The 56717-nt window shown below is 69.3% G+C and carries 49 protein-coding genes and 1 tRNA gene; 17 read left to right on the forward strand and 33 right to left on the reverse strand.

The features are described 5' to 3' along the window. From VN378_RS08830 to rpsT, 5 genes are all read right to left on the reverse strand, one after another. Positions 1-939: AAA family ATPase (locus tag VN378_RS08830; RefSeq protein WP_325742975.1), on the reverse strand; the 939-nt coding region annotated here is incomplete at its 3' end. Between the two features lie 68 nt (positions 940-1007). Continuing rightward, complete coding sequence (locus tag VN378_RS08835) at positions 1008-1292, reverse strand: GIY-YIG nuclease family protein (protein WP_325742977.1); 285 nt, start codon at positions 1290-1292, stop codon at positions 1008-1010. A gap of 71 nt (positions 1293-1363) precedes the next feature. Continuing rightward, positions 1364-2482 carry a DNA polymerase III subunit beta gene (gene dnaN, locus VN378_RS08840; RefSeq protein ID WP_325742979.1) on the reverse strand — a complete coding sequence of 373 codons (1119 nt, stop codon included), beginning with the start codon at positions 2480-2482 and terminating at the stop codon, positions 1364-1366. Positions 2483-2689: 207 nt separating this feature from the next. Next, the gene (dnaA, locus tag VN378_RS08845) at positions 2690-4141 is read right to left on the reverse strand and encodes a chromosomal replication initiator protein DnaA (RefSeq protein ID WP_414642233.1); all 1452 of its coding nucleotides are present in this window, start codon (positions 4139-4141) and stop codon (positions 2690-2692) included. A 440-nt stretch (positions 4142-4581) separates the two neighbouring features. After that, the gene (gene rpsT, locus VN378_RS08850; protein ID WP_325742983.1) at positions 4582-4851 is read right to left on the reverse strand and encodes a 30S ribosomal protein S20; all 270 of its coding nucleotides are present in this window, start codon (positions 4849-4851) and stop codon (positions 4582-4584) included. Between the two features lie 211 nt (positions 4852-5062). Between rpsT and VN378_RS08855 the strand changes: the two genes are divergently transcribed. After that, entirely contained in the window at positions 5063-5449 is a 387-nt protein-coding gene (locus VN378_RS08855; RefSeq protein ID WP_325742985.1) for a BlaI/MecI/CopY family transcriptional regulator, read from the forward strand. Further along, on the forward strand, positions 5449-7584 hold the full coding sequence (locus VN378_RS08860; protein ID WP_325742987.1) for a M56 family metallopeptidase: 2136 nt from the start codon (positions 5449-5451) through the stop codon (positions 7582-7584). The genes VN378_RS08855 and VN378_RS08860 overlap by 1 nt, the downstream gene beginning before the upstream one ends. Before the next feature lie 9 nt (positions 7585-7593). On the opposite strand, the gene VN378_RS08865 is transcribed toward VN378_RS08860, so the two are convergent. The 7 genes from VN378_RS08865 to VN378_RS08895 form a co-directional block, all read right to left on the reverse strand. Continuing rightward, positions 7594-8382: an enoyl-CoA hydratase-related protein gene (locus VN378_RS08865; RefSeq protein WP_325742989.1), complete on the reverse strand. Its 789-nt coding sequence runs from the start codon at positions 8380-8382 to the stop codon at positions 7594-7596. A gap of 162 nt (positions 8383-8544) precedes the next feature. Continuing rightward, entirely contained in the window at positions 8545-8691 is a 147-nt protein-coding gene (locus VN378_RS08870; RefSeq protein WP_325742991.1) for a hypothetical protein, read from the reverse strand. Beyond that, positions 8688-9230 (reverse strand): DUF3828 domain-containing protein, encoded by a 543-nt coding sequence (locus VN378_RS08875; protein ID WP_325742993.1) that lies wholly within the window; start codon positions 9228-9230, stop codon positions 8688-8690. The genes VN378_RS08870 and VN378_RS08875 overlap by 4 nt, the downstream gene beginning before the upstream one ends. 33 nt (positions 9231-9263) lie before the next feature. Beyond that, on the reverse strand, positions 9264-9803 hold the full coding sequence (locus tag VN378_RS08880) for a DUF1697 domain-containing protein (protein WP_325742995.1): 540 nt from the start codon (positions 9801-9803) through the stop codon (positions 9264-9266). Next, a complete protein-coding gene (locus VN378_RS08885) occupies positions 9800-10354 on the reverse strand; it encodes a DUF1697 domain-containing protein (protein WP_325742997.1) in 555 nt (184 codons plus the stop codon). The genes VN378_RS08880 and VN378_RS08885 overlap by 4 nt, the downstream gene beginning before the upstream one ends. 2 nt (positions 10355-10356) lie before the next feature. Then, the gene (gene mutM, locus VN378_RS08890; protein WP_325742999.1) at positions 10357-11220 is read right to left on the reverse strand and encodes a bifunctional DNA-formamidopyrimidine glycosylase/DNA-(apurinic or apyrimidinic site) lyase; all 864 of its coding nucleotides are present in this window, start codon (positions 11218-11220) and stop codon (positions 10357-10359) included. A 3-nt stretch (positions 11221-11223) separates the two neighbouring features. Further along, positions 11224-12513: a hypothetical protein gene (locus VN378_RS08895; RefSeq protein WP_325743000.1), complete on the reverse strand. Its 1290-nt coding sequence runs from the start codon at positions 12511-12513 to the stop codon at positions 11224-11226. A gap of 170 nt (positions 12514-12683) precedes the next feature. On the opposite strand from VN378_RS08895, the gene VN378_RS08900 reads away from it, so the two are divergent. After that, positions 12684-12760: transfer RNA gene (locus VN378_RS08900), tRNA-Arg, on the forward strand. 21 nt (positions 12761-12781) lie between these two features. Here the strand turns inward: VN378_RS08900 and rarD are convergent. Next, positions 12782-13702: an EamA family transporter RarD gene (gene rarD / locus VN378_RS08905; RefSeq protein WP_325743002.1), complete on the reverse strand. Its 921-nt coding sequence runs from the start codon at positions 13700-13702 to the stop codon at positions 12782-12784. 153 nt (positions 13703-13855) lie between these two features. Further along, positions 13856-14902, reverse strand: a complete 1047-nt coding sequence (locus tag VN378_RS08910) for an aspartate-semialdehyde dehydrogenase (RefSeq protein ID WP_325743004.1) — start codon at positions 14900-14902, stop codon at positions 13856-13858. 169 nt (positions 14903-15071) lie between these two features. Here VN378_RS08910 and zapE point away from each other — a divergent pair, with 169 nt between their 5' ends. Together zapE and VN378_RS08920 are read left to right on the forward strand one after the other, a co-directional pair. Beyond that, the gene (gene zapE / locus VN378_RS08915) at positions 15072-16184 is read left to right on the forward strand and encodes a cell division protein ZapE (RefSeq protein ID WP_325743006.1); all 1113 of its coding nucleotides are present in this window, start codon (positions 15072-15074) and stop codon (positions 16182-16184) included. A 62-nt stretch (positions 16185-16246) separates the two neighbouring features. Further along, positions 16247-16768 (forward strand): YbjN domain-containing protein, encoded by a 522-nt coding sequence (locus tag VN378_RS08920; RefSeq protein ID WP_325743008.1) that lies wholly within the window; start codon positions 16247-16249, stop codon positions 16766-16768. Positions 16769-16996: 228 nt separating this feature from the next. Here VN378_RS08920 and VN378_RS08925 read toward each other — a convergent pair whose 3' ends face one another. The 3 genes from VN378_RS08925 to mdh all read right to left on the reverse strand — a co-directional run bounded on the left by VN378_RS08925 (position 16997) and on the right by mdh (position 18959). Beyond that, positions 16997-17470 carry an SRPBCC family protein gene (locus VN378_RS08925; protein ID WP_325743010.1) on the reverse strand — a complete coding sequence of 158 codons (474 nt, stop codon included), beginning with the start codon at positions 17468-17470 and terminating at the stop codon, positions 16997-16999. Further along, the gene (locus VN378_RS08930; RefSeq protein WP_325743091.1) at positions 17467-17814 is read right to left on the reverse strand and encodes an ArsR/SmtB family transcription factor; all 348 of its coding nucleotides are present in this window, start codon (positions 17812-17814) and stop codon (positions 17467-17469) included. Before VN378_RS08930 ends, VN378_RS08925 begins: the two co-directional genes overlap by 4 nt. A 182-nt stretch (positions 17815-17996) precedes the next feature. Beyond that, positions 17997-18959 carry a malate dehydrogenase gene (gene mdh, locus VN378_RS08935; RefSeq protein WP_325743012.1) on the reverse strand — a complete coding sequence of 321 codons (963 nt, stop codon included), beginning with the start codon at positions 18957-18959 and terminating at the stop codon, positions 17997-17999. A gap of 109 nt (positions 18960-19068) precedes the next feature. Here mdh and VN378_RS08940 point away from each other — a divergent pair, with 109 nt between their 5' ends. Continuing rightward, positions 19069-19848, forward strand: coding sequence for an EcsC family protein (locus VN378_RS08940; protein ID WP_325743014.1), 780 nt, complete (start codon positions 19069-19071; stop codon positions 19846-19848). On the opposite strand, the gene VN378_RS08945 is transcribed toward VN378_RS08940, so the two are convergent. Beyond that, entirely contained in the window at positions 19845-21059 is a 1215-nt protein-coding gene (locus tag VN378_RS08945) for a glycosyltransferase (protein WP_325743016.1), read from the reverse strand. The genes VN378_RS08940 and VN378_RS08945 overlap by 4 nt on opposite strands. Before the next feature lie 270 nt (positions 21060-21329). Between VN378_RS08945 and katG the strand changes: the two genes are divergently transcribed. The 3 genes from katG to VN378_RS08960 all read left to right on the forward strand — a co-directional run bounded on the left by katG (position 21330) and on the right by VN378_RS08960 (position 27495). Continuing rightward, positions 21330-23573 (forward strand): catalase/peroxidase HPI, encoded by a 2244-nt coding sequence (gene katG / locus VN378_RS08950; RefSeq protein ID WP_325743018.1) that lies wholly within the window; start codon positions 21330-21332, stop codon positions 23571-23573. Positions 23574-23671: 98 nt separating this feature from the next. Further along, positions 23672-24559, forward strand: a complete 888-nt coding sequence (locus tag VN378_RS08955) for a hydrogen peroxide-inducible genes activator (RefSeq protein ID WP_325743093.1) — start codon at positions 23672-23674, stop codon at positions 24557-24559. Positions 24560-24654: 95 nt separating this feature from the next. Continuing rightward, entirely contained in the window at positions 24655-27495 is a 2841-nt protein-coding gene (locus VN378_RS08960; protein WP_325743019.1) for a pitrilysin family protein, read from the forward strand. Here VN378_RS08960 and VN378_RS08965 read toward each other — a convergent pair whose 3' ends face one another. The 4 genes from VN378_RS08965 to VN378_RS08980 form a co-directional block, all read right to left on the reverse strand. Further along, positions 27496-28326, reverse strand: coding sequence for a serine protease (locus tag VN378_RS08965; RefSeq protein WP_325743021.1), 831 nt, complete (start codon positions 28324-28326; stop codon positions 27496-27498). Positions 28327-28330: 4 nt separating this feature from the next. Beyond that, entirely contained in the window at positions 28331-28774 is a 444-nt protein-coding gene (locus tag VN378_RS08970; RefSeq protein ID WP_325743023.1) for a DUF350 domain-containing protein, read from the reverse strand. A gap of 109 nt (positions 28775-28883) precedes the next feature. Continuing rightward, a complete protein-coding gene (rlmN, locus tag VN378_RS08975) occupies positions 28884-30050 on the reverse strand; it encodes a 23S rRNA (adenine(2503)-C(2))-methyltransferase RlmN (RefSeq protein ID WP_325743025.1) in 1167 nt (388 codons plus the stop codon). Positions 30051-30155: 105 nt separating this feature from the next. Next, complete coding sequence (locus VN378_RS08980; protein ID WP_325743027.1) at positions 30156-30563, reverse strand: metallopeptidase family protein; 408 nt, start codon at positions 30561-30563, stop codon at positions 30156-30158. Between the two features lie 140 nt (positions 30564-30703). Between VN378_RS08980 and VN378_RS08985 the strand changes: the two genes are divergently transcribed. From VN378_RS08985 to VN378_RS09015, 7 genes are all read left to right on the forward strand, one after another. Next, entirely contained in the window at positions 30704-33028 is a 2325-nt protein-coding gene (locus VN378_RS08985) for a PAS domain-containing sensor histidine kinase (RefSeq protein WP_325743029.1), read from the forward strand. Positions 33029-33153: 125 nt separating this feature from the next. After that, positions 33154-34008 (forward strand): HAD family hydrolase, encoded by an 855-nt coding sequence (locus VN378_RS08990; RefSeq protein WP_325743031.1) that lies wholly within the window; start codon positions 33154-33156, stop codon positions 34006-34008. Positions 34009-34144: 136 nt separating this feature from the next. After that, positions 34145-34426: a hypothetical protein gene (locus tag VN378_RS08995; RefSeq protein WP_325743033.1), complete on the forward strand. Its 282-nt coding sequence runs from the start codon at positions 34145-34147 to the stop codon at positions 34424-34426. Between the two features lie 166 nt (positions 34427-34592). Next, positions 34593-34859: a hypothetical protein gene (locus VN378_RS09000; protein WP_055826850.1), complete on the forward strand. Its 267-nt coding sequence runs from the start codon at positions 34593-34595 to the stop codon at positions 34857-34859. Between the two features lie 188 nt (positions 34860-35047). Next, complete coding sequence (locus VN378_RS09005; RefSeq protein ID WP_325743036.1) at positions 35048-35428, forward strand: hypothetical protein; 381 nt, start codon at positions 35048-35050, stop codon at positions 35426-35428. Positions 35429-35526: 98 nt separating this feature from the next. Continuing rightward, positions 35527-37302, forward strand: coding sequence for a tRNA (5-methylaminomethyl-2-thiouridine)(34)-methyltransferase MnmD (gene mnmD, locus VN378_RS09010; protein ID WP_325743038.1), 1776 nt, complete (start codon positions 35527-35529; stop codon positions 37300-37302). Positions 37303-37378: 76 nt separating this feature from the next. After that, positions 37379-37804, forward strand: coding sequence for a DUF6491 family protein (locus VN378_RS09015; protein WP_325743041.1), 426 nt, complete (start codon positions 37379-37381; stop codon positions 37802-37804). A 3-nt stretch (positions 37805-37807) separates the two neighbouring features. Here VN378_RS09015 and scpA read toward each other — a convergent pair whose 3' ends face one another. Both scpA and VN378_RS09025 read right to left on the reverse strand, forming a co-directional pair. After that, positions 37808-39949 (reverse strand): methylmalonyl-CoA mutase, encoded by a 2142-nt coding sequence (gene scpA / locus VN378_RS09020; protein ID WP_325743044.1) that lies wholly within the window; start codon positions 39947-39949, stop codon positions 37808-37810. Further along, positions 39946-41346 carry a methylmalonyl-CoA mutase family protein gene (locus VN378_RS09025; RefSeq protein ID WP_325743046.1) on the reverse strand — a complete coding sequence of 467 codons (1401 nt, stop codon included), beginning with the start codon at positions 41344-41346 and terminating at the stop codon, positions 39946-39948. Before VN378_RS09025 ends, scpA begins: the two co-directional genes overlap by 4 nt. A gap of 126 nt (positions 41347-41472) precedes the next feature. Here VN378_RS09025 and VN378_RS09030 point away from each other — a divergent pair, with 126 nt between their 5' ends. After that, complete coding sequence (locus VN378_RS09030) at positions 41473-42174, forward strand: glutathione S-transferase N-terminal domain-containing protein (protein WP_325743048.1); 702 nt, start codon at positions 41473-41475, stop codon at positions 42172-42174. Here VN378_RS09030 and VN378_RS09035 read toward each other — a convergent pair. The 9 genes from VN378_RS09035 to VN378_RS09075 form a co-directional block, all read right to left on the reverse strand. Next, positions 42171-42599: a hypothetical protein gene (locus tag VN378_RS09035; RefSeq protein ID WP_325743095.1), complete on the reverse strand. Its 429-nt coding sequence runs from the start codon at positions 42597-42599 to the stop codon at positions 42171-42173. The two genes, VN378_RS09030 and VN378_RS09035, sit on opposite strands and share 4 nt — an antisense overlap. A 124-nt stretch (positions 42600-42723) precedes the next feature. After that, on the reverse strand, positions 42724-44196 hold the full coding sequence (locus tag VN378_RS09040; protein ID WP_325743049.1) for a tryptophan halogenase family protein: 1473 nt from the start codon (positions 44194-44196) through the stop codon (positions 42724-42726). A 61-nt stretch (positions 44197-44257) separates the two neighbouring features. After that, positions 44258-47191 (reverse strand): TonB-dependent receptor, encoded by a 2934-nt coding sequence (locus VN378_RS09045; RefSeq protein ID WP_325743051.1) that lies wholly within the window; start codon positions 47189-47191, stop codon positions 44258-44260. A 191-nt stretch (positions 47192-47382) separates the two neighbouring features. Next, positions 47383-48657: an MFS transporter gene (locus VN378_RS09050; RefSeq protein WP_325743053.1), complete on the reverse strand. Its 1275-nt coding sequence runs from the start codon at positions 48655-48657 to the stop codon at positions 47383-47385. 67 nt (positions 48658-48724) lie between these two features. Further along, positions 48725-51244 (reverse strand): exo 1,3/1,4-beta-D-glucan glucohydrolase, encoded by a 2520-nt coding sequence (locus tag VN378_RS09055; RefSeq protein ID WP_325743055.1) that lies wholly within the window; start codon positions 51242-51244, stop codon positions 48725-48727. 279 nt (positions 51245-51523) lie between these two features. Then, entirely contained in the window at positions 51524-52582 is a 1059-nt protein-coding gene (locus tag VN378_RS09060; RefSeq protein ID WP_325743057.1) for a LacI family DNA-binding transcriptional regulator, read from the reverse strand. 189 nt (positions 52583-52771) lie between these two features. Next, positions 52772-53764: an alpha/beta hydrolase gene (locus tag VN378_RS09065; RefSeq protein ID WP_325743059.1), complete on the reverse strand. Its 993-nt coding sequence runs from the start codon at positions 53762-53764 to the stop codon at positions 52772-52774. Position 53765: 1 nt separating this feature from the next. Then, complete coding sequence (locus tag VN378_RS09070) at positions 53766-55958, reverse strand: TonB-dependent receptor (protein WP_325743061.1); 2193 nt, start codon at positions 55956-55958, stop codon at positions 53766-53768. Positions 55959-56083: 125 nt separating this feature from the next. Next, a complete protein-coding gene (locus VN378_RS09075) occupies positions 56084-56461 on the reverse strand; it encodes a MarR family winged helix-turn-helix transcriptional regulator (RefSeq protein ID WP_325743062.1) in 378 nt (125 codons plus the stop codon). Positions 56462-56717 lie beyond the last annotated feature (256 nt).

The following is a 56717-nucleotide window of genomic DNA, read 5'->3' on the forward strand; positions in this document are numbered from 1 at the left end:
GGGTTGATCCGCGAGGCGGGTGATCTGGGCGAGGATCAGGTTGAGGACCAGCGCCTTCTGCTCGCCGGAGGAGCCCTCGGCGGCGGGGCGGTTTTTCTCGCGGTGCAGGGCGGTCAGGTCGGAGCGGTGCGGGCCATACAGGGAGCGGCCGGCGGCGGCGTCGCGGGCGCGGGAGCGGGCCATGCCTTCGCGGATGACGGCGGCGATGGCGGCCTCGTCCGCGGCGGATGCGGCCAGCGTCTCGGCCTCGCCGGTCAGGCCGAGGTCGGCCTGGGGGAAGGGCCGGTCGGACCGGGCGTCGATGGCGGACTGGAGGGTGGTCAGGGCGGCGGCGCGGGCGAGGGCGGCGGCGGCCCCCGCCTCGCCCAGCCGGATCTCCAGGGCGTCGAGCCACAGGGGGTCGGCGGCCCGGCCCTCGGCGCCTTCGGTCAGCAGGCGCAAACGTTCGCGCAGGGCCTTCTCATAGGCCGAGACAGAGGCGGCGTGGGCGGGGTCCGCGGCGAAGACCAGCCGGTCGAAGAAGCGCAGCCGGGCGGCGCGGGCGTCCGAGAACAGCCGGTCCTGCTCGGGCGTGGCCCAGACCGGGCGCAGATGGTCGAGCAGGCGGCCGGGCTGGGCCGTCTCGCCGTCGATGCGGACGATGCGGCGGGCGGCGCCGGCGGACTGGACGCCGGTGCCCAGTCTGGTCTCGCCGTCGCCGTCGGTCAGGACGGCGGCGACGGCCCAGGCCCGGCCGCTCGCCTCGCCCGGTTCGCGCCGACCCATCTCGGGCGCCGCAGCCCCGCGCAGTCCCTTGCCGGGGGTGAACAGGCTGAGGGCCTCGAGCAGATTGGTCTTGCCCGCCCCGTTCGGCCCGTGAAGCACCACCGACCCCTCCGCGAGGGGCAGGGTGGCGCTCGCATAGGAGCGGAAGTCGGTGAGGGTGAGGGTCGTGATCAAGATCGCGAAAAAATCCGTTCATCCCGGCGAAAGCCGGGACCCAGTTCTTTCGCAGGAACACCGGCGGTTCAGAAGAGCGTTTCGAACAGATCGTTCCAGCCGGGATTGGTCCGCTCGATCAGTTCCAGCTTCCACGCCCGCTTCCATTCCTTGATCCGGCGCTCGCGGCGGAAGGCGGCCTCACGGCTGTCATGCCATTCGTACCAGACGAGGATGGTCGCGCCGTGTTTCGACGCAAAGCCGCGCCGGACCTTGTCGCGATGCTCGGCGGTGCGCCGAGCGAGGTCGTCGGTCGAGCCAGTATAGAGCGTCCCGTTCCGACGGCTGGCGACGATGTAGGTGAAGAACGCCAACCGGAACCTCCGTACGTCACGAAAGCACTGGGTCCCGGCTTTCGCCGGGATGAGCGGAATTTTGTGCGCGCCTACACCCGCAGCGGCATCAGCACATACTGGACGCCGGGATCGCCCGGATCGAGCACCAGCGTCGGGCTGGCCGGGTCGGCGAATTTGAAATGAGCCGTCTCGCCGGTGATCTGGCCGGCGACGTCCAGCAGATAGCGGGCGTTGAAGCCGATCTCGAAGGGCTCTTCGGAATAGCCGATCTCGACCTCCTCGACCCCCTGCCCGGCCTCCATGTTACGCACCGTCAGGGTCACGCGATCCAGCTCGAAGGCCAGCTTCACCGAGCGGCTCTTTTCAGCGGAAATGGTGGCGACACGGTCGACGGCCTGGGCGAACAGGGCGTTGTCGATGTCGGCCTGTTTGTCGTTCCCCTTGGGGATCACGCGCATGTAGTCGGGGAAGGCGCCGTCGATGACCTTGGAGGTCAGGGACGCCTGGCCGAATTCGAAGCGGATCTTCTGCGGCGAGACCATCACCTCGACCGGGCCGGAGCCGTCGTCGAGCAGGCGGCGGACCTGGTCGATGGTCTTGCGCGGAACGATGACGCCGGGGCCGCCGGCGGCGCCCTCGGGCGCGGGGGTCTCGGCCAGGGCCAGGCGGTGGCCGTCGGTGGCGACGGCGCGCAGCAGGGGAATGCCGTTCTCGGCCACGGTGTGGAGATACAGGCCATTCAGATAGTAGCGCGTCTCCTCCGTCGAGACCGCGAACCGGGTCTTGTCGATCAGCCGGGCGAGGTCTTCCTTGGGCAGGGTGAAGCGCGTGCCCGAGGTGTCCGTCGACATGACCGGGAAGTCGCCGGCCGGCAGGACCGGCAGGTTGAATTTGGAGCGGCCGGCCTGGACCACCAGACGGGGGTCGTCGCCGTTGTAGGACAGCGACACCTCGGCGCCGTCGGGCAGCTTGCGGACGATCTCGTACAGGGTGTGGGCGGGGGCGGTGATCTGGCCCTCGACGTTCACCTGGGCCTCGGCCTCGTCGACCATCTCCATGTCGAGGTCGGTGGCGGCGAAGCTGAGCTTGTCGCGTCCGGCGCTGAGCAGGACGTTGGACAGGATCGGAATGGTGTTGCGGCGCTCGACGACGCTCTGCACGTGCCCGAGGGCCTTCAGAAGCGCGGATCGTTCGATGGTCAGTTGCATGTCGTCTCGCCCGGGGTGCGGCGACTCAAAGCGTCACCGCGAATAGAGGGCCTTGGACACTAGCGGATTGAGCGGGCGGGGCAAGGAAGGGGGTAGGGAGTAGGGAGTAGGGATTAGGGACGCGGCCACATCGATGTGTGGATAAGCGTCTCCGCCTGTTCCAAGGATTGCCGAGTTCCCTAATTCCTACGCCCTGACTCCTGATCCCTAACCCCTCAGCTTGCGCGTCAGCGTCTCGACATCCCGTGCGATCTGGTCGTCGAGGGCCATCAGTTCCTCGATCTTGCGCACGCCGTGCAGGACCGTGGTGTGGTCGCGCCCGCCGAAGCGCCGGCCGATGTCGGGATAGGACCGGGTCGTGTGCTGTTTGCACAGCCACATGGCGATCTGACGCGGGCGGGCCACAGCGCGGGTGCGGCGCTCGCTGAGCAGATCGGCCTGTTTCAGAGAGAAATGGTCGGCGACGGTCTTCTGGATTTCATCGACGGTGATGCGGCGCTCGGGCCCGCCGCGCAGGGCCGAGCCGAGCAGGGCCTGGGTCTCGTCGACGCTCAGCGAGGACAGGCGGGCGCCGGCGACGGCGGCCAGGGTGTTCACCGCGCCCTCCAGCTCGCGCATCGAGCCGGGGGTGCGGTCGACGAGGTGTTCCAGCACCTCGGCCTGGGCCTCGCCCGAGACGACGCCGAGCCGGGCGAGAGCCTCGATGCGGTTGCGGGCCACGGCCAACTTGAGGGCGCGGTCGGCCGGCTCGACCGGGCAGGTCAGGCCCGAGGCCAGATGGCTGCGCAGGCGCGGCTCGACCTCGGTCAGGGCCATGGGCGGGCGGTCGGCGGAGATGACGATCTTCTTGCCGTCCTCGATCAGGGCCGTCAGCGTCGACAGCAGCTCCTCCTGGGTCGAGGTCTTGCCGCCGACGAACTGGACGTCGTCGATCAGCAGCATGTCGGCGCTGCGCAGGCTGTCCTTGAAGGCCGCGGTCGAGCGGTCCTGCATGGCGCGCACGAAGGTCGACAGGAAGCGTTCGGCGGTCAGATAGACCACCTTCGCGTCGGGGCGCAGGCGCTGGGCCTCCCAGGCGATGGCGTTGAGCAGGTGGGTCTTGCCGTAGCCGTAGGGGCCGCAGAAGAAGATCGGGTTGAAATGGCCGTCGGCCCAGGCGGCGGCCTGGCGGGCGATGGCCAGGGCGAAGGCGTTGCCCTGCCCTTCCACGAAGCTGTCGAAGGTCAGCCGCTCCTGCAGGCCGGCGGCGCGCACGGCGCGGGCGCCGTCGGCGACCGGCGGCACGGTGGCCATGGGAATGGGAATGGGCTGGAGCGGGATGACGGCGGCGCCCTCGGCGCGGCCGGCGGCGACCTGGGAGGCCGAGGGGGTCGAGCCCATCTCGGCGCGGCAGCGCACGTCGAGGCGGCGCGACAGGCCGTCCAGACCGAGCCACAGCTCATTCATGCGGCGCAGGGCGTTCTTGCGCACCCAGTCGCGGGCGTAGGCGGTCGGCGTGACCAGGATCAGCTGGCCCGAACCGTCGGCGCGGACGGCCGACGGCGCGATATAGGAGCTGAACGGCCCCTCGCCGATTTCCGTGCGAAGACGGCCCGCCGCCTCGGTCCAGATACGATCCGGATCCGTCATCCCCGCCATTCCAGCGCTCCCCGTAAACATCAGCCACCCGCTCAAACCATCACCGCCGACCCTCTTCGAGACCGCCTGGAACCGGGACGACTTCTCCTGTCCCGCGTGGCGATGGCGCCGCGCGGGTGGGGTCGAACTCTTGAACAGGCGTCTCACGCCGACACGAAAACAGGTTCCGCGCCGTCTTCATCCGTGTGGGGATGGAAGTGCGTCAGCGCCCCAAACTTACGCCCGGCGAGGGGGGCGTCAACGCTGATTCGCGACTCGATTTGCACTTAAAATTGTTGACTCCGCTAAAGCCAAACACAGTCAACGAAAAACCGTATTTCGCCACAGGCGCGAGAGCCAATTCACGCCTGAGCGGTTAGCCGCACACGTGCAAACGGCGAGGAAGCGTTCGCGCCCTCGCCGTTGATATCGCTGGTATTTACCATGACAGGCCTGTGAAAGGCCGTCAGCAGGCCCCTATGTCAGGCAGCCGACATTTTCTTGAGCTGGGCGGCCAGACGGCCGACCTTGCGCGAGCCGGTGTTCTTGTGAACCACGCCCTTGGAAACCGCGCGCATCAGCTCGGACTGAGCCTCTACGAAGGCGGTCTTCGCCGCGCCGGCGTCGCCGCCGACGACGGCTTCCTGGAATTTGCGCAGGAAGGTGCGGACGCGCGTACGGCGCGCCTTGTTCACTTCGGTGCGGGCAGCGATCTTGCGGATCGCTTTCTTGGCGCCGGCATTGTTGGCCATCAGTCAAACCTTACGAACGGAAACGCCGCGGAGCACGGTCCACGGCGGGGAAATCTCGAAGAGCGCGCGGCTATAGCGGAAAGGGGTTGGGGAGGCAAGGCGAGTCTGGACCGCGCTTGCCGCCATGCTTCGACGGGCGGTCACAACGACAGTTGACGTCTATAGGTTACAATTGTAGCGTCCACACGACATTGAGCGTGAGACCTGCATCATGGCCGAACCCACAGCCCCCAGCGAGTCCGAACTGGACGTCCTCAAATGCTTCTGGCGCGACGGCGACCTGTCGGCGCGCGAGGTGCAGGGCCGGATCGCGGGCGATCTGGGGTGGACGTCGTCCACGACGCGGACGGTGCTGGAGCGGATGCGGGCCAAGGGCCTGCTGAGCCGCCGCGACGTGCACGGGATGGCGGTCTATTCGACGGCCCAGCCCAAGGTGGCGGTGATCGGCGGCCTGATGAAACGGCTGGGCGCCCTTCTGGATCTGGACGGACCCCTGCCCGCCGCAGCCTTCTCGGGCAGCCAGATTCTCGACGCGGACGACATCGCCGAACTGGAAGCGGCCCTGGCCGCGCCCGACGCTGACGGGGAGGACCGCTGATGGGCGCGCCCGAACTGCTGGCCCTGTCGCTCGGCCTGTCGATCGTCGTCGCGGCCCTGGGCGGGGTCGGCGGCCGGGTTGTCGAAGGTCTGAGCGCCGATCCCCGGTTGAGGGACCGCGTCTGGGGCGCCGCCCTGATCCTGCCCGCCCTGCCGCCGCTTGCGGTCGCTTCGCTGCTGCTGACGCCTCCGACCGTTCGCGACGTTCCGATAGTCCCCGCCGACACGACACCCTCCCTTATTCCGACTCCGGCGGAGATCGCGGCGAGCACGCCCGCACCCGCATTTTCCTTCGACCCGGTTCTGACGGCCTGGGTCATTCTGGCGATCGCATTCCTGCTCACGGCCGGGCGGCTGGCGGCGCTGGCGCTTCGCGCCCGGAGGCTGGCCCGGATCGTCCGTGAGGCGGAGGCGGCCGACCCGGCTGTGGCGGCCATGGTGGAGAGCGCGGCCCGCGACCTGAACATCCGCGCACCCCGGGTCGGCGTCAGCGCGACGACCACCGAGGCGCTTCTGGCCTGTCTGGGACGCGCGCGGCTGATCCTGCCCGTCGGCCTGACCGGCGGAGCGGACGCGGTCGCGGCCGAGGCTGTGATCGCCCACGAGTTGGCGCATCTGAGGCGCGGCGACCATCGCGCCCTCTGGCTCGAGGAGGCGCTGCTGGCGCTGCTGGCGGTCAATCCGCTGATGCCGCTGTTGCGCGCCCGGCGCGCCGCCGCCCGGGAAGAGGCGTGCGACGCCCTGGCCCTGTCGGGGGCCGCGCCTGAAACCAGACGCGCCTACGCCCGGTCCCTGATCGAAGCCTTGCGGGACCGCGCCGGTCCGCAGGTTTCCGGCGACCTGCCGGCCCTGACTTTCACCGGCGCGGGAAGGACCACCACCATGCACCGCCTTAAAGCCGTCCTGAATCCGGTCGCTCCGGCCGGTCGCCGCGACCGCCTGTCCGCCACTGTCGCGGGCTGCATCCTCCTGGGGGTCGCCACGGGCGGCTCGGTGGCGGTCGCCGCACAACGTGAACCCACGACGCGGTTCGTCGAAGCTTCCGATGGCGTCTCCACCACCGACATGGAGCGAACAGGGCGCCCTGCCCCGCAGGCGGAGGAGCGGTCGCTCCCCGCGCGCTCAACGCGCGTTTCGCTGAGGATCCAGTATCCGGAGAACTACCAGGCCAGGGCCGGCGACCAGCTGGAGGTCCGCTTTGTGCGGCGCCTGGGAGAGGCGGTTCACCGCCGCGTCGTGAGCTTTGACCTGTCGCCCAACGTCCCGCTCGATGAAGTGTCGGCCGAGCTCGATCCGATCTATTTCACTGAAGGCCATTCGCCCGACCTCGTGGCGCAACTCGTTGCGCGTGACGGGGAGATCCTGAGTCGCCAGGCGGCGCAGCCGCGGCCGATGCTGGTGCGCGGCGACAGGGGCGAGGCCTTCGGCTGGCTGGTCTTCGAGGGCGCGGTCTCCGCGCCGCGGCAGGAGCCGGAGAACCGATATCGCCGGGTTTCCGCCGCGCGCTATCAGTCGCTGTGCGCCTCGCGGGACCCCGGCGATCAAGGATTGTGTGCGGGCGTGATGTTCGCCCAGCTCGAAAACGCACCCGGAAACGGTTTCTGTCCGCCGGCCAGTCTGGAACAGGGTGATGAGGCCGCCCGGCGCGCCGCTCTCGGAGCCCTGGTCGCGCGCGGCAAGGCCGAGATCGCACGCGGACCGGTCCGTGCGGGCGACACCGCGTCCAGTCTGGCGCTGACCGCACTGGTCCGGGCCTATCCCTGCGGGACCGGCCGGGCGGAGGCGGCTGCCCCGGACGTGGTCGTGGAGATGCCGGTCGAACTGGCGCTGGGCGGCGCGAACATCGGCCCCGGCGACGAGGTGCGCGTCGCCCTCGCCGACCGCAGCGGAATCCTGGCTCAAACCTTCGCGCGTGGCTCGGATCGCCGTCGGGCGCGGACTGTAAGCATTCCGCTGACCGCCGACCAGTTCCCGGGCCTGGGCGAAGGCAACCGGTCCTATACGCTGACGGGCGAGGTCCGGGATTCGCAGGGCGTCATCCGCCATGTCGCCAATCCTGTCATTGTCCGGCTGGGGCCCGGGTCCCGGGGCAGCGCCGGGGACATGCGCACAACGCTGTACTTCAGCCCCGCCTAGGCGGGACGCCTACCGCCCGGTAAACACCGGCTTCCGCTTCTCCACGAAGGCCGCCATCCCCTCCTTCTGGTCCTCAAAGGCGAACAGGCTGTGGAACAGGCGGCGTTCGAACTGGACGCCCTGGGTCAGGGTGGTCTCGAGGGCGGCGTTGACCATCTCCTTGTTGGCCATGACGGCCAGCGGGCTTTGCGAGGCGATCTTCGCGGCGATCTTGCGGACCTCGTCCAGCAGGGTCTCATGCGGGACGACGCGGCTGGCGAGGCCGGACGTCAGGGCCTCGGCGGCGTCCATCATCCGTGCGGTCAGGACCATGTCCATGGCCCTGGACTTGCCGACCAGTCGGGTCAGGCGCTGGGAGCCGCCGATGCCGGGGGCGACGCCGAGGTTGATCTCGGGCTGGCCGAATTTGGCCTTGTCCGAGGCGACGATGAAGTCGCACAGCATGGCCAGCTCGCAGCCGCCGCCCAGGGCGAAGCCGTTGACCGCGGCGATGACCGGCTTGCGGAAGCGGACGATGCGATCGTGGCCGAGGGCGAAGAAATTGGCCTTGTACATGTCGGCGTAGGACTGGTCCGACATCTCCTTGATGTCCGCGCCGGCGGCGAAGGCCTTGTCGCCCGAGCCGGTCAGGATCAGGCAACGCACCGCGTCGTCATGCTCGACCGTGTCGAGAAAGGCGGCCAGATCCTTGAAGAGTTGGGAGTTGAGGGCGTTCAGCGCCTCGGGCCGGTTCAGGGTCACCACCGCATAGCCGTCGGCGTGGCGTTCGATGAGCAGGGTGGAATAGCTGTCGGCCATGGGGTGCGCTCCGCGTGTTCGCGGCTGGTCTAGCGCCTCACGCCTTCCACTGGAACACCTCGGTGATCTCCACGCCGAAGACCTCGGCGATGCGGAAGGCGGCCTCGAGGCCGGGCGAGTATGGACATTGTGTCTTTGACAAACCGGCGCACAGCCCGCCGACTAGAGCCTTGCCGCTATCGTCCAGATGATGAGGACGACGAGGATGACGCCCACGACCTTGTACATCACCCACACCTCGGGTTCGATCTTCGTGTCCTTGACCAGCTTGACGGCCCACCGAGGCCGGAAGTTGGAGGGTTCGGTCACGACTTCGCCTCAGGAGCCGCCTTCGCTTCGGCGATCCACGCAGTCAGGCGCTGAAGCATCGGCTCGTACGGAAACTGTCCCATGAACTCGTAGTGCTGGTCGTCGATGCGCCACTGGCCGTCCTCGAGGACGAGGTTGTAGGTCTTGCGGTGGACCGGGTTGCCCGGCTCGGCGAAGCCCTGGGCGACGGCCACGTCCGCGCTTTGCGGCCCGGTCGAGGTCGCGGTCGCCGACTGCAGGACCGGCGTGCCGTCCTGACAGTCGCAGATCGGGTCGGCCTCGAAGAAGCCGACGTCGCCTTCGGGCGTCAGCCGGTCGCTCTCGGCCAGCAGGGCCCGGGTGCGGGCCGACCAGATCGCGCTTTCGTCGCCGCCCGGATACTCGTCCTCGCTGTAGAGCGACCGCACGAACCCTTCCGGCGTCTGGCCGGCCGGAGTCGCGGCGACGGCGGTCGCCCGGGGCGCTTCGGAAGGTTCCGCGGCCGGCGAACAGGCGGCCAGCGCCAGGGCGGCGGCGGTCAGCATCAGGGGCTTGCGCATGATCGTCCTGTGGTTGGGCCGGCGGGAGCCGTCCTAGGCCTCAAGCCCTACCATATCCGCGAGTTTGAGAACGGTGTTCCAGTTGCGGCCGGTGCCCATGCCCAGCATGCGCGGCGTGGCCTTTTTGAAGATCTCGGACTGGCCCTGACCGTCGGGAAACCAGAAGAACAGGACGTCGTCCACGGCCTCGACGCGTTCGCCATTGCGGGCGAGGGCCTGGGCCGCCTCCAGCCCGCCGGGCCTGATCCCCTCCTTCATCACCATGGCGACGACCTTGGCGGGGTGGGCGGCGGCCTCCTTCGGGAAGGGGTTGGCGGCGATCAGCCTGGCCCACTGGTCGGGGGTGCGGACCATGGCGGCGACCTTGAGGCCAAAGGTCTTTTCCATGGCGGCTTCGATGTCGGCCTCGAGGGCGGCGGCGGCCTTGCCGCTTTCGACGACCAGATTGCCGCTGGCGGCGAGGGTGCGCGGGTTTTTCAGCCCCATGGCCTCGGCCATCGCCCGCTGCTCGCCGACGGGCGCGCGGACGCCGCCGGTGTTCATGCCGCGGAACAGGATGATGCGGTGGATCATGCGGCCTCCATTTCGTCGAGCGCGGCGGTGATCTTCTGCGCGGTGTTCCAGTTGCGGTTGGTCCCGACGGCGTCCAGAGACTTCAGGCCGAACCCGGCCGGCAGCTTTGAGGTGTTCGGGTCGTCGCCGCCGAACCACATATAGATGTCGCCGGATGTCGTGCGCTCCACCGCCTCGTCGGCGGCCGCGCGGCGGCGCAGCTGATCGAGGCCGCTGTCGGGCAGGGGGTCGCGCATGGCCCAGACGAGGACGCGCGCGGGCGAGGTCTCCGACCGGTCGGCAAAGGGATTGGCCTTCATCAGGGCGCGCCACTGGTCGGCCGTCTTGACGATCATTTCGGTGGGTTGGCCGTACAAGTCGGCGCAGGCGGCCTCGAGCTCGCGCTGGAGCGTCGCCGGCGCCTTGCGCGATCTGAACAGCAGATTGCCGGTGGCGCCGACCGAGCGCACGTCCGTCCCGCCGACGGCTGCGGCCAGTCCCCTCGCCTCCTCGCCTTTCACCCGGCGGCCGTTGATGACGACGCTGCGCAGGAGGGCGATGTGGATCGGCATGGTCAGCGCTTCTGGCAGGACGGGCACCAGAAGGTCGAACGCCCGCCCTGGACGGTGCGCTTGACCACGCCGGTGCAGCTGGCGCCGAGGCACGGCTTGCCCTCGCGGCCGTAGACGTCGAAGCGGTGCTGGAAATAACCCTGCCCGCCGTCGGCGTTGGCGAAATCCTTCAGCGTCGAACCGCCGGCGGCGATGGCGTCGTTGAGCACGTCGCGGACCACCGCGGCGAGGGTTTCGAGCCGGGGCTTTGACACCTTGCCCGCCGGGGTCAGGGGCGAGATGCGGGCGCGGTACAGGGCCTCGCAGACATAGATGTTGCCCAGGCCCGCGACGATGCGCTGGTCCAGCAGGCTGACCTTGATGCTCTGCTTCTTGCCCGCGAAGGCCTCGGCCAGATGCGCGCCGGAAAAGCCGTTGCCGAGGGGTTCGGGTCCGAGGCCGGCGAACCATGGATGGGCATCGACCTCGCCAGTCGGGATCAGACCCATGAAGCCGAAGCGGCGCGCGTCGGCGAAGCCGAGGCGGGTGATCGCCCCGCCCTTCACCGCACACAGGCTGACATGCTCGTGCTTGCCCGCGACGGGGGCCGGTTCCTCGAACTCGCCCAGCTGTTCGCCGTCGAGAGTGAAGCGGCCGGTCATGCCCAGGTGGGTGACCCAGGTCTCGCCGGTCGACAGGGGCGCCAGCAGATATTTGGCCCGCCGGTCGATGCGCTCGACCGTCGCCCCTTCCAGCCGGTCGACGAACCGGTCGGGAAAGGGAAGGCGCAGGTCGGGCCGGTTCTGGCGCACGCGGGTCAGGCGCGCCCCGGTCAGGACCGGTTCAAGGCCGCGGCGGACGGTTTCGACCTCGGGAAGCTCGGGCATGGACTACGGCAGCAGGTCGGCGGGCAGGATCTGGCTGGACAACAGGGTCTCCATGCCGTCCCAGCGGTTCGGGCCCTGGCGTTCGACCCAGGCCTGGACCACGTCGCGGCCGAGGCCGTAGTTGATGATGTAGCTGCGGTAGGTGTCGATGAAGCGCAGACGCTGGGCGGCCTTGGCCGGCTCGGCGAGGGTGTATTTCGACAGGCGGGCGATGGTCTCGTCGCGCCCCACCCGTCCCGACAGCCAGTCGTCGGCGATGGTGTATTCGGCGCGCGCCAGACGGCGCTGCAGGACGCCCAGACGGGCCTTCTTCTCCGCCGTGGAGGGGTCCAGACCGGCGAGGGGATAGAGGACATCGCGTTCGAACGCCGTGCCCTCGTCGCCCGGGAAGGCCAGGTCGACGCCGTAGTTGGCGCTGCCCTCGGCCACGAAGGACATGGGGCTGAACAGCGGATAGACGCTCATCTCGACCCAGTTGCGGTCGCGCACGAAGGTCTTTTCCAGCAGGGCGTTGTAGACGTGGTGGCCGGGGTAGCCCTCGTGGCAGCCCAGATCGATCGCCCGCTCGGTATAGATGGGGAAGTCGGCGTTGATCTCGATCCGGCTGGCCGCGTCGCCGAGGTAGTAGTTGTACCCCGACCACGGCTTGTCGCCGACGAAGCTGAGGGTGAACCGCTCATTGGCCGGCAGGTCGATGTGGCGGACGGTGCGGCGGCGGCACTCGGCGATGGCGGCGTCCATCACCGGCTGGAGCCGGTCCTTCGGAATGACGTAGTGCGCCTTGAAGGCCGTGACCCGGTCGGTCAGGGAGCCGGGGCCCGGCAGCAGGGCGTCGATCTCGGCCAGGATCGGATCGTAAGTCGACAGCGGGAGAAGTTCGGGGCGGATGCCGAACAGGGCCCCGGCCTCGTCGGCGAAGCTCATCTTTTCGCCTGACAGCATGCGCAGCCGCGCCGAGGCGGCCGAGACATGGGCCAGCAAATATTTGCGGCGCTGGACGACGACGGGCTCGACGCCGCGGGTCGGGATGGCGTTCAGACGATCGGTCAGGGTCGCGGCGCCCTGGATCAGCTGGGGCACGGTGCGCGGGCTGGCTTTGGCCGCTTCCTGCCATTCGGCGGGCCCGTAATAGGCGTCGACATAGCCCGGCTCGCGCTCGCCGATCTCGAGGATCAGGGCGACATAGTCCCGGGCGATAGCGTCCAGGCTGTCACCGGACGGATCGGCCGCCGGGGCCGGCGCTGTGACGCAGGCGCCCACCAGCATCAGCAGTCCAAGCAGAAAGGCGCGCATCGGGACCTCCATCGGCGAAGCGGGCGCACGCTAGATCACGGCGGGCCGGGCCGGAACCGTGTAAATCGTCCGGGACGGCTTTGGTTCGGGACGGGCGCATCGGCGCGCATTCGGGATTGAGGGCGGCGCGGTCCTGCTGTAAGGCCCTTCGTCCGGCGTTTCGCGCCGACGCACCCGTAGCTCAGCTGGATAGAGTACTGCCCTCCGAAGGCAGGGGTCACAGGTTCGAATCCTGTCGGGTGCGCCAGCGAAACCAGCCTCCGGCCCGTCAGGCCGGCAAGCTGTCCTTCAGGGCGCGCCGCGCCGCGCGGTGACGCAGGAGCGCCGCCGCGGCGAAGACCCCCGCGCCGCCCCAGATGAAGGCGAAGCTGACCACGCGCAGGGGCGTCAACGCCTCGCCGGCCCAGACGCCGACCGCGAACTGCAGCGTCGGGGCGAGGAACTGGATGAAGCCGATGGTCGACAGCGGCAGCCGCCGCGCCGACCAGGCGAACAGGGCCAGCGGCAGGACGGTGGCCGGGCCGTTCAGCAGGGCCCAGGCGGTATTGACCGGACTGTCGAAAGCCACGCCGGCGCCGGTGTGCTGCAGCCAGACAACCCAGGCGAGGCCGAACGGGACCAGCAGCAGGCATTCGATCAGCAGGCCGGCCTGGGCGTCGATGGGGACGCGTTTGCGGATCACGCCGTAGCTGGCGAAGCTGAAGGCGAGGATCAGGGAGATCCACGGCGGGCGGCCGAGGGCCAGGGCCTGGAACAGCACGCCCACGGCGGCCAGGCCAATGGCGATCCAGCCCCAGCGGTCGATCTTCTCGCGGAACAGCCACAGCCCCACGACCATGTTGAGCAGGGGGTTGATATAGTAGCCGAGGCTGGCTTCCAGCGTGGCCTCATGGGTCGTGGCCCAGACGTAGACGCCCCAGTTGATCCCGATCAGCAGGGTCGAGGCCGTCAGCCAGCCGAGGGTCTTCGGATTGGTCAGGGCCGCGCGGACCTGACCGCCCTGACCGGCAAGGAAGACCAGCAGGCTCGCGACCGCCACCGCCCACAGGGCGCGATGGGCGAGGATCTCCAGCGCGTCGAAGCCGACCGCGTGCTGGCCCATGAACAGCAGGGGCATGAAGCCCCACATCACATAGCAGCCGAAGGCGGACAGCAGGGCGGCGCGGGAACTGTCGGACGGGGTCGTCATACGTTTCGTCCGTCATCCTCGGGCTTGACCCGAGGATCAGAGGTGGGGCCGACGAGGGTGTCGGGGCGGCCCCGCGAACGAGGGCCGCGCCTGAGACCGGACGGCGGATGGTCCGGCCCTCGGGTCAAGCCCGAGGGTGACGGTGGTGACTGATCAGACCGTGATGCTTCGATACCCCGAGGCCGGTTTGATCATGCCCGTCTCGTCCAGCAGCTGGGCGATCTGGACGGCGTTCAGGGCCGCGCCCTTGCGCAGGTTGTCGGAGACGATCCACAGCGACAGGCCGTTCTCGACGGTCGGGTCCTTGCGGATGCGGCTGACGTAGACGGCGTGCTCGCCGGCGGCGTCGACGGGGGTGATGTAGCCGTCGTGCTCCTGCTTATCGATGACCATGACGCCGGGCGCCTCGCGCAGGATGGCGCGGGCTTCGTCGGGCGAGATGGGGCGGTCGAACTCGAGGTTCACGGACTCGGAGTGGCCGACGAAGACGGGCACGCGCACACAGGTGACGGTCAGCTTGATCGAGGGATCAAGGATCTTGTGCGTCTCCTTCCACATCTTGGCTTCCTCGTCGGTGTAGCCGTCGTCGAGGAAGGACCCGATGTAGGGGATGACGTTGAAGGCGATCTGCTTGGGGAACAGTTTCGGCCGCGCGTCGCCGAGGCCGTAGATGGCCTTGGTCTGGTTCCACAGCTCGTCCATGCCCGCCTTGCCGGCGCCCGAGACCGATTGATAGGTCGAGACCACGGCGCGCTTGATCTTCGCCGCGTCATGCAGGGGCTTGAGGGCCACGACCAGCTGGGCCGTCGAGCAGTTGGGGTTGGCGATGATGTTCTTCTTCTTCGCCAGCTTGATGTCGTCCGGGTTCACCTCGGGCACGATCAGGGGCACGTCCGGGTCCATGCGGAAGGCGGACGAATTGTCGATGACGATGGGACCGGCCGCGCCGATCTTCTCGGACCAGGCGCGCGAGGCGTCGCCGCCGGCGCTCATCAGCACCAGGTCGACGGTCGAGAAATCGAACAGTTCGATGTCCTCGCATTTGATGGTCTTGTCGCCCCAGGAGACCTCGACGCCCTTGGACTTGCGCGAGGCGACGGCGTGCATGGTCTCGACGGGGAAGTTGAGCTCCTCGAGGATGTTCAGCATTTCCCGACCGACGTTGCCGGTGGCGCCTACGACGGCGACGCGATAGCCCATGTTGGTTGTGTCCTTCGGACGCCCTACGCTCGCGACGCGGTCGCTCGCTGCTTGAGGGCAGGTGTTGTGTGGATGTCCGGCGGACCGAACGTAGTTTGCCTATGTGGGCTTTCGCAGGCGCGAAGCAATCGCTTTTCAGCGAGAGCCGGCCCCGCTAAGCCCGAGAACGATGCCCTCACGCATACGCACCGCTTATGACCGTCGTTTGGCCGACGGCCGGCTGACGCCCGATCCGTCGCAGGTTCCGGTGGTCGAGGCCCTGTCGCGGCTGGAGAAGGACCTGCGGAAAAAGGCCCCGCTGGCCGGACTGTTCGGCCAGAACGAGGTTCGCGGCGTCTATCTGTGGGGCCCGCCCGGCCGGGGCAAGTCCATATTGATGGACCTGTTCTTCGCCTGCGCGCCCGAGCCGCGGAAGACCCGGGCCCATTTCCACGCCTTCATGGCCCGGGTGCACGGGCTGATCCGCCAGTGGCGCGAGGGCGATGCAAAGACGCGCAAGCGGGTGTTCGGCCAGTCGAAAGGCGACGATCCCATCAAACCCGTGGCCGATCTGATCGCGGCCGAGGCGCGGCTCCTGTGTTTCGACGAGCTGCAGGTCACCGACATCGCCGACGCCCTGATCCTGGGCCGGCTGTTCGAGGCCCTGTTCGCGCAGAATGTGGTGCTGGCGGTGACGTCCAACCGGGCCCCGGACCAGCTGTATCTGAACGGCGTAAACCGTGAGCTGTTCACCCCGTTCATTGACCTGATCGAGGCGCGCTGCGAGGTGATGTCCGTGGCCGGGGCGCGCGACTGGCGGCTGGACCGGCTGATGGGAGACCGGGTCTGGTTCGCGCCCGCCGACGACGCCAACCGGGCGGCGTTCGACGCCCTGTGGTCCGATCTGAAGGGCGATCAGGACGAATGCCCGGCGCATCTGAAGGTGACGGGACGCGACGTGGTCATCGAACGCACCGACGGCGGGCTTGCTAGGGCGACCTTTGCGGAACTGTGTGCGACGGCGCTGGGGCCGCAGGACTACCTGGCCATCGCCGGCCGGTTCCACACCCTGTTCATCGAGGACGTGCCGGTGCTGGGCCCGGCCAATCATCATGAGGCGCGGCGGTTCGTGACGCTGGTCGACGCGCTCTACGAGGCCGGGACGCGGCTGGTGGCGCTGGCCGAGGCGCCCCCGGAAGCGCTGTACCGCAAAGGTGTCGGAGCCTTCGAATTCGAGCGGACGGTGTCGCGTCTGAACGAAATGTCCGGCGCGGAGTGGCTGGCGCGCGAAAGAACGGCGTAAGGTCGCCGCCACAATTCCGCTGGGCCCGTCGGTCCAGAGTTCGCCGTCCCCGGAGATCCGTCATGCGCCTGCCCGTCCTGTTCGCCGCCCTCGCCCTCGGGGCCGCCTCGCCGGCCTTCGCCCAGACCCCCGCGCCGGCGCCCGCCGCGCCGGTGGCGGCGACCAAGGGGGTCGTCGTGGCCGACGCCCGGACCTGGCTGATCGGACTGGGCGGTTCGGTGGCCGAGCCGGCGGCGGAGGGCGGGGCCCAGACCCTGACGATCGCCGACCAGCCGCTGCCGTGGACCCTGACCTTCTACAACTGCGCCGGCGCCGGCCTGTGCGACGACGTGCAGTTCAGCGCCGTCTTCTCGGGGCCGATCACCGCCGAGCAGATCAACGCCTGGAACCGCGACAACCGCTATCTGAAGGCCTTCTTCGTGCCGGGCGCGACGCCCGAAACGGCCGGCGCCGTGGCCCAGTATGACGTGGTGCTGACCGCGACGGGGACGGAGCAGCTTCAGGAACCCACCGTGATCTGGCTGCAGATGCTGCGCCAGTTCGCGCAGGGGCTGGCGCAGGCGGCGGGTCCGGCGGCTCAATAACTTTCGTCATCCTCCCGCAAGCCGCGTCTTCGCGGCGCAGACCGGGGGACCCAGCGGCGCGCGGGAGCGCGAACCTGCCGCGGACTCAGTCGTCAATCAGCGTGCATGAACAAATCGCCTTCGGCGCCGCTGGGTCCCCCGGTCTCCCTCCGCTTTCGCGGGGGTCGCCGGAGGATGACGATAGAAAAAAAGGCCCCGGAGCGATCCGGGGCCGGTCTCTTCCGACCTTCAGGCCTTGGCGACAAGGCCGGCGAGCAGTTCGTCCAGCTGGGCGAACTGTTCGGCCAACCCTTCCTCCGCCCCGTGGCCGGCCTCGAAGGCTTCCTTCGAGGGGTAGATCTCGTGCACCGTCAGGAACGTCGCGCCGTCCCGGTCCTCGAAGGTCACCGTGGTCACGGCGCCGTCTTCCTCTTCCTCGTTCGTCCAGACGAGACGCGAGGGCGGCGTCACCTCGAGGTATTTGCCAAAGAAGGCGAAGGACGAGGCTTCGTCCTGCCCAAAGGCGAGCCGATAGCCTCCGCCGGTGCGGACATCCATCTCGCACGACAGCAGGGGCACGCCGATCGAGCGGGGCGCCCACCACTGCTTCATCAGCCCGGGCGTGGTCCAGGCCTCGAACACGATGCGCGGCGGGGCGTCGAAGGTACGGGTGACGACGAGCTCCCGGTCGGACGTCCGTTTGATCGTTGTGGGGTTGGTCATTCGGTCTCCTCCTTGCGTTTCAGGTCCTCGACAACCCTGTCCAACGCGTCGAAGCGCGCGGCCCAGACCTGGCGGTAGTTCTCGATCCATGCGGCCTCTTCCTCGAGCCGGCGCAGGCCCAGCCTGCACCGCCGCACGCGCCCGACCTTCTCCGTCGTGACGAACCCGGCATGTTCGAGGACGCCGACGTGCTTCTTCATGCCCGTGAGGGTCATGTGGAATTTGTCGGCCAGCTCGGTGATCGAGGCGTCCGACCGTCCGAGCTGCTCCAGAACGCCGCGTCGGGTGGCGTCCGAAAGCGCGGAGAACGAGGCGTCCAAGCGGGCTGGGGTATACTGAACCATATGGATCAGTATCGGAGCGCCGGGCGGCGGCGTCAAGGGGCGGTCAGGCTGCTGACTGAGCGGACGCGATCTGGCTGCAGGTGCGGCGCGAACGAAAAGGGCCCCGGATTGCTCCGGGGCCCTGACGTTCAGTTGCGGATCGCGCTCACGCAGCGAGCGACCGCGTCGCGAGCGATAGCGCCCTAGGCCAGCGAGCCGTCGATGTCCTTGCAGGCCTGGATCAGGCCGTTCACCGACTCGACCGACTTGGCGAACATGGCTTTTTCCTCGTGGTTGGTGGTGAACTCGACCACCTTCTCGACGCCCGCGGCGCCAATCAGGGCGGGGACGCCGACATAGAGGTTTTTCAGGCCGTATTCGCCCGACAGCCAGACGGCGCAGGGCAGGACGCGCTTCTGGTCCAGCAAATAGCTCTTCGCCATGGCGATGGCGCTCTCGGCCGGGGCGTAGAAGGCCGAGCCGGTCTTGAGCAGGGCGACGATCTCGCCGCCGCCCTTGCGGGTGCGGTCGACGATGGCGTCGAGCTCGGCCTGCGACAGGAAGCCGGCCTTGACCGCATCGGGCAGGGGCAGGCCGCCGATGGTCGAGTGGCGCACCATGGGCACCATGTCGTCGCCGTGGCCGCCCAGGGTCCAGGCGTGGATGTCCTGCACCGAGACGCCGGTCTTTTCAGCGAGGAAATACGCAAAGCGGGCCGAGTCGAGCACGCCGGCCATGCCGACGACCTTCTCCCTCGGCAGGCCCGAGAATTTCTGCAGGGCCCAGACCATGGCGTCGAGCGGGTTGGTGATGCAGATGACGAAGGCGTTGGGGGCGTGGGCCTTGATGCCCTCGCCGACGGCCTTCATGACCTTCAGATTGATGCCGATCAGGTCGTCGCGGCTCATGCCCGGCTTGCGCGGCACGCCGGCGGTGACGATGCAGACGTCGGCGCCCGCGATGTCGGCGTAGTCGTTGGCGCCCTTCAGCGAAACGTCCGTGCCGATGACGGCGGTGGCCTCGGCGATGTCCAGCGCCTTGCCCTGGGGGGTGCCTTCGGCGATGTCGAACAGGATGACGTCGCCCAGCGCTTCGCGCGCAGCCACATGGGCCAGGGTGCCGCCGATCATGCCGGCGCCGATAAGGGCGATCTTCGCGCGAGCCATAGGGTTTCGTCTCCGGGAGGAAGGTGTGCGATGCGGTATCGCTGTCGGCGGCGGTCTAGACCCGCTCGCTTTCGCCTGCAACCGTAACGCCGCGTCACCCGGAACCGTCATGTCCCGCCTGCCTGAAATCGTCGCCGACGGGGACACGCCGCCGGATCTGATCACCGTCGTCGACGAGCGCACGGTGCGCGCCGAGGTCGAGGCGTGGCGCGCGAAGGTGCTGAAGCGTCCCGGGCTGTGGGACAGGGCGACGCGCGGGACCCAGGACCGGATCAACCGCATCATCCCCGAGCGGGTCCACGCCATGGTCACCGCGGGCGTGGAGGCGATGACGAAGGGGATATTGTTCGGCTCGGATCTGGTCACAGCGCGTCCGACCGCAGAGGGATCGCTGGCGGCGCGCGAACTGCGGGCGCGGGCGATGATCCGGACCTATCGCACGACCGCCGGGGTCGAGGGCGGGGTGGCGGGCGCGGGCGGCTTCGTGCTGGCGGCGGCGGACTTTCCGGCCCTGATGGCGATCAAGGTGCGGATGCTGGGCGACGTGGTCGGCGCCTACGGCTGGGGCGGCGACACGGTGCGCGAGCGGTTGTTCGTGCTGCACATCTTTCATCTGGCCTTCGCCAGCGCCAGACGACGGCCCGAGGCGCTGGCCCAGCTGGAGGCGTGGATCGCCGGCGTCGACCAGCCGCAGGCGATCACCGACTACGATTGGCGCAGGTTCCAGATCGAGTATCGGGATTACATCGACCTCGCCAAACTGGCCCAGCTGATCCCCGTCGTCGGCGCGCCGATCGGGGCGGTGGTCAACTGGCGGCTGGTCGACCGGCTGGGCGAGACGGCGATGATGGCCTGCCGGATGCGGTGGCTGGCCGAGGCCGACGCCTAGAGCTCGGCCAGCAACAGCTTGGCGGCCGTCTCCGCCCCGTCGGGCCGGATCGCGCCGGACAGGGCGGTCGCGCGGGCGCGGGTCTCCGGCACGAGCGCGATTTCGAGGGCGGCCGTCAGCGACTCAAGGGTCGGCGTCGGACCCTCGTGCGCGGCGCCGACGCCCAGGCCAGCCACCCGGCCGGCCCAGTAGGGCTGGTCCGCGATCTGGGGCACGATCACCTGCGGCGCGCCCGCACGGGCCGCGGTGGTCGTCGTGCCCGCGCCGCCGTGGTGAACGACGGCGGCGACGCGGCGGAACAGGGCCTGCTGGTTGACGTCTCCGGTCAGGAAGACGTCGCGGCCGTCGTCGAGCGGCGCCGCCTCGACCCAGCCGCGGGCGAGCACGATGCGGCGGCCCGACGCCCGGGCCGCCTCGATCGCGATCCGGGCGGCCTCCCGCGTGGACGGCAGGGCGATACTGCCGAAGCCGACATAGACGGGCGACGCGCCGTCTTCGAGGAAGGCCTCCAGATCGGCGGGCAGCGGCCGCGCGTCCGGCAGGATCCATGCCCCGGTCTGGACCGCGCCGCAGAGGTCTGTCGGCTCCCACGACCACAGAACCGGATCGGACGCCAGAAACGGGCGATCCGTGAAGACGTGGTCGCGGACATTGTCCACCGTCGGCAGACCGATCGAAGCGCGAAGGCCATTTACCGCCTCGCCGAACAGGGCGTTCATGACCCCGATGTTCAGGTCCCACAGCGCCCGCGGATCGGTCACCTCCGGCGGGTGGGGGTGACCGGGGTAGGGATAGGGCCGGTGGTGGTGCGAGGGCAGGAACAGCGGGCAGAAGGTCACGTGGCGGTAGGGAAGGCCCAGCTTTTCGGCCACGCACTGTGCAGCGGCGGCCGAGGGAAGCAGACCGGTGGCCACGATGGCGTCGCAGCCCGCTGCGGCGGCGGCGATCGCTTCATACTGCGCCCCGATCATCCGGGCTGCGTGCTGGGGGATGCCGTCGGCCGGCCGCTGCTTCGCCGCCTCGATCCATTCGCGCACCGGCGTGAAGGTCGGCGCCAGCGGCGCGCCGGCCCGGGCCAGCAGATCGACGAACTCCTGATCCGGCGGCGCGGAAACGATCGCCTCGGCGCCCAGCGCCTGCAGCTGCACGGCGAGGGCCGCCATGGGTTCGACGTCGCCGCGGGACCCGTAGGTCGACAAAAGGATACGCATTCGGGGAGGCCCTCCTTCGCTCAAGGGCTCCGCAGTCTGCGCATAAAAAGCCGTTCGACCATTCTTGAACGAAACTGTTTTGACCCCAACTCCAGTCTGGCCGGGAGCCCCGGAGTCGGATGAGTCCGCAATGTCCGCTGTTTTCGAGCGGACTCAGCGAGAGAGCTGTCGATAACCCCTTCTGTTCCTGACGACAAAGTTTATCGATTTTACTTAGCGCCGCCACAGGTCCAGGCTCCCTCCCGATCGCGCTTGACGCAGGAGGAAACCATGGACGGAAACGCTGGCGGACCCACGCCCCTGAACGATCCGAAGAAGGAGCCGGCCGCGCTGCGGTCCCTGCTCGGGCGCACCAACCGTGACTGGTGGCCGAATCAGATCGCCGTCGACATCCTGCACCAGCAGGGCCGCACCGGCGACCCGATGGGCGACGGCTTCAACTACGCCAGGGCCTTCAAGTCGCTGGACTATGCGGCGGTGAAGCGCGACCTGACCGCCCTGATGACCGACAGCCAGCCCTGGTGGCCGGCGGACTACGGTCACTACGGCCCGTTCTTCATCCGCATGGCCTGGCACTCGGCCGGGACCTATCGCACCGGCGACGGGCGCGGCGGCGCGGGATCCGGTCAGCAGCGGTTCGCCCCGCTGAACAGCTGGCCGGACAATGGCAACCTCGACAAGGCGCGGCGTCTGCTGTGGCCGATCAAGCAGAAATACGGGGCCAGCCTGTCGTGGGCCGATCTGATGATCCTGGCCGGAAACGTCGCCATCGAGTCGATGGGCGGGCCGGTGTTCGGCTTCGGCGGCGGCCGCGCCGACGTCTGGGAGCCCGAGAAGGACGTCTACTGGGGCACCGAGGAACACTGGGTCGGCGAGGAGGGCAATGAGACCCGCATCCAGCCGGACAAGGAGATGGCGCTGGAGAGCCCGCTGGCGGCGATCCAGATGGGGCTGATCTATGTGAACCCCGAGGGCCCCGGCGGCGTGCCGGACGCCCTGCAGTCGGCCCGCGACATCCGCGAGACCTTCGCCCGCATGGGGATGAACGACGAGGAGACCGCGGCGCTGACGGCGGGCGGCCATACCTTCGGCAAGGCCCACGGCGCGGGCGACGCCAAGCTGGTCGGGGTCAGTCCCGAGGGGGCGGACATCGCCCAGCAGGGTCTCGGCTGGATCTCCGGCCACGAGAGCGGCATGGGCGACCACACCATCACCTCGGGCATCGAAGGGGCCTGGACCCCCACGCCGATCACCTGGGACATGGACTATTTCAACATGCTGCTGGACCACGACTATGAGCTGGTCCGCAGCCCCGCCGGCGCCAAACAGTGGCAGCCGGTCGGCAATCCGCCCGAGACCCTCGCCCCCGCCGCCCATACGCCGGGCAAGAAGGTCCCGACGATGATGACCACCGCCGACATGGCGTTCAAATTCGACCCGGAATACCGCAGGATCATGGAGAAGTTCCGGGCCGACCCGGCCCATTTCGCCGACGCCTTCGCCCGCGCCTGGTTCAAACTGTGCCACCGCGACATGGGCCCCAAGGTCCGCTACCTCGGACCCGAGGTGCCCTCCGAGGATTTGACCTGGCAGGATCCGATCCCGAAGCACACGGGGCCGTTGATCGGCGACGCCGACATCCGGGCGCTGAAAGAGCGGATCGCGGCGTCGGGCCTGTCCGTGGCCGAGCTGGTGACGACGGCCTGGGCGGCGGCGGCGACCTATCGCGGCTCGGACCATCGCGGCGGGGCCAACGGCGGCCGCCTGCGGCTGGAGCCGCCGCGCAGCTGGGACGTCAACGAGCCGGGCAAGCTGTCGAAGGTTCTGCAGACCTATGAAAAGATCAGGGCGGACTCGGGCCTGAACGTCTCGATCGCCGACCTGATCGTCCTGGGCGGCGGCGTCGGGATCGAACAGGCGGCGAAGGCCGGCGGCCATCCGGTCGAGGTTCCGTTCACGCCCGGACGCACCGACGCCAGCCAGGACCAGACCGACGTCGAGGGCTTCGCCGTGCTGGAGCCCAGGGCGGACGGCTTCCGCAACTATCTGCAGGTCCGCTTCAACGTGCCGACCGAGGAGCTGCTGGTCGACCGGGCCCAGTTGCTGGGTCTGACGGCGCCGGAGATGACGGTGCTGGTCGGCGGCCTGCGGGTGCTGGGAGCCAACCACGGCGGCTCGAAGCACGGCGTCTTCACCGATCGTCCGGGGCAGCTGACCAACGACTTCTTCGTCAATCTGCTGGACATGCGGACGGGGTGGAAACAGGTCGACGACAGCGGCGACGAAACCTTCGTGGGCTCGGACCGCATCAGCGGCGAGGCGCGGTGGACGGCGACGCGCACCGATCTGGTGTTCGGCTCCAACTCGCAACTGCGGGCGCTGTCCGAGGTCTACGCCTCGGCGGACGCGGGCCAGAAGTTCGTGCGCGACTTCGCGGCCGCCTGGGTCAAGGTCATGAACGCCGACCGGTTTGACGTGACCCTGAACGAAGAGTTCGGCGCGGCGGCGGCATAGGCGCGACTCCCCTTCGCGGCCTTCGGGTCGCGAAGGGATGCGCATAGGACAAGTGGATGGCCATGGCTTTCGGCATAGCGACCGCCTATGTCGCTCGCATGCTCCCCACCCTTCGACAGCTCCAGTACCTCAAACTCCTGGCCGAGCACGCCTCGTTCAGCCGCGCGGCGGAGGCGGCGCACGTCAGCCAGCCGGCCCTGTCGGCGGGGGTGCAGGAGCTGGAGAAGATCCTCGGCGCGCCGGTGGTCGAACGCACGCGCGGCAACGTCCAGCTGACCGCCGTCGGAGCCGAGGCCGTGCGCAGGGCCGAGGACGTTCTGGCCCGCACCGAGGATCTGGTCGAGGCGGCGAAGAACGCCGGCAAGCCGCTGTCAGGCCGGTTCCGGCTGGGCGTCATCCCGACGGTCGCCCCCTTTCTGCTGCCGACCAAACTGCCGGGGATCAAGCTGGCCTACCCGGCCTTGCGGCTGTTCATTCGCGAGGACCTGACGCCGCGGCTGATCGCGGGGTTGAAGGCCGGCCAGCTGGACGCCGCCGTGATCGCCCTGCCCTACAGCGCCAGCGGCGTGGACCACGCCCGCATCGGCGATGACGAAATCCTCGCCGCCGCCCCCGCCGGCCACGCCCTCGCCGGCACCGGCCCCATCCCCGCCGGCTCGCTGAAGGCCGAGGACCTGATCCTGCTGGAGGACGGCCACTGCCTGCGCGACCAGGCGCTGGCGGCCTTCGACATCGATCCGCCCAAGGGCGACGACGTGTTCGCCGCTACGTCGCTGCATACGCTGGTGCAGATGGTCTCGGCGGGACTGGGGGTCAGCTTCCTGCCCGAGATGGCGGTGCGCGCCGGTCTGGCCGACATGCCCGGAGTGGTGGTCCGCCCCATCGCCGCCAGGGCTCCGCGCCGCGAGATCGTGGTGGCGTGGCGCACAGGCTCGAGCCGGGCGGCCGAGGCCCGGTTGCTGGCCGAGGCGCTGACGCTGGACTGACCAGCGGGTTCATTACGACACCGTAAGGTGCGCCGGCCGTCCGCGCTGATAGGTTCCGCGCGCCCGCGTGCATCGGGCGTTCGGAGCCCGCGTCCATGAAGTCCCGCCTGATCCTGACCGCCGCCGCCTCGGCCCTGTTGTTCGGCTTGCCGGTCGCCGCGCCGGCCATTGCGCAGACCGCACCTGCCGCCGTCGCCGTGCCGCCGCTGGGCTTCGTCGAGCGGACCCTGCCGAACGGGCTGAAGGTCTACACCGCGCGCGACGCGTCGACGGCCAATGTCACGGTGCAGGTCTGGTACAAGGTCGGGTCCAAGGACGATCCCGCCGGGCGCTCGGGTTTCGCCCACCTGTTCGAACACCTGATGTTCAAGGCGACGAAGAATTTCCCCGACGAGACCTTCGACCGCCTGACCGAGGACGTCGGCGGCAACAACAACGCCTTCACTTCGGACGACGTGACGGCCTATCACGAGACGATTCCGGCCAATCATCTGCAGCGCCTGCTGTTCGCCGAGGCCGACCGGATGAGTTCGCTGGTCGTCGGCGACGACGTGTTCAGGTCCGAGCGCGCCGTGGTGCAGGAGGAATACCGGCAGGGGATTCTGGCCAGCCCGTACGGCCGCCTGTTCGGCCTGTTCGAACCGGCCACCGTCTATCAGGAAAGTCCCTATCGCCGCTCGACCATCGGCTCGATCGAGGATCTGGACGCGGCGACGCTGGAGGACGTGCGGCGGTTCCACGCCACCTACTACCGGCCCGACAACGCCTATCTGATCGTGGCGGGGAATTTCGACCAGACGCAGCTGGACGCCTGGATCGACCGGTATTTCGCGCCGATCGCCAATCCCGAGCGCCCCCTGCCCGCCAACTCCGTCATCGAGCCGGAACCGACCGGGCCGCGCGACGTGACCTTCCATGCGCCCAACGTGCCGCTGCCCGCCGTGATGCTGGCCTGGCCGACGGTGAAATACGCGGACCCGGACCGCGCGGCCCTGACGGTGCTGGACGGCATCCTGTCCACGGGCGAGAGCTCGCGCCTGTACCGGTCGCTGGTCTATGAGCAGGAGATCGCCGCCCAGATCGGCTCCTCTCCCGACATGAAACAGCAGGCCGGCCACCTGACCGCCTACGCCATCATGGCCGACGGCCATACGGCGGACGAAGGGATCGCCGCCCTGAACGCCGAGATCGCCAGATTCCGCGATGAACCGGTGACCGACGCCGAACTGGCCGAGGCCAGGAACGAACTGGTCGCCAACGCCCTGCGCCAGCGCGAGACCATCGACGACCGCGCCAATGTGCTGGGTTCGGCCCTGATCGCGACCAACGGCGACGCCTCGGTCGCCGACCGGGAGATCGCCGAGATCCAGGCCGTGACCGCCGCCGACGTCCAGCGCGTGGCCCGGCGCTATCTGACGCCGCAACGCGCGGCGACCATCCGATACCTCGCCGCCGACGACACCCATCCGGTGACAGAGCAGAATACCGCCGTCGACGCCCCGGTGCGGATCGCCGACCTCGCGCCCGTCGGCGAGATCTTCACCCTGCTGCCCGAAGCCGGGCGCGCCCGCATGCCCGAGCCGGGCGCAGCGGTGTCGCCGGCGACACCGGCCATCGCCGACTTCCGCCTCGACAACGGCCTGCGGGTGCTGGTGGCGCCCAAGAGCGGCCTGCCGCTGGTCTCGGCCCGCCTCAGCTTCGACGCCGGCTCGGCCGACGAGGCCGCGGGCAAGGCCGGCGCGGCCAGCCTGACCGCCGGTCTGCTGACCCAGGGCACAACCACGCGCACGGCCCCGCAGATCGCCACCGAGATCGAACAGCTTGGCGCCAATGTCGGCGCCGGGGCCGGTCCCGACTTCACCAACGTCTTCGCCAACGCCCCGGCCAACGTCTTCCCGCAGGCGGTCGCACTGATGGCCGATCTGGTGCGTAATCCGGCCTTCGCCGAGGAGGAACTGGACCGCCAGCGGACCCAGACCCTCGACAATCTGAAGGTGGCGCTGAGCACGCCCGGCCAGGTGCTGAACCAGGCGGTCGGCCGCGTCGTCTACGGCAATGCGCCGTACGGCTCGCCGGGCGTCGGCACGGTGACCTCGCTGCCGGCGATCACGCGCGACGACGTCGTCGCCTTCCACGCGGCCCGTTATCGTCCGGAGGCCGCCACCCTGGTGTTCTCGGGCGACATCACGCCCGAGCAGGCCCGCGCCCTCGCCCTGTCGGCGTTCGGCGACTGGACTCCGGCGGGAACGGGCGCCTCGGCGACCGCATCGCCGGCCGGCCAGACCGTGGCGCCGCGCGTCATCGTCATCGACCAGCCCGGCGCCGGACAGGCGGCGGTGGCGGTGGCCATGCGCAGCGTGCCCCGCGCCACGCCGGACTATTTCCCGCTGACCTTGGGCAACACCCTGCTGGGCGGCAGCTTCACCTCGCGCCTCAACCAGGAGATCCGCATCAAGCGCGGCCTCAGCTATGGCACGCGGTCGTCGCTGGGAGTCCGGCGGGATGCGGGGGCCTTCGTCGCCTCGGCCCAGACCCGCAACGACGCCGCCCCCGAAGTCGCCGACCTGATTCTCGCCGAGGTCGCCCGCCTCGGCGGCGCGGCGCCGACGGAGCAGGAGATCACCACCCGCCGCGCCATCCTGACCGGCGCCTTCAGCGACTCGCTGGAGACGGTGGACGGACTGGGCGGCCTGGTCGCCGACCTGGCCCTCTACGACCTGCCGATGAGCGATCTGGCCGCCTATGTAAGCAATGTCGAAGGCGTCGACGCCGCCGATGTTCAGGCCGCCTTCGCGCGCAACATTCCCGTCGACCGGTCCAGCGTGGTCATCGTCGGAGACGCGTCGAAATTCCTCGACGCCCTGCGCGCCAGACACCCGAACGTCGAGGTCATCCCGCTGTCGGGCCTGAACCTCGACAGCGCCGCCCTGCAGTAGTCAGGCGGACAGACAGACCACCTGGGCCACGCGCAGTTCGCGGCGCAGGTCGTCCGCCACGAGGCCGTAGTTGTCGACGGTGACGGTGCGGCCGGTCAGGGGTTCGTCGGCCGCCTGAACGCCGCGGATGGCGGGGCCGAAGGTGTCGGGCGAGGTGGTGTAGATCCGGCCCCGTCGCGGGCTTTCGGCGATGGTGACGCCGATGGCGCGGCCCTGACGGTCGAGCACCGGCGCCCCCGACAGGCCCGCGAGCGTGCCGCCCAGTCCCTCGGTGCGGCCGACCTCGGCCCAGGCGAGGATCGGCTCGTCCCGCTGGCCGCGGCCGCGCACCTTCAGGGTTTCGCGGCCGAGCAGGCGCGAGGTCACCTCGCCCGCCCGGGCTTGGGGAAAGCCGGGATGGAAGGCGCGCTGGCCGGCGCGCAATCCTTGCACGCTCGAGACCGGCACGGCGTCGGCGCCGCCCTGGGTCAGCAGCACGGCGATGTCGGCGCGCGGGGCGAGGCGTACGTCGGCCGCGACGGCGCGGCCTCCGCCCACGAGGATGGCGGGTCGGCGGCAGCCCTCGACCACATGGCGCGCCGTGACCCAACGGCCGTCGCGGGAAATGGAGAAGGCCGTACCCGACGCCGGCTGGAAGGGAATGTCAGGGGCGTGGACGGTGACGGCCGGATCGAAGGGCGTGACCGGACCCAGCAGGGCGCCCTCGATCTCGTCAGGCGGCGGCGGCGCGGGCGGCGCGTCCGCATTCTCCCGCCGTTGCAGCGACAGGAACAGGAGTGCGCCGAGAACCGCCGAATAGATCAGCCAGTCAGGCGGACGCGGGAAGGCCATGGCGTCAGCCCGTCAAGGCCGCCGCCAGGATCAGGGCGGTCGACAGCTTGGCCCCGACCAGCAGGACGGCGGCGGCGACCTCGCCCTCGCGGATGCGCTGGGGCAGGCCGGTCAGGATCATGTCGACAAGGCGGAACGACAGGAGCTGGATGACCACGGTGGCGATGCCCCACAGGGCGATGTCCTTGATCGAGGTCGAGACGCTGAGACTGACCGCCAGCGGAATGGCGAGGCCGACCAGCACGCCCGAGAAGGCCACGGCGGCGGCGGCGTTGCCCTGACGGATCAGGGTTATCTCCTTCCACGGCGTGAACAGGGCGTAGATGACCGCGCCGCCGACCATCAGGACGAGGGTCACGCCCAGGTGCGCCATGGTGGTGGGGAAGCCGGTCGCGAAGGCCTGGACCTCGGCGCTTTCGAGCACGTTGGAAAGGGACGAGGAGTCCATGTTGATCCGGAGGTCAGAAGGTCCCAGACGATTGCCCGGTTTTCGCCCCAATCCGCAAGCGCGACAGCGCCACACCCGATCACGAATCTTGTCGTGATGTAACCGGAGGTTAGGCGGCCTCGCTCGACGCCTGTTCGGCCTTGCGCAGGACCGAGGCCCTGACCTTCTCGCTCTCGGACTTCAGCTGGCCGCAGGCGGCTAGGATGTCCCGGCCGCGCGGGGTGCGGATGGGCGAGGCGTAGCCGGCCTTGTTGAGGATGGCCGCGAACCGCTCGATCGTCTTCCAGTCCGAGCATTCGTAGTCCGTGCCCGGCCACGGGTTGAACGGGATCAGATTGACCTTGGCCGGGATGCCCTCGATCAGCTTCAGCAGGGCGCGGGCTTCGTCGGGGCTGTCGTTGACGCCTTTCAGCATCACATATTCGAACGTCACGCGGCGGGCGTTGGAGAGGCCCGGATAGGCGCGGATGCCAGCCATCAGCTGTTCGAGATTGTACTTCCTGTTCAGCGGCACCAGCACGTCGCGCAGGGCGTCGTTGGTGGCGTGAAGGCTGATCGCCAGCATGGCCTGGGTGCGGTTGCCCAAGGCGTCGAGCTGGGGCGTGACGCCCGAGGTCGAGACGGTGATGCGGCGGCGGGACAGGGCGATGCCCTCGTTGTCCGAGATGATGTCGATCGCGTCGGCGACGTGGTCGAGATTATACAGCGGCTCGCCCATGCCCATGAAGACGATGTTGGACAGGCGGCGGTCTTCCTTGGGCGACGGCCATTCGTTCAGGTCGTCGCGGGCGACCTGGACCTGGGCCACGATCTCGGCGGCGGTCAGGTTCCGGACCAGCTTCTGGGTGCCGGTGTGGCAGAAGGTGCAGTTCAGGGTGCAGCCGACCTGGGACGAGACGCACAGGGCGCCGGCGCGGCCGACGTCGGGGATGTAGACGGTCTCGATCTCGATGCCCGGGGCCGTGCGGATCAGCCATTTGCGGGTGCCGTCCTTCGACACCTGGCGCTCGACGATCTCGGGGCGGGCGAGGGTGAAGACCTCGGCCAGCTTGGCCTGGACATCCTTGCCGATGTTGCTCATCGCGGCGAAGTCGGTGACGCCGTAGTGGTGGATCCAGCTCCAGACCTGACTGGCGCGCATCCTCGCCTTCTCGGGTGGACAGATGTCGGCGTCGATCAGGGCCTGACGCAGGCCTGCGCGCGTCAGCCCCGAGAGGTTGACGGGAGCCGCCGGCCTGGCGGCGGACGTGCGCGAAAGGTCGAGCGTGAGGCTCAAGGGTCAGTCCTGCAGGAAAGGGGAGGCGAAGCTTATACCACAGATCGGGAAGGATTTAAGGCGGGGATCACCTCTCCATTCGCGGAGGCGATTGGAGAGGACAGATCAATCGTCCGCATCCTCGATGTGGTGGATCTGGTCGTCGTCGAGGCCGAAATGGTGGCCGATCTCGTGTATCAGGACGTGGGCGATGATCTCGGACAGGCCGACGTCGCCGCGCTCGCACCATTCGTCGAGGATCGGGCGGCGGTAGAGGAAGATGCGGCTGGCCTCGGCGGCCGGGCCCATCTGGTCGCGCAGGCCGATGTCGACACCGTGGTAGAGGCCGGTCAGTTCGAACGGGTCCTCCATCTCCATCAGGGCCAGAGTCTCCTCGTCGGCGAAGTCGTCGACGCGGATGACCACGTCGCCGGCCAGCGACCGGAACGGATCGGGCAGGGCGTCGAAGGCCTGACGCGCCAGCCGGGCGAAGTCGTCGAGCGAGGGGGCGGTCTGATCGGTCCAGTCGGTCATCGGGCCCATATCGGGCGTTCGACGCCCGCTCGCAAATCCGGCGACGCGGGTTATGGTTACCGAATCAGATTCTGGTCGGGCCCGACGCGCATTGCGCGGCTTGAGGCCCGGGGGCGTGGGGCTCCGAAGCAGGGACGGGAATGGCCGAGGCCGACATCGCCTATGTCGCGACCGCGGGCGCCGCGGGACTGGCTCTCGCGCTCAGCGCCTGGGCGGCGCGGCTGCGCCGCCGCCTGGCGATCCGCCACCGCCTGGTCGAGTCCGAACTGGCCCTCGCCCGCGCCGATCTGGCCGATTGCGACGGCGCCCTTGCGGCTTTTGAAGACATAAGGCTGGCGCTCGCGCCCGACGGGCGGACGCGGCGGCTGGGCGCGGCGGCGGCCTGGGAGACCGTGGTCCGCGATCTGGCGGCGGACGGCGAGGAGCCGGGCGATCCCGCGCTGGTCGTGCTGGACGCCGTGCGCGAGGCGGCGGGGCCGCGGCTGGACGCCCTGATCGACCAGGGTGAGGCGTTCGACGCCGTGCTGGAGGGTGCGGCCGGAGCCTGGTCGGTCGAGGGCCGGTCGGCGGCGGGCGCGGCCTGGCTGAAGGTCTCGCGTCTGGGACTGGTCGGCACGGCGACCGAAAGCGGTCTGGGTCTGCTGGCTGATTCCTACCCGGCCCCGACATGGATCACCGACGCGGCCGGGCGGCTGGCCTGGGCCAACAAGGCCTGGCTGACCGAGATGAAGGCCGAAAGCGTGGAGGCGGCGCGCGAACGGAAGCTGAGCTTCGACCGCGGGGCCGACGCCATCGTGGCCGAGGCGGGTCGCACCCGTCAGCCCCAGGACGGCTTCCGCTGGACCACCGGCGGCGGCCGCCGCCGGGCGTGGCGCATCGTGGCCGAGCCGGTGCAGGGCGGAGCCGGTGCGGTGCTGGCCTTCGCCCTGGACATGACCGAGGCGGAAGAGACGCGCGACACCCTGCGCCGCCACGTCGAGGCTCATGACGAGACCCTGAACCACCTCGCCGACGCCGTGGCCATCTTCGGCCCGTCCAAGCGGCTGGCCTTCCACAACACCGCCTTCCAGACCCTGTTCAACATCGATCCGGCCTGGCTGGACGAGCGGCCGACCCACGCCGAACTGCTGGACAAGCTGCGCCAGCGCCGGCTGCTGCCCGAAGTCATCGACTACGCCGGCTGGAAGGCCAATGAGCTGGACTTCTACGGCGCATCGGAGGCGGCGCCGGACGACAGCTGGTCCCTGCCCGACGGTCGCACCCTGCGCGTCGTGCGCCAGCCCCACCCACTGGGCGGAGTGCTGCTGCTGTTCTCGGACATCACCGACGAGCTGAAGCTGCGCAGCCGGTTCAACGCCCAGATCCAGGTGCAGACCGCGACGCTGGACAAGCTGAACGACGCGGTCGCCGTGTTCGGCTCCGACGGGCGCATCCGGCTGCACAACGAGGCCTTCGACAACTTCTGGGGCGTCAGCGGCGAGGCGCTGGACGCGGCGGGGGATTTCGACGCCGTCGCCGCCCTGTGCCAGTCGACCATGCCCGACCCGGCCCTGTGGCTGGGGCTGAAGGCGCGGGTCGCCGATCCCGATCCCGAAAGCCGGGTGCCGATCGCGGGCGAGGGCCGCACCACCGACGGCCGCATCGCCTCGTGGCTGACCCGGCCGCTGCCGGACGGCGCAACCCTGGTGGCCTTCTCGGACGTCACCGCCCGGCGCGGACTGGAGCAGGCCCTGGCCGCCAAGGCGCAGGCGCTTGAGGAATCCACGGCGCTGAAACGCGAGTTCGTCGGCAGCGTGTCCTATGAATTGCGGACGCCGCTGACGACCATCGTCGGCTATTCCGAGCTGCTGGAAATGCAGGCCGATCTGCCCGAGCGCAGCCGCCAGCACGCCGGAGCCATCCGCGTCGCCGCCAGCCAGCTGGCCGGGTCGATCGACGACGTGCTGGACATGGCCCAGATCGACGCCGGCGAGATGGAGCTGACGCTGGGCGATGTCCGCATCCGCGATCTGTTCGCCGACGCCGTCGAACGCTTCCGTCCGCGCGTCGAGGGCCGCGGCGGGACCCTGAACGCGGCGGCGACCACGGGCCTGCCCGCCATCCGCGGCGACGAAAAGCGGATCGCCCAGGCCCTGGAGCATCTGCTCGAGAACGCCGTCCGCGCGATTTCGGACGGCGGCGTCGTGACACTGAAGGCCGAGGCTAACGCGTCCGAGGTCCGCATCCGCGTCGAGGATAGCGGCCGGGGCATTCCCTATCACCTGCAGGCCCACGTCTTCGACCGCTTCGTGCGGCGCGAGCGGGGCGGACCCGGCGTCGGCCTGGCCCTGGTCAAGGCCCTGGTCGAGCTGCACGGCGGCTGGGCCGAGGTCGAGAGCGAGCCCGGCAAGGGCGCCGCCTTCATCCTGCACCTGCCGCTGGAAGCGGCGGTTGTGGCGGCCGCGCCGGAGCTCAGGCTCGGCTGATTGCACGCGGATGGGTGAAGAGTGCTAGTGAGCGGGACGTGAGCGGATTTGTGAACGCAGTTTCCGACCAAGGCTCTCCTCTCGCTCACCAGTACTCTTCACCCGACCCCCGCTCCGAGCTCGCCATGGCCAAACGTCTCAAGACCGCCCTGATCTACGACTTCGACGGCACGCTGGCGCGCGGCAACATGCAGGAGGTCACCTTCATTCCGTCGATCGGAATGGGGATCGGCGACTTCTGGGGGGCTGCGGACAAGCTGACGCGCGACGCCGACGCCGACAACATCCTGATGTACATGCAGCTGATGCTGAAACAGGCGCGCGACAACGACGCGCCGATCACGCGCAGGCTTCTGGCCGAGCACGGTCAGGACGTGAAGCTGTTCGACGGCCTGAAGTCCGACCTGACCGGCAAGGGCTGGTTCGACCGCATCAACGAGGTCGGCGCCAAATACGGGCTCGAGATCGAGCACTACATCATTTCGGCGGGCCTGGAGGAGATGATCGACGGCTGTCCGATCCGCGACGCGTTCCACCACGTCTTCGCGTCGAAATTCGTCTACGACGAAAACGGCATCGCCATCTGGCCCGCGGTGGGCGTGAACTACACCACCAAGACCCAGTACCTGTTCCGCATCAACAAGGGCGTGCTCAACCACTGGGACCACGAACAGATCAACCGCTTCATGGCCGACGACGATCGTCCCGTGCCGTTCGAACGGATGATCTTCCTCGGCGACGGGGACACCGACGTGCCGACCATGAAGATGATGCACACCAAGGGCGGCTTCTCGATCGCGGTCTATGACCCACGCAACTCCGAGCGCGACCAGAAGAAGATCTATGGCCTGATCTCGGAGGACCGGGTCAATTTCGTCGCCGCCGCCGACTATCGCGAGGGGTCGGCGCTGGACCTGATCGTAAAGGGTTTGATCGGTCGTATCGCGATCACCGCCGGGACGATGCCTGCCGGCGTCTGAGACCGAACCCACGCACCGGTCACGCCGGCTCACCCGTTGTCACGAAGCCGGGAACGGCCTGGACCGCCCCCGGTTATCTCTCCGACGATCGTGAGGACCGGCGATCCCTCGCCGGGCGATCGCCGGAGGATCGTGCATGAGCATCAGGATCACTGTTCTGGCCGCCGCCGGAGGCTTGGCCCTCGCGGCCTGTTCGGGCCAGGACGACGCGCCCAAGGCCGACGCCGCCCCGGAGACGGCCGCTGACGCCGCCGCTACTACGCCTGCGCCCGCCACGGAAACGCCGGCCCCGGTCGACGGAAGCGCGACGGTTCCTGCGCCGCCATCGGACGGAACGACCCCGCCGGGACAGACGCCCCCGACCCTGCCGACCGAACCGCCCACAACCTCGCCGGCCACCAGTCCGCCACCGCAATAGACCTCGGAGGCGGCGGCCGGGACGGCGCAGGGTCTCTTCGGCGCGGGTTGCGTTACACGGGTTCACGAATGCGTGAGAATTTCGCTTGCGCTACCGCTCACGATCCCGTTATCTCCGGCATTGCGAGGATTCATGACCTCGTGTGACCTTCTGAAGGAAGAAAACCATGCGCATCACCGCTCTGATCGCCGCTTCGGCCGCCGCTCTGGCCCTGGCTGCTTGCCAACCCGCCGCCGAAGACAAGGCCGCTGACGCTTCGGCCGACGCCGCTGCCGCCGCCGACACCGCCACGGACGCTGCTGCGACCGCCGACGCTGCCGCCGCCGACGCCACTGCCGCCGCCGCGACCGCTTCGGACGCCGCTGCTGCTCCGGCCGCCGACGCCGCCATGGCCCCGGCCGCCCCGGCTGCTGAAGAAAAAGCCGCTCACTAAGAGCGACATCGACACAGGCCTTCGGGCCTCGTTGAAGGAAAGGGTCGCCCTCACGGGCGGCCCTTTTTTCTTGCGTCCGCCCGTCCGCGGGAACATCGGCCGCCCGACGGGATTTCAGTTGTGCATCAAGCTTGGCGGTCGGCATCCTGATGGTCGGGGGCCCCGCCGGCAGCCACAAGGATTGTCAGATGAGAACCGCCGCCCTGATCATCGCCGCCGCCGCGGCCGTCACCCTGTCAGCCTGCAACCGGCCTGCGGAGGACGCGACCGAAGCCTCGACCGAAGCCGCCGAAGCCTCGGGCGCCGCCGCCGACACCGCGGCCATGAGCGCCGAGGGGTCGGCCGCCGAAGCCGCCGCCGCCGCCGCCGCCGCCGCCGCCGCGAACGCCGCCGGCGGCGGTTCCGGTTCCAGCTCCGCCGGCGGCCAGACCATGGCCCCGACCTCCGGATCGACGGTGACCGACGGGGCCATGGCCCCGCCCGCCCAGCCTCCGGCCGGCGCCGGCACCACGGTCACGGAGACCGAACGCCGCCTGAACCCGCCGCAGAACAGCCAGCCCGCCCAGTAGGCGCGCCCGCAGACGAAGGAGCCGCCCCGATCCCGGCTTTCGGATCAGGGGCGGCCCTTTTTCCTTGCGCGGAGCCTTGGCGGCTATAGGCCGTCGTTATGGCCGAAGACCGCTCGCCCCGCCTGATCTGGACCGAAGACGGCGCGCCGCGCTCGGGCCGGTTCGACGACGTCTATTTTTCACAGCAGGACGGACTGGCCGAAACCCGCGCCGTCTTTCTGACCGGGTGCGGCCTGCCCGGGGCCTGGTCCGGGCGCGACCGGTTCGCCGTGGCCGAACTGGGGTTCGGCACGGGGCTGAACATCGCCGCCCTGCTGGATCTGTGGCGCCGCGAAGGACCGCCGGACGGCCGGCTGCAGATCTTTTCGGTCGAGGGATTTCCGCTTCGGCGCGAGGAAGCGGCCCGGGCCCTGTCCGCCTGGCCGGAACTGGCCGAGGCGGCGGCCGCCCTGCTGGCGGCCTGGCCCGAGCCGACCCCGGGCTTCCACCGGCTGGATCTGCCGGGATTCAACGCCACCCTGGACCTGGCGATCGGGGACGTGAGCCGGGCCCTGGAGCAATGGACGGGGCGGGCCGACGCCTGGTTCCTGGACGGGTTCGCCCCCTCGGCCAATCCCGCCATGTGGTCGGACGCGGTGATGGACCGGATCGCGGCCCGGTCGGCTCCGGGCGCGCGGCTCGCGACCTTCACCGTGGCGGGGGCCGTGCGGCGGGGTCTGGCGGAGCGGGGCTTCTCGGTCGAGAAACGCCCCGGTCACGGCCGCAAGCGCGAGCGGCTGGAGGCCTGGCTGCCGGAGGCGGCGGATGCCGGCGCGGCTCCGTCGGTCGCCATCGTCGGCGCGGGGATCGCGGGCGCGGCGCTGGCGCGCGCCTTCGCCGCACTGGGGATCCGCGCGACCGTGGTCGAGGCGGACCGGCCCGGCGTGGGGGCGTCGGGATTTCCGGCCGCCCTCGTCACCCCCCGGCTGGATGCCGGCGACGAAGCCGTCGCCGCCCTGTTCGCCCAGGCGCTGGAGCGGGCCCGGGCCCTCTATGCCGCCGTTCCCGATGCGATCGTCGCCGGCGGCGTGCTGCAACTGCAGCAGCAACCGCGGGACGCCGGACGTTTCGCCAAGGTCGCCGTCCAGCCGGTCTGGCCGGAGGGCGCGATGGCGATCCTGGACGCGGCGTCTGCGTCGGACCGTCTGGGCGAGCCTGTCGGCGGCGGCCTGTCTATGGGCGGGGCGATGGCGCTGCGGCCCGCGCCGGTGCTGGAGCAGTGGCTGAAGGGCGCCGATCCCGTCACGGCCGAGGTGGCCCGTCTCGAACCCCATGACGGATGCTGGCGGCTCGTCGACCGCGACGGCGTGACCTTGCTCGAGACCGATCTTCTCGTGATCGCCGCGGGCTGGGGCGTCGCCGGCCTCTGGCCTGAAGCCCCGCTGGCGCCCGTGCGCGGCCAGGCCGACTGGATCGAGGGCGTGGCCCTGCCGCCGGTCGCATGGGGCGGCTATGCGGTTCCGACCGGAGACGGCCTGTTGTTCGGGGCCACCCATGACCGGGACGAGACCGCCACCGAGGTCCGGCCCGGCGACAGCGCCCGCAACCTGGCGGCGCTGGCCGCCCGTCTGCCCGCGACGGCGGCGCGGGTCGAGGCAGCCGGGTCCGGACAGGCCCGCGCCGCGGTCCGCGCCACGACGCCGGATCGCCTGCCGCTGGCCGGAGCGGTTCCCGGGCGGCCGGGCCTGTTCGTTCTCGGCGGGCTGGGCTCGCGCGGCTTCTGCGCCGCGCCCCTGCTGGCCGAGCATGTCGCCGCCCTCGCCCTCGGAGCCCCGTCGCCCCTGCCGGGCGATCTGGCGGGGCGGGTCGATCCCGCACGATTGTTGAAGACCTGAGGCCTTGCGCAATCGCCCGGCGAGGCGGACGGTTGACGGGCTGTCGAAGGGACAGACGATCACACCGGAGTCCGCCATGCGCGCCGTCCTCACCGCCAGCGCCGTCGCCGCCCTCGCCCTTTCAGCCTGCGCCCCGGTCGATCCCGCCGCGCCCGGCCCCGGCCCCGGCATGACGGCCGCCGAGTCCCACCGTCAGTGTTTCGTCATCAGTCAGGTCCGGAATTTCCGCCAGGGCCGCCCGGATCAGGTCTTCCTGCGGGTGAGCCGCGACGAGGTCTTTGAACTGAACGCCGGCGGCGGCTGCGCCGATCTGGATTTCGCGATCCGGCTGGCCCTGATTCCGGACATGGGCGAGACGGTCGGCTCGCGGCTTTGCACGGACGACTGGGCCCGGATCATCGTTCCCGGCTCGACCCTGCCCAATTCCGTCTGCCGCGTGCGGGTCATCCGCAAGCTGACGGCGGAACAGGTCGCCGCCCTGCCGGCCGCCCATCGTCCCTGAAGCTCAGGGCTTCTGGGCGTAGCCGAGGCGCTGGTTCAGCTTCTCGATCAGGTCGATGGCCGTGTCGGCGATGACCGAGCCGGGCGGATAGACGGCCGCCGCCCCCATGTCGATCAGGGTCTGGACATCCGACGGCGGGATCACCCCGCCCACCACGATCATGATGTCCGGGCGGCCGAGCTTTTCCAGTTCGGCCTTGAGTTCCGGCACGAGGGTCAGGTGGCCGGCCGCCAGGGATGAGGCGCCGACGGCGTGGACGTTACGCTCCACCGCCTCCTTCGCCGCCTCGGTCGGGGTCTGGAACAGGGAGCCGGCGACAGCCTCGAGGCCGAGGTCTCCATAGGCTGTAGCGATGACCTTCTGGCCGCGGTCGTGGCCGTCCTGGCCGAGCTTGGCGATCAGGATGCGCGGCGGGCCGCCGTCGTTCTCGACGAAGGCGGCGACCATGTCGCGGGCGCGGGCGATCTTCGGGTCAGGGCCGGCTTCCTTCGCGTAGACGCCCGACACGGTCTTCACCGTCGCGACGTGGCGGCCGAAGGCGGCTTCCAGCGCGTCGGAGATCTCGCCGACGGTGCCGTAGGCCCGCGCCGCCCGCACCGACAGCTCCAGCAGGTTGGCGGTCCCACGCGCGCCCTCGGTCAGGGCGTCGAGCGCGGCCCGGGTCTTCGCCTCGTCGCGTTCGGCACGCAGGCGTTTGAGCTTGTCGATCTGGGCGGTCAGGACGGCGGCGTTGTCGACCTTGAGCATGGGGATGTCGTCGACGGCGTCCGACAGATAACGGTTCACCCCGACGACGGTCTGCTGGCCGGTGTCAATCCGGGCCTGGGTGCGGGCCGAGGCCTCCTCGATCCGCATCTTGGGCACGCCGGCCTCGATGGCCCTGGCCATGCCGCCCAGGGCCTCGACCTCGGCCATCAGGACGCGGGCCTTTTCGGCCAGTTCATGGGTCAGGCGTTCGACGTAGAAGCTGCCGCCCCACGGATCGACGACGCGGGTCAGGCCCGTCTCCATCTGCAGCAGCAGCTGGGTGTTGCGCGCGATCCGGGCCGAGAAGTCGGTCGGCAGGGCCAGGGCCTCGTCGAGGGCGTTGGTGTGCAGGCTCTGGGTCTGGCCGCCGGCCGCGGCCATGGCCTCGACCATGGTGCGGGGCACATTGTTGAACACGTCCTGCGCCGCCAACGACCAGCCCGAGGTCTGGCAGTGCGCCCGCAGGGACAGGGAGCGGGGGTCCCTGGCGCCGAATTTCGACACCGCCTCGGCCCACAGCAGGCGTCCGGCGCGCAGCTTGGCCACCTCCATGAAATAGTTCATGCCGATGGCCCAGAAGAAGCTCAGGCGCGGGGCGAACCGGTCGACGTCCATGCCCGCCGCCACGCCCGCCTTCAGATATTCGACGCCGTCGGCGAGGGTGTAGGCCAGCTCCAGATCGGCCGAGGCCCCGGCCTCCTGCATGTGATAGCCGCTGATCGAGATGGAGTTGAATTTCGGCGTCTCGGCCGCGGTCCAGGCGAAGATGTCCGAGACGATCCGCATCGAGGGTCCGGGCGGATAGATGTAGGTGTTGCGGACCATGAACTCCTTGAGGATGTCGTTCTGGATGGTCCCGGTCAGGGCCGCGTGCGGCACGCCCTGCTCCTCGGCCGCGACGACATAGAGGGCCAGGATCGGCAGGACGGCGCCGTTCATGGTCATGGACACCGACATCTGGTCCAGCGGGATGCCGTCGAACAGCGTCCGCATGTCGTAGATGCTGTCGATGGCCACGCCGGCCATGCCGACGTCGCCCTTCACCCGCGGGTGATCGCTGTCGTAGCCCCGGTGGGTGGCCAGATCGAAGGCGATGGACAACCCCTTCTGACCGGCGGCGAGGTTACGGCGGTAGAAGGCGTTGGACGCCTCGGCGGTCGAGAAGCCGGCGTACTGGCGAATGGTCCAGGGGTTGGACGCATACATGGTCGGATAGGGGCCCCGCACATAGGGGGCGATGCCGGGCAGGCCATGGATGAAGTTGAGGCCCTCGACGGCGCCGGGTCCATAGGCGGTTTCGACCGTCAGACCCTCGGGCGTATGCCACGCCTCGCGCGCCGGGCCGGCTCCGGTCGGGCCGAGGTCCAGCGGGATCTTGGTGAAGTCGGGGGCGCTCATCGAGCGGCCTCCCAGGCTTCGGTCTCGAACGGGCCGGCGAACCGGATCGGGATCAGCGGATCGCAGGCGTCGCCGCCAGACAGGCGGGGCAGCCTCGGCTCGGCCTCGAACGGCGCGGGACGCGGATCCGGGTCGACGAATTTGGTCACCCCGACCAGTTGTACGGCGCCCGCCGCAAGGGCCGCCTCGCGTTCGGCGCGGGCGGCGGCGACGCGGTCCTGCACGTCCCCCGTCCGCAGGGCGACGATCAGGCCGCCCTCGCCCTCGATGCGCTGGAACTCGGCCCAGCCGGCCTCGGCCAGATCCCGGGTGCGGGCGTCGAGGAACCATGAGCCGGCGGCGGGGTCGTCGACACGACCCAGATGCGCCTCCTCCATCAGCACGGCCTGGGTGTTGCGCGCCTGACGCCGGGCAAAGGCGTCAGAGCGGCCGTTGGCGCGCGAGAGGCCGTCCAGCACCACGGCGTCGGCCCCGCCGACCGCGCCGGCGAAGCCCGCCGCCGTCAGCCGCAGCAGGTTCGGCCACGGATCGCGCGCCGATAGCATGCGCCGCGACGAGCGAGCCTCGATGACCGCTGGGGTTTCGGCCCCGAACGCCTTGCCGATCGAGCGCCAGATCAGGCGCAGGGCGCGGACCTTGGCGAGGCCGTCGAAATATTCCTGGTCGAGCGAGACGCCGAGCACGGTTCCTTTCAGCGCCTGTTCCGCGGACATGCCCGCCGCGAGCGCCGCCCGGATCAAGGCAACGCCGTTGGCGGCCGCAAATCCCAACTCCTGGCCGATCGAGCCGCCCGCCTCATGCACGACCCGTCCGCTCGCGAGGAAGAAGGAGGCCTCGGGATAGGCCCCGGCGTGGCGGGCCGCCGTATTGGCCGCCAGGGTCAGATGTTCCTCGATCGCGCGCGGCGCGACGCCCGCTTCGGCGAAGGCCGACAGCGGGTCCATGTGGAACATCAGCCTCGCGCGCGGCGAACCCTTGGCCGCCACGGCCAGGGCGTTGGCCGCTTCCGGACCGTCGAGGCCGGCGTCGAGGCCGGCCGCGGCCAGCTCCAGCGCCACGCCGTCCAGCGCCCGCGACAGGGGTTCGGAATCCGCCAGCACCGCGCCCTTCAGCAGGATGGAGGCCGCGCCGCCTTCCAGATCGGCCAAGGCGGCGGCGTTGACCTCGGCCGGGTCGTCGCCCTCGATCAGCGCGCGCACGTCCCAGGCCCTTCCCGCCGCGTCCGAGGGCCGGGGCGCCGAGATCGGCGTCACCCCCGTCGCTGCTGCGTACAGGGGCCGAACCGCCAGACCATCGGCGTCCAGATGCACCAGGCTTTCCAGCGGGCGATCCTTCAGCGCCTTTTCGGCCAGCACGCGCCAGTCTGCAGGAGAGGGAGTGGGGAACAGATCGGACATCCGCCTCCAATGCATCGCGCACGCGCGGCGGTCCAGACCCGCCCGTCTCGCTTTCAGCCACTCAACGTGTTGCAGTATCAGGCGCCGCTTCCAACATGCGGGACGTCACCCGTCCAGGAGCCGCCCATGGCCGATCTCTCCGTCTTCCCCGTCACGCAGCGCTGGCCCGCCGCTCATCCCGACCGCCTGCAGCTGTATTCCCTGAACACGCCCAACGGGGTGAAGGTGTCGATCATGCTGGAGGAGATCGGCCTGCCGTACGAGGCGCATCTGGTCGATATCGGGAAGAACGAGAGCTGGACGCCGGAATACCTGTCGCTGAATCCGAACGGGAAGATCCCCGCCATCATCGACCCCAACGGCCCGGGCGGGCGGCCGCTGGCCCTGTTCGAGTCCGGCGCCATCCTGATCTATCTGGCCGAGAAGACCGGCCGGCTGCTGTCGGCCGATCCGGCGACCCGATACCAGACCATTCAGTGGCTCATGTTCCAGATGGGGGCGATCGGCCCGATGTTCGGACAGGTCGGCTTCTTCCATAAGTTCGCGGGGCGTGGGTACGAGGACAAGCGTCCGCTGGAGCGTTACGCCGCGGAATCGAAGCGGCTGCTGGGCGTGCTGGAAAGCCGGCTTGGGGGCCGGGACTGGATCATGGACGACTATTCGATCGCCGACGTCGCGACCCTGGGCTGGGTGCGCAATCTGATCGGCTTCTACGAGGCGCGCGATCTGGTCGGGTTCGACGACCTGAAGAAGGTTCCGGCCTGGCTTGAGCGCGGGCTGGCGCGGCCGGCGGTGCAGCGCGGACTGCTGATCCCGTCCAAACCCTAGCGTTTGCGGAAGCGTTTCGCCTCGGCGGCCATGCCGGCGCCCCAGGGTTCGGGCGTCGTGTCCTCGGGCTGGAACGGCAATTCGCCGGCAACCCCGCGCATGGCCAGGGCCAGCGGCAGGGCGAAATGGGTCAGCATGCGCAGGGGCTTGCGCCGGTCGTCCGCGACATCCCAGCCCTCGGCCGCGAAGGCGTCGATCAGGTCGAAGCCTTCCAGCTGCTCGATGCCGTCCCACCCGGCGGGCAGGGCCACGGCCTCGGCCGCCTCGACGGTCAGGCCGAAGGCGGCCTGGGCGGTCGCGTCGATGTCGGGGAATTCGGCGCGGGCGTCGGGATCGGCGTGGCGCGGCTTCATCAGCGCCTTCAGTTCCAGATCGGCGACGCCGGGCAGGTCCAGCAGGCGTCGGAGCTTGGGCCGGGTGTTCATCGTCACGGCTTGAACCCGGGACCGTCCCGATGTCAACGCAACCCGCCGGCGGGGGTCGAAGGAAGCCGGTCCGCAAGGCCGGCGACGAACAACCGGTCGCAACGGCCGGCGCGAAGTCGGCCGGTCATCGTCCGGCGGCCACGCCGTCCTGAACGTCCCGCGCCAGTTGGTCGAACACGTCCCGCACCGCTCGAGGATCCGAAAGCTCGGTCAGCGGGTCCGGCCGGCGGGGACGCAGACCAAGACCGTGCAGCACATAGTACCAGTTCACATCGGCGAAGAGGTCGCCCTGGCGGAAGGGGCAACGGCCGCTGGCGCGATAAAGGTCGATTCGCGCCCGGAGGCTGTCCGGCAGGGGCTGGCTTGTCACATCGCGCCAGAACGGGGTGTCGCGCCGCTCGCTGAGGCAGTAGTGGGCCAGGATGAAATCCCGGATCGTCTCATACTCCTCGATCAGGGCGGCGTTGTAGGCGGCGATGTTGGCCGGGTCGAACGACCGGTCCGGGAAGTGGTCGAGCAGCTTGTAGAGGCCGCTGGTCATCAGGTGGATGCTGGTCGATTCCAGCGGCTCCAGGAAGCCGGAGGCCAGACCCAGGGCGACCACATTGCCTTTCCAGAAGGCGCGACGCCGCCCGGTGGTGAAACGAAGCAGGCGCGGCTCCGCCAAGAAATCGCCACCGACCGCCCGGGCCAGCGCATCCAGGGCCGGTTGATCCTCAAGGTGGCGGCTGGAATAGACATAGCCGTTGCCGACCCGGTGCTGGAGCGGGATACGCCACCGCCAGCCGGAGCCGAGCGCCTGCGACAGGGTGTAGAGCTGGGTTTCGCCGGTCAGCGCGGTCGGCCCGGCGACGGCACGGTCGCACGGCAGCCAATGTGTCCAGTCCTCATAGCCGGCGGCCATGACGCCCTCGATCAACAGGCCGCGAAAGCCCGAGCAGTCGATGAACAGATCGGCCGCCAGCGGCTCGCCCTCGCTGAAGAGCAACTCGTCGACGTGACCGTCGGCTGTGCGGACGACATCGACGACGGTGCGTTCCAGCCTCTCGATCCCGCGTCGCCCGGCCACCGTCCTGAGGGTGCGGGCGACCAGGGAGGCGTCGAAATGGAGGGCGTGGCGCAGGCCGGCCCGGGCCAGGCCGGCGCGGGGATCCGGCGGGACGAAACGGCCGGCCTGGGCCAGGGCCGCGCCGAGGCTGAAGTCGGTCACGCCGCGCGCCTCGCCCCATTCCGCCGCACGCTGCAGATGATGGTGGAAGGGCCGTCGATCGATGACGCATCCAAACGACCCGAACGGGTGCCAGTAGTGCTCTCCGATCGCCTTCCAGTCCTGGAAGCGGATGCCGAGCTTGATCGTCGCCCGGGTCTCGCGAACGAACATCTCGCGATCGATGCCGACCAGATCGAGGAAGTCGAGGATGGGAGGAATGGTCGCCTCTCCAACCCCGACGATCCCGATATCGGCCGACTCGACCACCGTGATCCGGCAATCGGACCCTCTGAGCGCATGACCCAGCAGAACGGCCGACATCCAGCCGGCCGTGCCGCCGCCGACGATGGCGATCGAGCGGATGCGACCGGGCCGCGTCATGTCCATGTCGTCATCCTGACAGCGAGACGCGGACGGTGGGTCAGGCCCGCCGTCCGCGTCAAGAAGGTCAGCGTCCGAGCGTGAACCGCGCGCCCAGCGAAATGCGGCGCTCGCCGGTCGCATATCGGAAGGGCAGGTTCTCGAACTGCAGATAACGACCCGACGATTCCTCGGTCAGGTTTATGCCTTCCAGCACCACCTTGATGTCCTCGGTGACGGCATAGGCGATCTGTCCGTCCAACTGGCCGTAGGCCCGTTCCCAGGTTGACAGATTGTGCGAGTCCGCCCCGGTCCCGAAGGCGAAATTGCCCTGGTAGCTCTTGTCGCGCCACGCGTAGGACAGTCGGGCCTCGAAACCGTGGCCTTCATAGTAGCCCTGAAGGTTGAAGGCGTGCTTGGCCACGCCCGGGATCGGCAGGCTGTCTTCGAAGTCCGAGAAGTTTGAGCTTTCCGAGTCCGAATAGGTGTAGTTGGCGTTGAACCCGAAGCCGTTGTCGAAGGCGTATTGTGCGGCCAGTTCGACGCCCTTGATCGTGCCGCCCTCGCCATTCACGGGCTGGGTGAAGATGCCCACGGTCGAGCCCGCAACCGAGCCGTCCGCCACGCGCCGGGACACGGTGTCGGTCTGGATGAAGCTGTCCACGCTCTTGTAGAAGATCGCCGCCGACAGAAGGCCCTGCGTCCCGAAATACCGCTCATAGGCGATGTCGTACTGGGACGCGCGATAGGGATCGAGTTCGGTGTTGCCGCCGCTGCCGTTCGTATAGATGAACCTGTTCAGGTCCGGCCCCGGCGTCGTGCTGCGGGTGAAGTTGAAATTCGACCCCTGGCCCAGCTGGAACAGGTTCTGGCGCGACACGACGCGGGCGGCGGAGACCCTGAGCTTGTCCGTCTCATTGATCTCCAGCACGCCGCTCGCACTCGGCAGGACGTCGGTGTACTCGCGCCGCGTGGTGACCGCGACGGGATTGGCCAGCACGCCGTTCCAGCTGTCGGTGCCGAAATAATAGGCGCCCGAGATCGGAGTCTGGCTGGAGTCGATGCCGAGCTCGGTCTTGATGACCCGCGCCCCGGCGTTGAGGTGGAACCGGTCCTCGTCCTCGCCCACGTCGAACATGACATAGCCCGAGGTGGTCTTCTCCTCGACCATGAAGGACTCAACCGGGTCCCGGAAGAAGGTGAAGGGCGTCGACGGATAGAGCGCCGAGATCCACGCGACCGGGTTGCGCATCTGGTCGCGGTTCTGCACCAGGGCGGCGATGCCGCCGATCGTCACGGCTTCGAACCGGTCGGGGTTCGAGGCGGCGGTCTGATAGGGCGTGATCAGGGCGGGGGAATCGCCGAACCGGGCGCCGGGCGAGCAGACCGGCCGCCCGGGCGTGCCCACGGGCAGTTCGCAGGACTTGTAGCCGATGGCCCCGTCCTGGAAGTAGCCAAAGGGCGTCCAGTCGCCGAGTCCGAGCGCGTGAGCGTCGAGCTCGCCCTTGCCGGAGTAGTCGGCGAGATAGCGCCCGTATTCGGAGTCGACGGTGCGTTCCGCGTAGCGGGCGCCGAAGCTGATGGTCAGGCTCTGGGCGAAGTCCGGCGAATACTCCAGGTCGGCGCGCAGCGAGGCGTTCTCGATCTCGGTGTTTTCACCGAACACCCAGTGCGACTTGGCGAAGACCGAGGTCGGGGTGGTGAACTGGCCGGGGTTGGCCGGGGTGAAGGTCGGATTGTCGCCATTGGTGTAGCCGTAGGTGAAGGTCGCCGGCGCCGTCGGGTTCGGCACAAAGCCCGCCGCCGTGCCATTTCGCACCGTGTACTGGGTGTAGCGGACGTCGCTGTTGCCGCTGGTGCTTTCGTATTCGCCCGTGGACCAGGCGGCGCGTACGCTGCCGCGCAGGGAACCGCCATTGTCCCAATTGGCGGCAATCTGGAAATTGTCGGTGTTGGCCTCGGCGTTCTGGACGAAGGAGATGGCCTCAGCGGAGTTCGCCGTCACCGTGCCGCTTTCCAGCACATTGTTGTCGCCGACCGTCAGGTTCGCCGCCGCATAGGTCGCGTTTTCGTTGGCGAAGGGGAATTTGATCGAGGCTTCCTGGGTCAGGATCGACAGGTCGGAATGGAACCAGTCAGCGGTCAGCGACAGCGAGTTGGTGACCTGAAGGTCGGCGTTCAGCGAATAGCCGATCCGCTCCCGCTCCTGGTCACGGTTGGTGGCGTACCGGTATTCGGGCGACCAGATGTCGCGCGCGGGGCCGCCGCTGACGGGACGCCCGAGGAAGGCCCAGCCGCCGCGGTTCTCACCGCCCAGGGCTTCGGTGAAGACGTCCGTCTGGTCGTAGGACACCGTTCCCAGGATGGCGAAGCGATCGCCGAAACGGTGGCCGACCACCAGCGATCCGGTCGGGTTCCAGTCGCCGTCGTCGCCGTTGACGTTCCCACGCAGGTCGCCAGCGATCAGATTGTCGCTGCGCAGCGTGCGGGCGCGTCGGGTCTGCAGGTCGATGATCCCGCCCAGACCGCCTTCCAGCAAGGAGGCGTCGGGCGACTTGTAGACGTCCACGCCGCCGATCAGCTCCGAGGGGATGCCCTCGAGCGAGCTGTCCTGACGGATGTTGCCCTCGCCCAGCCGGAAGATTTCCAGGCCCGTGACGAAAATATCCCCGTTCAGCAGGGTGACGTTCTGGTCGAGGCCGCGGATGCGGACCTTGGTGCCCTGGCCGTTCTCGCGGTCGATCTGGACGCCCGCCAGCCTCTGCAGGGACTCGGCGATATTCTGGTCCGGAAACTTGCCGATGTCCTCGGCGGTGATGGATTCAATGATCAGGTTGGATTCGCGCTTGGCGTTCAGCGCGTCGGCCAGGGAGGCGCGGAATCCGGTGACAATGACCTCGTCCAGGGTCGTCGCGTCCTGGGGGTCCGCGGTCTGCGCGAAAGCCGGCACGGCGGTGGCCAGCACGCTGGCTGAGGCCGCGGTCATGAGGATCGCGCGGATGTGGCGTTGTTGATTAAGCATAGGCCCTCCCCTTCACGGACCCGCGCGCTGGCCGCCCTGAACAGGCTGAACCCGGCTGCGTTCCGTGGAGCGCCGTTGGCGCTTCTTCCCAAGTTCCGTCCGGTCTCTGAATCGCCGGTGACACTAAAAGGCCTCAAAAAGACAGCGCTGTCAATCGGGGTCCGGCAACGGTGTCCCGGCTACCTCGTCCGTCACGCCACGCCTCGGACAAAGCCGATCACGCAGCCTCCGACCAGAGCGAAAAGGGCCGCGGCGAGGTAGGTGAGAAAGAAGCTACCGCCCGCCTCGGCCTGGAAGATCACGATGCCCAGGGCGGGCGCGGCGATCTGGGGCAGCACATTGGCGATGTTGATCAGGCCGAGGTCCCGCCCCGCATGCTCCGCGCGCGGAAGAATCTGGGCCACAAGAGCGATATCGACGGTGGAATACAGGCCGAGGCCCGCCCCGAACAGGGCCTGACCGAGCAGCGGGCCCGGCCAGGCCGGAAAGGCCGCCATGGCCGTCAGGCCAGCGGCCAGCAGTCCGCCGCTGGCGACGACGAAAATCTTGCGCCGCCCGGTTCGGTCGGACCAGACGCCGCCGATGATGCCGGCCAGCAACGAGGTCGCCGTCCAGGCCGCCAACAGCCAGCCGAACACGGTATCGACCGACCCCGCGCCAAATCTCTGGGTCAGGGGCTCGGACTGCTGGACATAGTACAACAGATAGAGGGCGTTCATGACCACGGCGACCTGAACCAGCAGCCGGGACGCGAACGCGATGCGGAAATCAGCGCTTCCGAGGGCTTCCAGCGAGAAAGGCCGGCGGGGACCGGTCGGGCGGGGCGCAGCAGGTTCGCGCACCCACAGCAGCAGCGGCGCGAGCAGCAGGGCGACCGTCGCGCCAGTCACGGCGAACCGCCAGCCCGGCCCATCCAGCAGGATGGCCACGACAAGCGAGGTGAACAGGGTCGCCGTCGGATAGGCGGTGCCCAGTAGGGCCGAGGTCAGACCCTTCTGCCGATCAGGCACCAGATCAGGAAGCAGGGCTACAAGGGGGCCAAAGACAGCATTCAGCCCCACCTGGAACAGCACGACGCCGAGAATCAGCGCCATGCCTGTCTGGGCGCCATGGATGACGGCATAGGCCGCAAGCGTCAGCACCAGTCCCAACGCGATCCACGGACGACGCCGGCCGAAACCGCTTCGCGTCGCATCGCTGAGGGTGCCAAAGACGACGTTTGCGATGCTGCACGCCACCCCGCCCCACAGCGCGGCCTGGCTGAGCAGGACGACCTTTCCCGCCGCGTCGACGTCTTCGGCCTTCAGGGGCAGGAGGAAGTTCAACAGCGGGACGAAGGCGACGAAGGCGGCGGTCTGGGCAAGGGTCAGGGCGGCCAGCGTCCGCCTGGAGACCGGCTCCGGACCGCCGCCGAAGGCCGCCGAAGGCCTCGTTGCGCCGTCCTGCGGAGAAAACACCCTGCCCATCAACGTCCCGGCCCGACTCGGATCCCGTCATGGTCGCGGCCCGTGCGCCCAGGCGCAACAGCCAACCTCAGGCGCCGGGACAGATCGCGATGTTGTCGTGCGAGGCAAGCCGGATCTCCGAGACCGAGATCGTCATCGCTTCTTCGGTCGTGAGCGCGAAGGGCGTATCCACGGCGGCGACATCCGCTCCGGCCGCCCTGAAGCAGGACAACCGGATCCGCAGCATCCGCCAGTCCCCGACCGGCGCTTGTCGCAGAATTTCCCCGATGTCGAGCACGCCCGCTCCCATGGCCAGGGACACCGGACCCGACGGCGGCGCATCCACGCGGTAGCGGAAGGACAGGGTCAATTCGCCATTGCTCTGCCGCGACAGATCCACGGGCGGGCCGTTGACGAACACGGTCGCCTGCTGCCCGCCGGCGAAGACCAGCTGGCGGCCGCTCTCCTGGGCCAGGTCGTCCACGGCGCGGATGGCCACGCCGGCGCGGGGGCTGGCGCCCGTGCGGCCGTCGCTGGATCGCGTTTCGCCGCCTGCGTCCCCGAGCGACAGACTCCACGGCGCAGCCATCCGGCCGTCGACCAGATAGCGGTCGACCGCCCCCGCCGCGCCGGACACGCCGCTTTCCTCCGACAGCGTGGGCACGCTGGCGGGCCGGGCATAGGTCAGGCCGTAGCCATAGGCGAACTGCGGATCGTAATCCGGCTCGCCGTGGTTGAGAGGGGCGCCGGCGGCGGTGCGGGGCCAGCTGAAGGACAGGGTTCCGCTGAAATCATGCCGCGCCCGCCCCTGAACGTCGCCGACGACCACGTCGGCGACCCCTCCCCCCTCCGTGCCCGGGAGCCAGGCGGCGACGAAGGCGTCGGACGCGTTGATTTCCGGATTGGTCCACAACGGGCGGCCGGACAGGAAGACCGAAACGGTCGGCACCCCTTCCGCCTTCAGCCGGCGCAACATCTCCAGAGGACCGGTCGGCAAGTAGTCCAGAGTCTCGAGGTCGCCCTGGAACTCTGCGTAGGGCGTCTCGCCAAAGACCACGATGGCGACGTCGGGCCGGGTGTCATAGCGTCCGTCCGGGCTGAGCACGGCGGTTCCCCCTGCCGACCGGACCGCCGCCTCGACGCCGCTCCAGATCGACTGGCCGTTCGGAAAGTCGGCGTTGGTGTTCCCGGCGCCCTGCCAGCTCAGGGTCCAGCCCCCGGCCGCCTGGCCGATGTCGTCGGCCGCCCCCGCCACCAGCACGCGCGCGCCCGCGCGGATCGGCAGGAGGCCGTCCTCGTTCTTCAGCAGGACCAGGGATTTGCGCACGGCCTCGCGCGCCAGGGCGCGGTGCCGCGCCGATCCGAGCACGCCCAGGTCCCCCTCGACCGGCCGTGCGTCCTGAAACAGGCCGGCCTTGACCTTGACCCGCAGAATGCGCCGCACGGCCTCATCCAGGCGCGCCTGCGAAATCTCGCCGGACCGGACCTGGGCGAGGGTGTTCTGGTACAGCGGCAGCCAGCTGTCGGGAGCCATCAGCATGTCGATGCCGGCGTTGATCGCCATGGGACAGCTCTCGTTGGAACAGCCGGGCAACTGGCCGTGGGCGTTCCAGTCCGACACCACCAGCCCCTGAAAGCCAAGGGGGCCGCGCAGCACGTCGGTCAGCAGGGTCCGGTTGCCGGAGAGTTTGAGCCCGTTCCAGCTCGAGAAGCTGGCCATGATCGACAATACGCCCGCGTCGATCGCGGCGGGATAGCCGCCCAGATGGATATCGATCAGCGCCTGTTCGGATCCGAGGAAGTCGCCCTGATCGACCCCGTCCGCCGTCCCGCCGTCGGCGAGGAAATGTTTCGCTGATCCCGCGATGTGGCCAGCCGCGAGCGGTCGGCCTTCCTGAAGTTCGCCCTGCAATCCGAGGGTCATGGGACCGGCGTAGGCGCGCTGCACCTCGGGATTCTCGGAATAGCCCTCATAGGCCCTTCCCCAGCGGTCGTCTCTCGGCACGGCGAGGGTGGGGCCAAAGGTCCAGTCGGCGCCGGTCGCCGCAACCTCCAGGGCCGTCGCCTCGCCGATGCGACGGATCAGGCCGGGGTCCCGCGCGGCGCCCAGGCCGATGTTGTGCGGGAAGATGGTGGCTCCCACGACATTGTTGTGCCCGTGCACCGCATCGATGCCGAAAATCAGGGGCACGCGCGCCCCGGGCCGGGCGGCGGCGGCGGCCCGAAAGGCCCGGGCGAGATCGACCCAGGCCTGGGCCGGCGCGCGCTCGTCGCCGCCGGGCGAGGAGTTGCCCCCTGCCAGGATGGAGCCCAACGGATAGTCCGCAAGTTGGTCCGGAGTGATCGAGGCGATGTCAACCTGGATAGTCTGGCCGACCTTCTCCTCCAATGTCATGCGGGCGAGCAGGGCGTCGATGAAGGCTTCGGTCTGCGGGTCGCTCAGGGCTGCGGGGGACGCGGCGTGCGGCCACATCTCCGGGTGCGCCCGCTGCGCCGCCGCGACATGCGAGTCCGCGGGCGCGACATATCGGGATTGCGCGGAGGCGGCGCCGTGGAGAATGAGAGAGACCGCTGTCGCCAGGGCCAGGAAAGATGCGGCTCTGCCCATGGTCGTCCTCGCGCAGGGTCGTGTGAAAGAATCGCCGCGGCAGGGTCGCCGCGGCGAAAGTCAGTCAGGAGTCGCTTCAAGAGACGACCGCAGGGGGTCGACCGATCCGGCCGGGGTCACGACGACGAAGCCCTTCTGGCGAAGGCGACCGGTTGACCGGTTGACCGGTTGACCGGTTGACCGGTCGTTCCGGATGACGTTTCCCGAGCCTTGTTCGGCAGCTCTCTTGAGCCCAGTAGAGCCAAGAATGACAGCGCTGTCAATCCTGCCCGCACAAGCCTAGTCGATTGGCGGCGCGCTGGTCGAGTTGCGGGGGATGAGCCGGTAGGGAACCACCAAAGGACCCCCGTCCTGTCCGGCATTGAGCCGCGCGCGGAGCGGCGGGGTCAGGCGTTGCACGGCCGCGGCCGCCATCTCGGCGACCGGCTGGCGGATCGTCGTCAGCGTAGGATTGCTGAACATCGCGCTGGGCGAGTCGTCAAAGCCGCAGACAGAGAGATCTCGCGGAACCTGGAGACCCCGGGCCAGCGCGCCATGGATGACGCCGAGGGCGGTATCGTCGCAGGAGCCGAAAACCGCGGTCGGCGGCACGGCGCCGCCCAGAAGCTTTTCGACGCCGGCGACCCCGGCCGCGAAGGTGAAGTCTCCTTCGACGACCGCCTCTGCCGGGACGGCCAGGCCATGCGCCGCCATGGCCGCCTGAAAACCTTCCAGGCGCAGCCGGCTCGCCGAATAAGCCGCAGGGCCGCCGATGAAGGCGATCCGCCGGTGACCCAGGTCGATCAGGTGTTCGGTCATGTCGCAGGCGGCCTGACGCTCGTCCATGGAGACCAGGATTCCACGGCCCAGTTCCCGTTCGGCCCCGATCCGGGCATAGCCCACGCCGGATGCGTCCAGCACGTCAAGGACGAGGCTGAGATCGCAGTTCGGCGGGGTCAGCAGGACGCCTTCCGGCCGGATCGAGGACAGAAGGGCCGACAGGTCACGCCGAAGCGTGGGCGAGGCGTAGTCGACCATCTCGACCATCAGGTGATAGTCGACCTGGCGCAACTCCATCAGCACGCCCAGTTCGAGCCGGCTCAGATAGTCGTTTCCGCTGCCGCTCCGCCAGTGCTCGATGGTCATCCCTGCGTCGACCAGGGCGACGATCACCGATGAGGACGATCCCGCCAGGCCCCGCGCGGAAAGGCTGCGCCTGTAGCCCAGGTCTTCGACCGCCTTGCCGACCCGGGTCTTCAGAGCCTCGCTGACGTTGGGCTCGCCGTTCAGTACGCGGGATACCGACTTGATGGACACGCCTGCCGCGGCCGCGACGTCATAGATGGTCGACCCTGCCATATGCCTCCCCGACCGCCCGAAAACCTGGCTCCAAGCCGAACCGCCCTGTCGCATCCCGTCGGAGCGATATCAACACGACATTGGCGCAAAAGGGCGATGGGCCGCCATGGCCCGGCGGCGGGCGGCGGCCATGGGAAGGGCCATGCCCGCTTCTGCCTCGGGCTGACAAATCTGTACGCTCTCTGACCCTCAGCTTCGGAACAGGCCGAAACGCCTCCGTCCCGGACGTGCGCCGGACACGGCCCGCCCGATGCGCCGGATGACGTCGCGCCCCTTGCCTATGCGCCCGGCGAACAGGACGAAGCCGTGGATCGTCCCCTTGATCCGCCACTCGCGGGCGTCGACCCCGGCGCGCTTCAGCGCCTTCACATAGGCCGCGCCCTCGTCGCACAGGGGGTCGAGGCTGGCGGTGATCACCACGGTGCGCGGCTGGCGCGACAACATCTCGGCCGACGCCAGCAGGGGCGAGGCCGGAGCGGCTTCGCGGTCGTCGCCGGGCGCGAAATACTCGCTCTCGGCGCGCAGGATGTCGAACTCGCGCAGGAAATACGCGCCGTCCCCCAGCGTCTTGCGCGAGGCGAAGTCGGCATGGGCGCTGGCGCTCATCACCGGATAGACGAGAATCTGCAGGGCCACCGGGACCGAGGTCTGCTGGCAGGTCGCCGCCGCCAGATGGCCGCCGGCGCTGTCGCCGGTGACCACGATGCGCGCCGGATCGCCGCCCAGCGCCCGGGCGTTGGCCGCGGCCCAGGCCAGGGCCGCCAGACAGTCGTCCAGCGCCACGGGATGCTTGTGCTCGGGCGCCCGGCGATAGTCGACGTCCACCACGACGCAGTCGCCCGCCGCGCAATAGGCCCGGCAGACGCGCGCATAGCCGTCGAGATCGCCCAGCACCCAGCCGCCGCCGTGGATATGCACGACCAGGGGCCGCAACCCGGCCACGTCGCCTCCGGATGGCCAATAGATCCGCACCGGCACGGGTCCATGGGGGCCGGGCGCGACAAGATCCTCGATCCGTCCGACCGCGGCCGGGGTCGGGCCGTACAGCTCGGCCGCGATGTTCAGCCCCTGGCGCCGCTCGGCGACCGTGGGCTCGGCCGGGGCGCCGGCGAAGTCCGTGGCCATGGCCGTCAGCAGCGCCGCCGTATCCGGCTCGACCCAGGGCCCTCGCGCGCGGCTCATCTCAGAATTTGAATCCGGCGGTGAGGCGCACGGTGCGCGGGGCGCCGAAATAGGCCAGCTGGTAGCCCAGCGAGTCCGACAGGTCGAAGCCCTGCTCGATATGGCGCTCATCCGTCAGGTTCTGGCCGCCCAGCTGGAGGAACAGATGGTCCTCCCGGTCGCTCCAGCGCACGAAAGCGTCGACCAGGGTGTAGCCGTCCTGGGCCAGGATCTCGCTGGACGAGACCGTCGGATAGACCTTCGACCGGTATGAGGCGTCGGCCCCCAGGGTCAGCGAGCCGTTGACGCCCAGGTCGGCGACATAGACGCCGCCGAACCGCGCCGACCACTCCGGCGCATTGACCAGATGGCGCTGGTCGCTGATGTCGACGCCGCCGGGGCCGATGTATTCGTCGTACCGGGCGTCCAGATAGCCGACCGTGGCGTTCAGCGTCAGTTCCGGGACCGGCCGCGCCGTCAGCTCGAGCTCGGCCCCGCGGATGGTCGCCGCCCCTGCGTTGGTGAACAGGGCGATGAAGCCGCCGCCGCCGTCGGCCGAGAAGCTGGACAGCTGCAGGTCGGTGTAGTCGTTCCAGAAGACGGCCATATTGGCTGTCAGACGCCGGTCCATCAGCGTCGACTTCACCCCGGCCTCATAGGCCCACAGGGTCTCGGGATCGTAGGGCGCAGCGCCGGAGGCGTCGTTGGCGCGGCCGTCGAAGCCGCCGGACTTGAAGCCCCGGCTGACGCTGACATAGGCCATGACGTCGTCCGAGACCGCATAGTCCAGCCCCAGCTTGGGCGACCAGGAATCCCAGCTTTCCGAGGCGTCGATGTCGGTCACCAGCAGGCCGGGCGCGTCGCGCACCGGCGGCTCGGTCAGCGGGCCGTAGAAGGTCTGGGTGCGGCGGAAATCCTTGTCCTCAGCGGTGTAGCGCAGGCCGGCCGTGAGGCTGAGCCGCTCGCTCAGGTCATAGGTCGCCTGGCCATAGGCCGCCCAGGACCGGTTGTGCTGATCGTTGATCGAGCCGGTGACGAGGCTGATGACCGGACCCAGCAGGCCCGAATAGGTCAGGTCGTTCTCGTCGAAATAAAAGACGCCGGCGACGGCGTTCAGACGCTCGCCGGCGTAAGTCAGCTGGAACTCCTGACTGAACTGGTGCTGGTTCTCGTCCACATAGACCCCGAACAGGGCCAGCGGCGTGGCGTCGAGGTCCAGATGGCTGGCGTAGTCCATGGAGCGCCAGGCGGTGACCGACTTGAACGACCACAGGTCCGACACGGCCCAGTCGGCCGTCAGGGCGGCGCCGAAGGTGTCGAGCGTGTTCAGGTCGTTGAAATCGGCATCGACCTTGAACGGATCGGCCATCGTATCCGGATAGAGGCCCAGCACATCCGTCGCCCGCGCCGGGGTTCGCGAGGTGTCGGGCCGGTCGCGCGAGGCGTCGACGTTCAGCCGGAGCGACAGATCGTCGTTCGGGCGATACTCGAGCGAGACCCGGCCCGCGACCTGATCCTTGTCGCCGTCGTCCATGCCGTTGAAGGCGTTGTCCGAATAGCCGTCGCGACGCGCCACCGACACCGCCGCCTTGCCCAGCAGGGTGCCGTCGTCGTTCAGGGCGCCGCCGGCGCTGATCCGCGCCTCGACCAGTCCATAGTCGCCGACCGACGCCTCGGCCCGGCCGCTCCGGTCGGCGGCCAGCGGGGTCGAGACGAATTTCACCGCGCCGCCGATGGTGTTGCGGCCGTAAAGGGTGCCCTGCGGGCCGCGCAGCACCTCGATCCGGTCCACGTCATAGACCGACAGGAAGGCGCCCTGGGCCCGGCCCAGATAGACGTCGTCCACATAGACGCCGACGCCCGGATCGGCGAAGGCCAGGCTGTCCACCTGCCCGACGCCCCGCAGATAGACCACGGCGTTGGCGGCGTCGCCTTCGTGCAGGGTCAGGTTGGGGACCGCGCCTTCCAGGGCGCCGATGTCGGACGCCTGCAGATTCTCCAGCGACTCGGACGACAGGGCGGTGACCGCCACCGGCACGTCCTGCAGCCGCTCCTCGCGCCGGCGGGCGGTGACAACCACCTCGTCCAGGGTCGAGGCCTGTTCGGCAGCCAGCGGCGCTTCCTGCGCGACGGCCGGCAGGGCGGCCAGCACGGCGGCGGACACGCCGGCGAGCATGAGGGCGCGGTGCGCGCCGCGAGCGGTGTGGATCTTCATGGTGGCCTCCCCCGGTCGCCGCTGACGGGCGATCTCGATGAGAGGCACAGCATCACGGCGCATGATGGCCGACTAGCGAAGAGTTGCGCGCGAAACTGTCCGCAAAAACTGCGCCCAGTCCCGCTTCAGTCGAGCGCCGTCCTGATGAGCTCGCGGGTGCGCCGTAGATGGCCGACCATCAGGGCTTCCAGCTTGGGCGTCGGCCGAACCAGGGCCGTCCGGCCGTCGTCTCCCGTGCGCTCCTTGACCAGGAAGCCGTCATCCACGGCGCGTTTGATGCGCTCCTCGCGGGTGCGGTTGGAGCCGCTCTTCATCTGCTGGCAGGCCTGGCTCATGGTCATGGGCCGGCCGTTCCAGTTGGCGATCATGCAGCCCACCAGCAGGTACCAGAACTCCTGGGTGAAATAGCCGGGTCGCTTGTCGAAGGTCTCGTCCCAGTCGCGGGCATAGGCCTCAAGCGCCTGCGCCCAGACGATGAGTTCATCAGTGTCGCGCGACTCCATGGCCCATAGTCCCGAAACGGCTGACAATTTCCAGTCCTGCCTCGGAGTGAGGCGGCGATGGCCGCCTGAGTCAGAGCTACCCCGATTTGTCTGCGAGTGAGGGAGTCTGGTCGCCCAGGCGCTCGAAGGCCTGATCCTGCGGAAACGTCATTGGCTTACTGCGCTGTCGCACGATGGCATCGCTTCGCGCTCGTCAGGGAACAGCGGGGCCGAAGGCGCCGCAGACTCCGTCAAGCCGCGACGCCCCTGAGGCTCG

Origin of the sequence: Brevundimonas sp. (assembly GCF_035561115.1) — a bacterium.
Lineage (GTDB): Bacteria > Pseudomonadota > Alphaproteobacteria > Caulobacterales > Caulobacteraceae > Brevundimonas.

What these genes read in the sequence shown, in the direction of transcription:
- VN378_RS08970 (WP_325743023.1), bottom strand. Translation starts at nt 28,774, where the DNA reads ATGGACTCCTCGTCCCTTTCCAACGTGCTCGAAAGCGCCGAGGTCCAG.
- VN378_RS09060 (WP_325743057.1), bottom strand. Translation starts at nt 52,582, where the DNA reads ATGGCAGGGTCGACCATCTATGACGTCGCGGCCGCGGCAGGCGTGTCC.
- mdh (WP_325743012.1), bottom strand. Translation starts at nt 18,959, where the DNA reads ATGGCTCGCGCGAAGATCGCCCTTATCGGCGCCGGCATGATCGGCGGC.
- VN378_RS08860 (WP_325742987.1), top strand. Translation starts at nt 5,449, where the DNA reads ATGGGCGCGCCCGAACTGCTGGCCCTGTCGCTCGGCCTGTCGATCGTC.
- VN378_RS08940 (WP_325743014.1), top strand. Translation starts at nt 19,069, where the DNA reads ATGTCCCGCCTGCCTGAAATCGTCGCCGACGGGGACACGCCGCCGGAT.
- VN378_RS09050 (WP_325743053.1), bottom strand. Translation starts at nt 48,657, where the DNA reads ATGGGCAGGGTGTTTTCTCCGCAGGACGGCGCAACGAGGCCTTCGGCG.
- VN378_RS08920 (WP_325743008.1), top strand. Translation starts at nt 16,247, where the DNA reads ATGCGCCTGCCCGTCCTGTTCGCCGCCCTCGCCCTCGGGGCCGCCTCG.
- dnaA (WP_414642233.1), bottom strand. Translation starts at nt 4,141, where the DNA reads ATGTTTACGGGGAGCGCTGGAATGGCGGGGATGACGGATCCGGATCGT.
- VN378_RS08965 (WP_325743021.1), bottom strand. Translation starts at nt 28,326, where the DNA reads ATGGCCTTCCCGCGTCCGCCTGACTGGCTGATCTATTCGGCGGTTCTC.
- rarD (WP_325743002.1), bottom strand. Translation starts at nt 13,702, where the DNA reads ATGACGACCCCGTCCGACAGTTCCCGCGCCGCCCTGCTGTCCGCCTTC.
- dnaN (WP_325742979.1), bottom strand. Translation starts at nt 2,482, where the DNA reads ATGCAACTGACCATCGAACGATCCGCGCTTCTGAAGGCCCTCGGGCAC.
- VN378_RS09065 (WP_325743059.1), bottom strand. Translation starts at nt 53,764, where the DNA reads ATGAGCCGCGCGCGAGGGCCCTGGGTCGAGCCGGATACGGCGGCGCTG.
- VN378_RS08980 (WP_325743027.1), bottom strand. Translation starts at nt 30,563, where the DNA reads ATGACCGACTGGACCGATCAGACCGCCCCCTCGCTCGACGACTTCGCC.
- VN378_RS09055 (WP_325743055.1), bottom strand. Translation starts at nt 51,244, where the DNA reads ATGGGCAGAGCCGCATCTTTCCTGGCCCTGGCGACAGCGGTCTCTCTC.
- VN378_RS08875 (WP_325742993.1), bottom strand. Translation starts at nt 9,230, where the DNA reads ATGCGCAAGCCCCTGATGCTGACCGCCGCCGCCCTGGCGCTGGCCGCC.
- VN378_RS09075 (WP_325743062.1), bottom strand. Translation starts at nt 56,461, where the DNA reads ATGGAGTCGCGCGACACTGATGAACTCATCGTCTGGGCGCAGGCGCTT.
- VN378_RS08885 (WP_325742997.1), bottom strand. Translation starts at nt 10,354, where the DNA reads ATGCCGATCCACATCGCCCTCCTGCGCAGCGTCGTCATCAACGGCCGC.
- VN378_RS08855 (WP_325742985.1), top strand. Translation starts at nt 5,063, where the DNA reads ATGGCCGAACCCACAGCCCCCAGCGAGTCCGAACTGGACGTCCTCAAA.
- VN378_RS09035 (WP_325743095.1), bottom strand. Translation starts at nt 42,599, where the DNA reads ATGAACACCCGGCCCAAGCTCCGACGCCTGCTGGACCTGCCCGGCGTC.
- VN378_RS08895 (WP_325743000.1), bottom strand. Translation starts at nt 12,513, where the DNA reads ATGCGCGCCTTTCTGCTTGGACTGCTGATGCTGGTGGGCGCCTGCGTC.
- katG (WP_325743018.1), top strand. Translation starts at nt 21,330, where the DNA reads ATGGACGGAAACGCTGGCGGACCCACGCCCCTGAACGATCCGAAGAAG.
- VN378_RS08930 (WP_325743091.1), bottom strand. Translation starts at nt 17,814, where the DNA reads ATGGTTCAGTATACCCCAGCCCGCTTGGACGCCTCGTTCTCCGCGCTT.
- VN378_RS08945 (WP_325743016.1), bottom strand. Translation starts at nt 21,059, where the DNA reads ATGCGTATCCTTTTGTCGACCTACGGGTCCCGCGGCGACGTCGAACCC.
- VN378_RS08865 (WP_325742989.1), bottom strand. Translation starts at nt 8,382, where the DNA reads ATGGCCGACAGCTATTCCACCCTGCTCATCGAACGCCACGCCGACGGC.
- VN378_RS08985 (WP_325743029.1), top strand. Translation starts at nt 30,704, where the DNA reads ATGGCCGAGGCCGACATCGCCTATGTCGCGACCGCGGGCGCCGCGGGA.
- VN378_RS08880 (WP_325742995.1), bottom strand. Translation starts at nt 9,803, where the DNA reads ATGATCCACCGCATCATCCTGTTCCGCGGCATGAACACCGGCGGCGTC.
- VN378_RS08925 (WP_325743010.1), bottom strand. Translation starts at nt 17,470, where the DNA reads ATGACCAACCCCACAACGATCAAACGGACGTCCGACCGGGAGCTCGTC.
- scpA (WP_325743044.1), bottom strand. Translation starts at nt 39,949, where the DNA reads ATGAGCGCCCCCGACTTCACCAAGATCCCGCTGGACCTCGGCCCGACC.
- VN378_RS09015 (WP_325743041.1), top strand. Translation starts at nt 37,379, where the DNA reads ATGCGCGCCGTCCTCACCGCCAGCGCCGTCGCCGCCCTCGCCCTTTCA.
- VN378_RS09030 (WP_325743048.1), top strand. Translation starts at nt 41,473, where the DNA reads ATGGCCGATCTCTCCGTCTTCCCCGTCACGCAGCGCTGGCCCGCCGCT.
- mnmD (WP_325743038.1), top strand. Translation starts at nt 35,527, where the DNA reads ATGGCCGAAGACCGCTCGCCCCGCCTGATCTGGACCGAAGACGGCGCG.
- VN378_RS08995 (WP_325743033.1), top strand. Translation starts at nt 34,145, where the DNA reads ATGAGCATCAGGATCACTGTTCTGGCCGCCGCCGGAGGCTTGGCCCTC.
- VN378_RS08955 (WP_325743093.1), top strand. Translation starts at nt 23,672, where the DNA reads ATGCTCCCCACCCTTCGACAGCTCCAGTACCTCAAACTCCTGGCCGAG.
- VN378_RS09070 (WP_325743061.1), bottom strand. Translation starts at nt 55,958, where the DNA reads ATGAAGATCCACACCGCTCGCGGCGCGCACCGCGCCCTCATGCTCGCC.
- VN378_RS09005 (WP_325743036.1), top strand. Translation starts at nt 35,048, where the DNA reads ATGAGAACCGCCGCCCTGATCATCGCCGCCGCCGCGGCCGTCACCCTG.
- VN378_RS09000 (WP_055826850.1), top strand. Translation starts at nt 34,593, where the DNA reads ATGCGCATCACCGCTCTGATCGCCGCTTCGGCCGCCGCTCTGGCCCTG.
- zapE (WP_325743006.1), top strand. Translation starts at nt 15,072, where the DNA reads ATGCCCTCACGCATACGCACCGCTTATGACCGTCGTTTGGCCGACGGC.
- rpsT (WP_325742983.1), bottom strand. Translation starts at nt 4,851, where the DNA reads ATGGCCAACAATGCCGGCGCCAAGAAAGCGATCCGCAAGATCGCTGCC.
- VN378_RS08990 (WP_325743031.1), top strand. Translation starts at nt 33,154, where the DNA reads ATGGCCAAACGTCTCAAGACCGCCCTGATCTACGACTTCGACGGCACG.
- VN378_RS08960 (WP_325743019.1), top strand. Translation starts at nt 24,655, where the DNA reads ATGAAGTCCCGCCTGATCCTGACCGCCGCCGCCTCGGCCCTGTTGTTC.
- VN378_RS09040 (WP_325743049.1), bottom strand. Translation starts at nt 44,196, where the DNA reads ATGGACATGACGCGGCCCGGTCGCATCCGCTCGATCGCCATCGTCGGC.
- VN378_RS09045 (WP_325743051.1), bottom strand. Translation starts at nt 47,191, where the DNA reads ATGCTTAATCAACAACGCCACATCCGCGCGATCCTCATGACCGCGGCC.
- VN378_RS08910 (WP_325743004.1), bottom strand. Translation starts at nt 14,902, where the DNA reads ATGGGCTATCGCGTCGCCGTCGTAGGCGCCACCGGCAACGTCGGTCGG.
- mutM (WP_325742999.1), bottom strand. Translation starts at nt 11,220, where the DNA reads ATGCCCGAGCTTCCCGAGGTCGAAACCGTCCGCCGCGGCCTTGAACCG.
- VN378_RS09025 (WP_325743046.1), bottom strand. Translation starts at nt 41,346, where the DNA reads ATGTCCGATCTGTTCCCCACTCCCTCTCCTGCAGACTGGCGCGTGCTG.